Raw genomic sequence first — 57,671 nt, forward strand, 5'->3', positions numbered from 1 at the left:
TGGCGCGCCCGAGAGGAGTCGAACCCCTAACCTTTTGATCCGTAGTCAAACGCTCTATCCAATTGAGCTACGGGCGCTTCATCAGGCGACTTAACTATAATACTATGAATATCAGTTAAAGTCAAGAAGTTTTTTTGAAGTTTTTCTACCGAAAGGATGAAGCTTTTTTGTTTCGACTTTATCCATTATACACATTTTAAGGTTTTTGTACACCCTTTAAATGATGAATATTATAACGGCATTTCGAAGTTGTAACTTCGTTGTCTTAGCGACGAATAATAATATATCATGCCTTCAATTCATCCGTCAACACTTTTTTCGTTTTTTTATACTTCTAAAAAAATTATGCTTACAGCCATTCATAATAGATGACGTTTTACCTGCCCTTTTCATCTTATGTGATGTTTTATTGAATGTTCCCTGCTTCATCAAGTTATATACGGAACCGAAGCTGTAAATCGTTAACTTCGACATCACTCTTGCACGATCATTTAATGAAGCTTTTATTTTACGAACGGCTTTTAAGATATCCTAAAGGCGCCTCCAATAGCCTGCTTTTCCGCACCGTATACAAAAATACAGGCAGAAATCTTGTTATAGGAAGATTTCCGCCTGCAAACTTCAAATCCTTCATCTATATTCTCCACCGATGGGACTCGACCTGTATGTCCCTCAACAAAATTGTCATCCGCTGATTTTAGCGCTCGCGTCGCTTGGTGCTTTTTCCGATTTGTAGTTGCGGAAATTATGCTCAAGCTGTTCAAGTGTGAGACCTTTTGTTTCAGGAAGGAATTTTTTCACGAATGCAATGGAAAGAAGTCCAAGTCCGACAAAAATGTAGAATGTCGATGACAGTCCAATCGCATCAAGCAATATCGGGAATGAAAATCCGACAAAGAAATTGACGATCCACAAACAAAACACGGTGACGCCCATCCCTAGACCGCGAACGCGAAGCGGGAATATTTCAGAAAGCATGAGCCATGTTACAGGAGAAATAGCACCTTGCTGGAATGCAAGAAAGGTTACTGTCAGCGTAAGTACGACATACGGAAGAGCAGCTGAACCTTGAAGGGCGTTTGAGAAGATGCCGATCAGCAGCAAAGCTGAGGTCGTCCCTATTAAACCGGTCAACAGCATCGGTCTGCGCCCGACCTTCCCTAAAAGCCAAATCCCCACGAATGTCGCCAAAACTGAAATGACACCGTTTGCAATATTTCCGATAAGTGCAGCTTTTGTTTCAAATCCGGCATTTTTGAGTATTTCTGTACCGTAATACATGATAGAGTTTACGCCGGTAATCTGCTGAACGACAGCGATCCCGATTCCGAGAAATACGATTCGGCGCACCCATGGAACAGCCAGATCCTTATAATTCGCTTTTTTCATTTCAGATTCTTTCATGACCGCAGCTTCGATTTCAGCAACTTCCGAATGCGCCCTTTTTTCCTCGCGGATTCTTTTCAGAACGCCCAGCGCCGCTTCATTTTTCCCTTTAGAGACAAGCCAGCGCGGACTTTCGGGCATTCTCAGCATACCAAAGAACAAGAACACAGCCGGGACTGCGGCAATGGCCAGCATGTAACGCCAAACATGGGAACTATCCCCCATTGTGGTTCCGAGGATGGCATTGAAAGTAAATGCCAAGAGCTGTCCGGAGACAATCATTAATTCATTTTGGGTAACCATTCGTCCCCTTTTCTCTGAAGGAGACATTTCAGCCAAATAAGTCGGTACCGTAACAGATGCTCCCCCTACAGCAACTCCAAGCAGGAACCGAGAGATGACCATAATCGTCACATCAGGCGCAAGCGTACATCCGAGCGTCGAGAAAAAGAAAAGCACAGCTAGAAAAATGATGTTTTTGCGGCGCCCGATATAATCGGAGAGCCTTCCGCCGAATACCGCCCCCAATGCCGCTCCCAGGAGAAGCGAACTTGCGACCAACCCTTCTGTAAAGGCAGTCAGGTTCAGCTGATCTCCTTCAGACATATAAGGCAAAGCTCCGTTGATCACTCCGGTGTCATATCCGAATAGAAGTCCGCCGAACGTCGAGACTAAAATAACAGTACGCAAAAATGATTTCTGATTTCCCTGTTCATTCATATTGATTTCCCCCGCCTTTGTTTTTAAAAATTGATTTATTTCCAAAGGTTTTCGAAAACATCCTTAAAAGGAGCTCATTTCTTTTCCCAAAAGACTCATTCCCAACTTTCGAAAGTTTCGCCAACCACCCCCTTAACAGAAAATTGAAAATTTTATTTTGATGGAAGCCGGAGCTTCCGCACAACCAATTGCCTACCACGGAATATTTTGGAATCGCTTTCATTTATATGCCGTTTAAATACATTGTTAGATTATAGTTATGTTTTTGGTATATCTTTGTTATGTCTGATATTATCATAATTTTAAAAGCGCTTTCAGTCAACATAAATTTCAGAAAATTTATCTTTTTTTCATTTTAAAAAGCCTAATTAAGGGCGTTATGATAGGAATTTCATCCAACTCACATAATTCCATTTCTTTTTTTATTATTTATCAGCATTTTTTCACTATTGTCATTTCATAGTGATCTTTTTGTCACTTTTTTGTGATGTGTAGAATTTTAGTCCCAATAAAAAAATACCAAGGGGCTTTCCCTCAGTATTTTTTCCTGCCTGCAGCGGACATTTCAATTATCTGTGAACAGCAACATGAATCAGCTTTCCTTTAACCGCAAGGCGCCCTTCGGTTCTCACGGCTTTGTCACATGTCATCAGCGTAATTTCTTTTTCTTTCGTCTCTTGAATCACATCTGTGTCCGTTTCAGAAATGAATTGTTTGGATGTCACAGTGTATATATAGTCTTTTTTAAAGTCTGTGATTTTAACGGTGTCCCCTTTTTTAATGTGGATAAGAGGGCCGAATAAGAGGTTCTCCCGCTTCATATGATGTCCGGCCAACGGGTAGTTGCCCTCGCCCATTTTCTGATCGGGACGCATTGTTGTCGCTCCGTAGAGAAGATTTTGATTGGTTGTGCCTTTCAATATCGGCAGCTTGATATTGACGCTGCTTATGGTGATCCGGCCGATGACCGCTTTCGATTCACGATCGAGGCCGGCTTTTACTGCTTCCATAAAAGAAGGCGGCTGAATCGCTTCAAAATCAAATGACGCCTTTTGCGTATTGTTTTGTTCCGCCTGTTCAGCAGTCAATTCAAAACTTTTATTCTTGCTGAGATTGATGATGATGCTTTCTTTAATAAAAGGAGACAAGACGAATAGTATACCTGATATGACAAGTACGGCAACGATCATTTTTTTATACATGTCCCACAGTCCTTTCTAACCTTTATGTCAATTGAACGAATGCCGTTTTTCAAAAAAGCACCTGACCGGTTTCATGATCAGGTGCATAAATGATTCGTTTACGCCTTTCTTTGTTTCTTTCTTGTGTAGAAAGCGAAGACTCCTCCAGACAGAATCAGCAGGATGCCGATCATGATCGGAATGATGCTGTCTCTATCACCGGTTTTCGGAAGCGTATCTTTCAAATGACCTTTAGGATCTCCGTTCGAATTTCGGTCCGGTGTGCCTTTGTTATCTGTTTTAGGGTCTCCCGAATTCGGGTTCGATGTGCCTTTGTCAACAGCCGGCGTTTTCAGCTTTTCATTGGATGCTGTGATCTCGACCGGTTTTGACTGTCCTTTTTTAATTTCAAAAGGAATCGGCGTTTCATCCAACTTATAACCGTCAGGCGCCTTCGTTTCGACAAATTGATAGCGCCCAGGTGCCAAACCTTCCGCAATAAATTGACCGTTTTGATCTGTAGTCCAGACTGCCGGCAGCTTTTTCCCGTTGCCTGCGGCTTTAACAGGCTTTCCATCGGCATCGAGCAGCTTGAATTCTGCTCCTTTCAACACAGCTTTTTTATCGTTGCGGTCCACTTTCGTCAGTTTCGCATCGCCCGGTGTCAATTGATTCTCTGCAGTCATTTCAATTGGCTTTGTATCAGTATTTTTGACTGTGAACGATATTGGCGTCTTATCCAATTGATAATGCTTAGGCGCTTTTGTTTCGACAAATTGGTAGTTACCGGGCTTAAGACCGTACACTGTGATCCGGCCGTCTGCGTCTGTTGCCAAACCGGTTTTCAGCACCTTGCCGGTTTCATCTGTCAAATCGAACTGCGCTCCCTGAAGTCCGGCGCTCTTGTCATCCTGGCCGACTTTTGTGAGCACAACGCTGTTTTTCTTGTTGAGAGCCGTCAGTTTAACCTGTTTCGGCTCACCTTCGTGTTTCCCGGTAATGGAAAATGGGATCGGATCTGTTGACAGCAGGTAACCGTCAGGCGCATGTTTTTCAACAAATTGATAGCTTCCCGGCGCCAAATCGCCAGCCTCGATTTTGCCGCCTTCTTTAGAGATCAAATCGTCTTTGACCGTTTTGCCTTCGCTGTCAATGATTTTAAACACGGCTCCTTCTAATCCATTGCCGTCTTCATCTTCTTTCTGCAAATAAACCGAACCTTTGTAGTTGATGGCTTTACCCGCATCTACATGGGCAGGTTTTCCTTCAGCGGCATCCGGGATGACAAACTCTATTTTCCCGCTGTTCAATACAAATCCATCAGGCGCTTTCGTTTCTACGAAAGCATAGCGCCCAGGCGCCAGGCCTGAAGCCGTAACAGTTCCATTTCGATCTGAGACCAGTTCCTCCTGTACGGTATTCCCGTTTTGATCTGCGATCTTAAAAACGGCTCCTTCAAGCTTGTGGCCTTCCGCATCTTCTTTTGTTAAATGAACCGAGCCTTTATAATTAACAGCGGCGCCTGCATCAACCGGCTCCGGTTTCCCTTCAGCTGAGCCCGGGATGGTGAATTCTATTTGATCGTTGTTTAACATAAAGCCCTCGGGAGCCTTCGTTTCCACGAAAGCATAGCGCCCAGGCGCCAGGCCTGAAACTGCGATTTTTCCGTCTTCATCGGAAGTGAGCTTTTCATGAACGGTGTTGCCTTCATGATCAACGATCTTAAATTCAGCGCCCTTCAGCGTACGGCCTTCCGCATCCTCTTTTGTCAAATAAACCGAACCTTTATAGTTGACGGCTTTGCCTGCGTCCACGGATTCCGGTTTTTCTTTTGCCGATTCAGATATGGTAAACTCGATTGCCTTGCTGTTTATCACATAGCCCTCGGGCGCTTTGGTTTCAACAAAGGCATAGCGGCCAGGCGCAAGACCAGATACCGCGATTTTCCCGTCTTGATCTGAGGTGAGCTTTTCATGAACGGTGTTGCCTTCATGATCAATGAGCTTGAATTCAGCCCCCTCTAATTGACGGCCTTCTGCATCTTCTTTCGTTAAATGTGCTCTGCCTTTATAGTTGATCAATGTTCCTAAATCAACGTCAGGTACTTGATTCTTATCATTCGTTTTGACGGAGAAGCTGATTTCTTTTGTATTTAAGAGATATCCTTCTGGAGCTTTCGTTTCCAGCAAACGATAATTGCCGGGCGGTAAACCGTTGATTTCTACTTTTCCGTTTTCATTGCTCTTAATACTCGTACGTATTGTTGTAAAGGTGCCATCGCCGGATTTTTTCTCCAGCTTGAACACGGCTCCTTCCAAAGGATTCTTTTGTTCGTCTTGTTTGATAAGCGTCACCTTATTCTTTTCATTCACGACTTTGTAAAGCGCTCCGGCACTGGAAGAGCTGCTGTTAATCTCAACGGAGACCCCGTCTGCATAAGCGTCGCTGATCGTATATCCGTCAGGCGGCTTGATTTCTTTTAAAATGTAAGTCCCGTAGCGGATATTACCGAATGTCAGCTTGCCGTCGTCGTCAGTCGTTCCTGTCCGCAGAAGCCGCTCATTATCTTTTGTCCGCAATTGAAAATCTGCTCCAGAAAGCGGTGTGCCGCCTTCCCCCGTTTTAAGGATTGTCAAGCTGCCTCTTTCACCTGAGCCTGAACCGCCGCCGCTTGAAACGGCAACAAAGACCGAGCTGTTGTTTTCCTGGGTTTGTTCCTGAACATTCGTTCCCGAAATCGACACTTTGTTGTGAACATGACCGCTCGTGCCGGCAATATTGATTAATGATTGGTATTGAATCACATAGGCGCGGTCGATTTTTTTGTAATCACCTGTAAATTTCAGGACAAATGATTGTTCACCGGTTGCATTGTCGGTCTTGATGTCCAGTGTATAGTCTTCGCCTTTTTGAAGCTGAACATCATCCGGGACAAGATTTCCTCCGCTGTCTTTGACTGCACCTTTTTCATCGTATTTAGCTTGATAAACTTTAAAAGAATCTTCAGCTAAAATTTGGTTGGTATCCGGAGTATCGGTGACTTTTACATCCTCCAATACCGACTGGCTCGCATTGACATTAATACTCCAATCGACATAACCTCCGTTTTGTTTGCCTCCTTTGAAAACGAGGCTTCCTCCGTCGGCGACCGAAACGGATGCCGTCAACTCACGCTCTGAGTATCCGGCATTATAATACGTCGCCTTGTTGGTGTAAGGGTCACGCTTAATGACCTGCCCTTTAAGCGAAGTTTTAAATACAATAAGATACGGGACGGAATCGTCCGTTTTCAAATGGACAGTCAGCGTTTGTTTATTGTCAGCCGACGGCTCCTCCACATCATATTGTGAAGCGGGCAGGATGTCTCCTTCTGTGATGGAACCGTCTTTATTGACTGCATAGCTCTTGACGACCACTGAACCTTTAACAAATTGCTGGTCATCTGCTAAAGCATCTTTAATATAAGGATTCTTTGACGGCTCACCATTATAGTTGATCCCGATTTTCCACGTGATTTCTTTTGAAACCGCGTTATATGAGCCGTTTTTGAAACCGTTGTGGGATGTCTGGCGATTCGGTGTAAAACTGCTCGTTTCCTTATTTTTGCGTTCAGTGCTGCTGTGATCTGTCCAGGTTGATTCAGCCGTGTTTTTGACATTTTCGTTTGAAAAGTCGGCATTCATATTCGTCGTATAAGTGATCTTAAATTGGCTGTTTGTTGTTGCATAATCTCCGATGAGTTCCAGAAGAAAACCTTCATGATCCGGTTTTATTGTCAATGTATAGTCTTTGCCTTCTTGAAGCGTTTTGTTATTCGTCACATCCTGAAGACGGAATGATCCGTCGAGGAGCGCGAGCCCGCCGCTTTCGAAATTATCATCCAACTTCCAATTGTTCATCGTGTAGTTGTTTTTGTTGATTGCGATCGTCCAATCGACCGTTTTATTCTTGTAATCAATGTTTGAATAGCCTTTTATCAAATTCTGTTGAATGGCTGTACCGGAAGCTTTCTTTGATTCCCCTGTTCCGGTCACTGCTGTGTTCGTATACGTTGTCGATTTATCGATGATCACTCCGCTGTTGACCTCGGTTTGATATGTGATTTTGTAAGCTCCGGTAACATTTTGGTTAAATTTGATTTCAAACCCGCTTCCATTATCGGAGAGCGTATAGTCTTTGCCTTCCGTTAGAGGCGTTCCCGCCTGTTCACTTCCGTTCTGATTGAAGGTAATCGGAATCACCTTCAAGGAATCTGAAACAAGCTGCAAATCAGCGGAACCAAACGAGTCTGTTATGCTCGCCTTGGATTCGTCAATCTTCTTCTCACCATAGTTATATAAAATCGTCCAGCTGAAAGTCTGTGAATCGCTTTTATAACCTGTCGACGATTTTTCGATCATTTTCCCGTATTTGGCTGTGACAGAGGCCTCTGCAGAAGCAGGTTCCAGATTGTCTCCGCCGAATGTCGCCTTGTTCGTAAATGCAGCATTTCCGCCTTCGTCCGGCTTTGCGGAGTCATCGATGTCCGTCACATAGATCAGGCGATAAGCCGAATCTATCTCACCGTCAAATGTGACATTCCCATTTGCGTCTACAGTGTAGCCTGAAAGAACTTCATCTCCCTGGCTGACTGAACCATCTATGTTGACATCGAGTTGATAAACTTTGACAGAACGATAGATCAGCCCCTCCGGAAAGTTCTCGGTCAACTTGGCATTTTTGACTTGATCCAATTTTTTGTTGAGGTCGACTGTCCATGTGACTTGCCCCGGATTGATGCCTTTATCAAAAATTCCTGATTTATCGATGGTTTTGCTTACGTTTGGTTTAAAATAAACCGTTACCTCCGGAGTGTCTGATTTCACCGGGAAGGGAATCTTTTGAGTCGTCGATCCTTTTATTTTTTGCGCGTTGAACTGCGTATTGACAAACAACGTGCCTTTGACCTTCGAATCTGTTTTCACTTCACCATTAAACGTCATCACAACATGGCCTTTTGTATCAATTGAAAAATAGCCGTACGTGATACCGCCTGAGCTTAATGGCTGATTCGTAATATCGTTGTACATAATGAAAGCTTCAGGCAGATCAAATTCGTAGCGATCGCCGTCATTTATCGTCTTTCCTAGCTCATCCGGGATGTCCCAAGTGATTGAAATTTTTGCCGGAGAATTCGTGTCGGCCCGGTTGCTTTTGTCATAAGGCTTTCCGTGTTCATCTGTCAGCGTCACGCCGGTTAAAATATTTTGGGTGATTTGATTACCTCCGGACGCAAGGCTCCCGGCTGCCGCTAGTCTTGAAGATGCTGGCGGTTTTGAATCGCTGCTCTCAGTGTCAGCAGCTTTTGTCTTCGTTTCCTCTTCGTCCTGCTCCCCTGAAGATTTTGATTGATCGTCAGCTGCTGCCTGATCATCCTCAGATGACGGAGAATCGTTTTTCGCCGTTTCAGAACCGGAGCCTGTATTCACAGGTATGATCACTTGCTGCGTCTTGCCTGCTCCAAGTTGAAAGAGAGCGGTGACCGTTTTTGTACCGCTTTTCACAGCAGCGGCAAACTTTGCTTCCAGAGTGATGGACCCTTTTGCCTCTGCAGTGCTGTTCAAGGTTACGGTCAAAATGTTGCTGTCCGCTTTCACTTCATAGCTGCCGATGATCTGCTGATCTGCCGATTTCACATCTCCCTTGGCATCCTGAGCGAATTCGAAGCTTTTAGGCACCTCTACAGTGAAGCTTTTTTCGGTGCCGGCTTCTTCATCGTTTTTTAACGCCCACTCGTATGTGAGTGTCACTTTGTCACCCGGTTTTAATGCCGGGTCGTCTCCCTTTGACCCGTCAACCGTTTGATCTTCGCTGTTTTTGATTGTCACTGAATCAAAAAACACGCTGCTCCCTGTTGATGTGCCGGCAGCCACTGCCGTCAGCGTAAAGCCGACAACTTGACTGAAGATCAAATACAATGCCAGGCAAGTGATCAAAAATGGTTTCAGCCCTCTTTTTTTGCTGAGGCTGAACGAATATTTTTTCGATCTCAAATTGTGATTCCTCCCCTTTTATCATGTTTTTGTGTACGGATCGATTGAGCCTGGAAAATGAATCCCTGAAAATACTTTTCTATTTGAAGAATGACAGGCTTTTAAATTCGCTGCTGTATGTTTAGCGGCGGTAATCAAGATATCGCGGCTATGAATTTTGCTTTATGTCAGCTGAGATCATCCGAACCAAACTACATTGTATGAGATGGAACTATACAATTTCTGAACATCGGCATGTAAGCTGAAAATGGCATAAAAAAAAGACCGGCTGATCCGGTCCTCGTGTTTACATTTCATTCATTTTGTCCTTGATGAGTTTGTAGCGCTCATACTCCTTGATCGCTTCTTCTACATTCCCGGTTTTATTAAACAGCTGCATCTTGTATTGGATGATTTTATGATCGTACGGTTCGAATTTCTCGACCTGCAGACATATATCAAGCGCCCGGCGGTAGTCTTTTTCACGAATAAGGAAATCGACCAGTTCATAAGCTTTTCCAAGCCATATCCGGGCAAGCCGTGTCTTTTCGGGTTCGGCCCACAAATAACCGTGTTCCATAAAGTAATGGTTTTCGTATGCAAGCAGCAATTCCATGTGCCGGTTGATCGTCGCCATATGAATTGGAGGAGCCTCTTTCAGCGACTTTTCCCATTCGTCAGCATCCACTTTCACACCGGAAATCCGGAGGACATATCCGGTGTCAGTCTTCTCAATGGATTGGCTGAAAGGAAGCCTTTCGATTAATTTTCTGATTTGATAAATCGCCGTATACAGCTGGGTGCTCGCTTTAGAGACATCATGGTCAGGCCAGAACAGGTCGATCAACACGTCTTTGCTGATCACATGGCCGTGATGATGAAGCAAATACGCGTAAATTTCGCGTGCTTTGGACGTTCTCCACTTTACGGGTATATATGTTTTGACATCCTTCTCCGTTTTGTAAAATTGCAAACTCCCAAAACATTGAATGAAATAGTCTCCTCCGCCGTTTTCCGCGGAAGCCTTCAGCAAGCTGTTTTCTCTGATCCGTTCAACCGTCTTCACGAGCCGGACGTAATCGACGGGTTTAAGCAAATAATCCATCGCATTTAATTCAAATGCTTTTATGGCAAAATCGTTATAGGCCGTGATAAAAACAACCTGAATGTTTTCATTCATCGATTGAATCGCTTCAGCGAGCTCCATCCCGTTGATCCCCGGCATTTCAATGTCAAGAAACACCGTGTCTATATCCTGAATATCCGGATACTCCATAACATCAGCCGGATCTTGAAACATTTCAATGGATCGAAAACAATTTGTTCGTTCAAGCATATTTTTAAAATGAAGCAATGCCAATTCCTCATCATCCACAATTAACGCTTTCACGACACCCACCCCAATTTCATCGAGTCATCTGGAAATTATTATAATGATTATATCATGTCAATGGCCCTACTTAGTTGGATTCATTTTCTTATTCTTGTCGTTTATTAACATTGAAGAGTACAATATTCATATGGATTCGACAAGACTGCAGCAGGCTGAATGAGGAGTGCTGATATTGAAAAAGCTATTTGTTTTCCTTTCGATTATTCTCGGCTATGCCGGCTTCTTTTTTATTTTCTTATTCATTAACAATCAACTGTCCGATCAGAATTACCCTGAAGCAAAGCAAGGAATCATCAATCTGGAAACATGGGATTTTCAGAAAGATGGGAACATCGCGCTCACCGGGGAATGGACACTCTATCGAAACCAGCTTCTCTCGCCAAAGGCGATCCATTCAGGCATTGGAAAAGCCCCCATTTATTCCGCTGTGCCTAACAATGTCAAACTTACCGATTCAGGGGAAAACGTGGATTACGGTACATACAGACTGATGATCCGGTCAAAGCAGGACAATGAGATGTTCGGAATCAGCACCTCTTTTATTAACAGCGCAAACCGAATTTATTTCAACGGCAAATTGATCGGGCAGAGCGGAACTCCTTCAAGCAAAGCGAATTTCAGGGCTCAAAACAGGCCTTATACGAGTTTTTTCGACATTCACCGCGGGGACAACGAGCTGATTGTACAATTTTCGAACTTCAAAAAAACACCTTCATGGGGAATAGAAAAACCGATTACCTTCGGAACGCAGCAGCACATTTTACACCAAAGCAAAATTTCTTTCTTTAATGAAACCAGCATGATCACGGCATTCTTCATTACCGGTTTATACTTTCTCGGCTTTTTCCTGCATCGAAAAAAGGATAAGCACTTATTCTTTTTTTCCACGATGTGTCTTCTTTTTTCGGTCATTGTGCTTTTAATCGGACGAGAACGAATGATCTTTCTTTTCTTTCCGTCTGTTTCATTCTCGGCTTTAAGCGTAATGAGGGCAACCACAATGGTGCTTGTCAGTATAGCGGTTTTTCTCTATCTCTATTTCGCTTACAGAGAAATCGTTTCGAAAAAATGGATAATCGGCGCGACTGCATTTTCTGCACTGGTTTTGTTGATTGATTTTATATCATGGGGTTTTACAGACCGTCTCGCATATGTATTGCATTCCGTTCTTGCCGTCACGACTTTGATTTATATTACGTATGTGTTTGCGATTGCTGCCCTTCGGAAAATGAAAGGCAGTCTTTATCTTACGATTGCAGCGATCTCAATGAGCGCATTCGTCATTTTAACGACCGTTTCTGCTTACAGCGGCAAAAGAGGCTTTTCGTTCAATTCGCTCTATGCCGTGCCGTCAATCGCCGCTTTGCTGGCGGCTGTTCTGATGATGGCGCAGCAATTCGCAGGCGCATTCCGCGAGAATGAGGTCCTATCCTTGAAATTGCTCAGAATGAATCGATTAAAAGACGAATTTATCGCCAAAACATCGCATGAATTTAAAACGCCGCTGAACAGCATGATTAATATATGCCAGACCCTTTTGGCAAGGAAAAGCAAAAGGACGGTAGAGGAAGAAAAAGAAAATCTGCAGCTGGTCATCCGCATGGGATACAGGCTCTCCAGCCTGGTGAATGACATTCTCGATTTGGAAAAAATGAAGCAGGGCATGCTGCAGATTCAAGCCGTTCCTGTCGATACCCATTCAGCGATCAGTACGGAAATGGGCTTCTATCGGCTATTGTCAAAAAATAAACAGGTCCGGATTGTAAACCGGGTTCCATCCGGACTGCCGCTCGTCTTAGCTGACGAAAACCGCTTCCGGCAAATCATGACCAACCTGGTAGATAACGCAATCAAGTATACGCCGGAGGGACAAATTACGCTCTCTGCCGAGAGGATCAACCAAGAGAAGGTCAAAATCACTGTAGCAGATACAGGAGTCGGCATACCAAAGGCCGTCCGTCAATCGATATTCGAATCTTTTCAACAAGCAAAAAACCATAAAGATGACGGAGCCGGGCTCGGTTTAAGCATCGTCAGGCAGCTCGTTCAGCTTCAAAATGGGGAGATCTGGGTAGAATCGGAAGAAGGGAAAGGATCGGCATTTCATTTCACACTGCCTGTCGCAAAGGATGACTCGCTTCTTGACGATAAAGTGAACATGCCTCAACAGCAAGCCGTCAGGAGTTTGCCCGATGTTTCAATCAGCACGCCGTATTATTCAAAGAAAATGGATGCTCCAACTGTTCTGATCGTCGATGATAACATTGAAAGCTTAAAAATTTTGGCCGATATGCTTGAAGGCGTTCCTTATCAAGTCATCGCAGCAAAAAGCGGCAAAGAGGCTCTCGAAGTCGCCTCCCGATCAAAGCTTGACTTGGTGATTTTGGATCTGATGATGCCCGATATGACAGGGTTTGAAGTCTCTATGAAAATCCGTGAAAGATTCACAATGGTGGAACTTCCGGTTCTCATTATTACGGCAGCCATCATCGATCATGATAAATACAAGGCTTTTCACGCCGGGGCAAATGACATTTTGCAAAAACCGTACAACTACACTGAATTTGCAGCCCGCGTTAAAAACCTGATCATGATGAAAGATACGGCAGCCCAAGCGACCAATATGGAGATGGCATTCCTCCAGTCGCAGATCAAGCCGCACTTTCTTTTCAACGTATTAAATACAATTATCGCGCTCAGTCATTTGGATATTGAAAAAGCGCGCGAAGTAACGGCTGATTTTACAAACTACTTAAGAATGAGTTTTGATTTTCAAAATACATCAGGGATGAGTTCTTTCAAACATGAACTGTCGATTGTGAATTCGTATCTTTCTATTGAAAAAACGCGCTTCGGCGATCGGCTGGACGTCATTTACGATATTGACGAAGACATTGACTTTGCCCTTCCGCCATTAATGATTCAGCCTCTTGTCGAAAATGCCGTCCACCACGGGATCAGCAAAAAAAGAGGCGGAGGCTGGATCAAGCTGACGGCAAAAAAAGAAAGCGAAAACCGCTATTATATCAAGATAGAGGACAATGGAATCGGCATGCCGCCGGAAAAACAACACGATATCTTTTCCTCTCATTTCACTCATAGCGTCGGTATGAAAAATATCAACCGAAGACTGAAGCACTTCTGCGGGAGCGAACTGAATATCGAGAGTGCGCCGGATGACGGAACCGCTGTCTCAATGGTCATTTCTATCAACGAATCGGCGGACGTCTCAGTATAGGTTTTAACCTGAAGACAGAACGGCCTCCTCAGCTTGCCGGCAAAGTCGGCAAGCTTTTTTACGCAGTAAATCAGGTGTGTGCTTTCTCCCCTCTGTACAATTTGACCCTGTCCTTTGTAAGAACACAGCCTCTTTTTCTATACGATTCAATATGTTATAGTAGAAAACTGTTTTTACATATACCATAGGAGGTTTGTTCATCAATGGAAAATTTCAGCTATTACAATCCAACGAAATTGATCTTCGGAAAAGGCCAGCTTGAACAGTTAAGAAAAGAATTAAAGGTATACGGAAAAAATGTATTGCTTGTTTATGGAGGCGGCAGTATTAAAAAGAACGGCCTTTATGACGAAGTTACGCGCGTATTGAAAGAAGAAGGCGCTGACATGCACGAGCTTTCCGGAGTAGAACCAAATCCGCGTCTTGCTACGGTTAAAAAAGGGATCGAATTGTGTGCCCGGCATGAAATCGATTTTCTCCTCGCTGTCGGCGGAGGAAGCGTCATCGACTGCACAAAAGCGATTGCTGCAGGAGCAAAATACGACGGCGACCCTTGGGATATCTTCAGCAAAAAAACGACAGCAAAAGACGCCCTGCCGTTCGGTACGATTTTAACCTTAGCTGCAACCGGATCTGAAATGAACCCCGATTCCGTCATTACAAACTGGGAAACGAATGAAAAATATGTATGGGGAAGCGATGTCACGCATCCGAAGTTCTCCATTTTAGACCCTGAAAATACGTTCAGCGTCCCGAAAAACCAAACGGTTTACGGCATTGTTGATATGATGAGCCATGTGTTTGAACAATATTTTCATAATGTCAAAAACACGCCGCTTCAGGACAGAATGTGCTTTTCCGTTTTGCAGACGGTCATCGAAACGGCACCGAAGCTGTTGGAAGACCTGCAAAACTATGAGCACCGGGAAACCATTTTATACGCAGGCACAATCGCTTTGAATGGCACGCTGCAAATGGGCTATTTCGGCGATTGGGCTTCCCATACAATGGAGCACGCCGTTTCGGCCGTTTACGACATTCCGCATGCGGGCGGCCTTGCGATCTTGTTCCCGAACTGGATGAGATATACGCTTGATACGAATGTCAGCCGCTTCAAAGCCCTTATGCTGAACATGTTTGACATTGACACAGAAGGCAAAACCGATAAAGACATCGCGCTTGAAGGAATCGATAAGCTGTCCGCGTTCTGGACAAGCCTTGGCGCTCCTTCCCGCCTTGCCGACTACGGCATCGGCGAAGAAAAGCTCGATCTGATCGCAGACATCGCCGCTAAAGAAATCGAGCACGGCGGCTTCGCCAATTTCCAAAAACTAAACAAAGATGACGTACTCGCCATTCTCCGGGCTTCTCTATAACAACAAAAGGACGGAATCAAGTGATTCCGTCCTTATCTTTACCGCTCCCCCTGTCTTTCCCGTGTTAAGGCAAAAAAGGTGAAAGATCCGATCACAGCTGTGATAAACATGATCGCACCCATTGGAACGGCCGTTGTTTCATTCATTCCAACGAGAGGCGAAACGATCGAACCGAGCAGAAGCGGAAGCATGCCGAGCATCGCGCTTGCACTGCCCGCACGGTGTCCCTGGTTTTCCATCGCCAGCGTAAATGTGCTTGTCAACGTCATTCCGATGGTTATCATGTAGATAAAGATGGAAATGACAATCGCTGCAAGCGGTCCTTTCAAAATCGTCATCGTCAGGAGAACGGATGTCGCGATGACAGCGGTAATAACCGCGATCCGCAAGAGCTTCCTCTCATGAATGATTCCCCCGAAACGCCCGATGATAAAGCTTCCCGAAATAATGGCGAGGCCGTTAATGCCGAACAGCACGCTGAACACTTGAGGAGAAACCCCATAGATGTCCTGATATACAAAAGGGGTTCCGGACACGTATGCAAAGCTTCCTCCGTGAATGAAACCGACAGTCAGCGCATAGCCGATGAAAGACCGGTCCTTCAACAAGCTTCCCATCGTTTTGAGAGACGAACCGATTGAGCTTGGAATCCGTTTTTCAGGCGGCAATGTTTCAGTCAATTTCATTGAGATAACGAGCACTAGGAACAATCCGATCAATGACAGAGTATAAAAAATCGTATGCCAAGTAGCGAACGGCAAAAGCAAGATGGCTCCCCCCGTCATTGGTGCGACCATTGGCGCAACCGCGGTGATCACCATTAAAAGCGAGAAAAATTTAGAAAGCTCTCTGCCTGTAAACACGTCCCGTACAATGGCGCGCGACAGCACAATTCCCGCCGAAGCGGTAAAACCCTGTAAAAAACGACCAATGACCAGCATAATAATGTTCGGGGAAAGCGCGCAAAACAAAGAAGACAACGCAAATAAAAAGATGGATATTAATAAGGGCTTCCGTCTTCCTTGTGCATCACTGACCGGCCCAATAACGAGCTGACCAAACGTAAGCCCGATCAAACACGCTGTTAAGCTTAGCTGTACGAGCGAGGCTCCAGCTGATAAATCATCGGCAATTTCGGGAAAGCTTGGCAAATACATATCGATATTCAGCGGGCCCAGTATCGCAAGCATGCCGAGCAGAAAAGCCAATGCAAGGCGTTCCTTTCCTGTTGGATTATGGAGCATAGTATCAAACCTTTCTTTCAAGCTAGTAAAATATATTGTTTCATCATGAAATAAACTGGAGGATCGCAAAACATTTGTATATTGTAACATATTTTTTTGGCTGTGAAAGAGGATTGCTCATGACCGGTTAAGATCGGAGATCGAATCGGTCAGATGATTTATAATTGAAGTGAAACACAGGAAGGAGTTATCTTAACTTGAATGCAATAAACACTGTAGGTTGCTTTACAATTGTGGAAAATAGCAAAGGAAAAATACTTCTGGTTAAAAGAAAAGATTATCCTGTCTGGGACTTGCCAGGAGGCAGAATGGAAAAGCACGAGCAGCCGGAAACATGCGCCATGAGGGAAATGGAAGAAGAAACAGGCTACCGTATTTCTATTATGTGCAAAATAGGAGATTACGATCAACCGCAATATCATGACATACAGTACATCTATTCAGGAAAATTACTAGGTGGGGAACCCATTAAACAAGGGCCGGAAACAGCAAAAATCGGATGGTTTCGCAAAGATAGATTACCTTTGTTAATGGTTCCCCATAGAAGAAAACAAATAAAAAATTTTACAAAACATCATAACAAACTAGTAAAAGAAACTTTAAAAACACCTTATTTGATTAGATTTATCACGAAATTCAAGAAATAACAGCCTCTTTTTATGTTTAAGCATTATTTCATCGCTTTGACGATAAGCGATGCCAAAGCTTCGGTCCCTTTCGGCATCAGGTGTACGCCGTCAGCGGTGAAATATTCGGGATGTTTCAGGGCTTCAGTATGCCAATCGACCAATGTCACGTTTTGACGGCTGTCCGCTTGCTTCCGAAGCGATTCATTCACCTTGCTCTCCCACTGACGGGGGACGCGCGTGTTCACGAGATAGACATCAGCGTTTGAGAACGCATCAAGCAAAGCGTCCATCTGACTGTCCGTAAAATAGCCGTTTGTTCCCAGTTCAATCACGACGGCTTTGTCCGAATGATTAAAGGAAGCGTAGGTTGATGTCAATTGAAGCGCTTCCCTCACTTGCCTTCCAACCTGACCGTCGATTGTGATTCCCGGAATTTTCTTACGCAGGCTGGAAGCAATGTCAAGCATGACCGAATCCCCGACAGCCAATACCTCTTTCTCGATATGATCAGGCTCTTTTTCCGCAGACTGCTCATCTTTTGTATTTGACGATTCATCCCCGCCGGCTTTCTGCCGGCTTTTAGTTTCATCATCTTTCCCGCTTTCAGCTTGTGCTTTCTTATCATCCTTCCGTTCTTCACTTTTGTCAGCCGGCTGATCCGCTGAGGCGCTTGTTTCCTCATAAGATTTGGAATAGGCCTGTTGCGGCTGTTTCTTTTCGTCGGCCAATCCCGACAGGCCTCCTGCAAAAATGAGGAGTGCGGCAAACATCAGTCCGATTGATATTTTGCTGGGAACGGAAGCGGTTTTCCATTCCGTGATATTATCCAGAAAAACCCGGCTGACAAACGGTTTAAAACCGTCTTGTCGGATTGGCTTCTCGATAAAGCGATACGAAAGTTCCGCCAGAATAAACGTAACAGCGACCTTAATCGCAACATGCCAGAACACCGGATTTCCAATCTCTTGAACAGGTGTGCTCAGCACGATGACGGGATAGTGCCAAAGATAAATGCCGTACGACCTTTTCCCGATCCAGCGCAGCGGCTTCACGGAAAGGACAAAGCCCAAGAAGCTGCTCGGATGACTGACGCATGCAATCAAAATCGCTGCGATTATGCTGATCAGAAGCATTCCGCCGTGATAGAGAAACGGGCTGAATTCATCGACAAAATAAATGCTCATCATAAGCAGCGCGAAAGCGGCAAGCTCAGTTCCGTGCAACGCGTGCTTCAGGCTGCTTGGGAGCCTGTTCCCAGATAGTCTTTTCATCGGCCACACAAGGGCTAATGCGCATCCGATCAACAGCTCGAAGGCGCGCGTATCAGTCCCGTAATATACGCGGCTCGGATCGCCGCCAGGGACGTACAGGATGCTCATCCATACGGCTGAACAAAGCGCACACAGCACAACCGCGGCAGCCAGCCTCTCCCGCTTTTTAAATATGTAGATGCCCAACAGCAAAATGATCGGCCAGATGAAATAAAACTGTTCTTCAATCGCCAGTGACCACAAGTTTTTTAAAGGAGACGGCGATCCGAAACTATCAAAATATGAGAGGTCGTGAAAGATAAACCACCAATTGCTGACATATAAAAGAGAGGAGATCGCATCTCCCCGCACGGTATGCATCAGCTCTCTGTTAAACAAAGCGACCCATATGACGGTTGCGAAAATCATGAGCGTCGCCGCTGGAAGCAGCCGCCGTATCCGGCGCACCCAAAAATCTCTGAATGTGAGGGAAATGTCATTTCCATACGCCGGCAGGATAATCGATGTAATCAAATATCCTGATAAAACAAAAAAGATATCAACGCCAATAAAGCCTCCGTCGGCCCAGCTCATGTTGAGGTGGTAAGCGATAACCGCCAAAACGGCAAAAGCCCGAAGCCCGTCTAACCCCGGTATGTAACGGTGTTGTTGTGTCTGATCTCGCATGGTATTCCTCCAATGATATGTACGTACGGTTCCTCTTTATGTTTCGCGCCTTTTACGGCTCCGATATTATAGACGAAGTCAGGACCGTTTTTTGTTTCAAAAATTCGTCATTTTTATCTACCCTGAATGATGCCGTCTCTCTAGTATAAAAGTTTCAAGCTGAATATGGTGTTACAAAGTTGTAAAAAGTAAGAAATCCATGATTTCAGCGAATCATGGATTTTTTGACTAGCGGATGTAGCGGTCGCCGATCAGCAGGCTCGAAATCGCCTTAGTCGGAATTTCAAACTCTACCGCGCCCATATATCCGGGTGCGACTTCATAATCGTCAAACGAAATCACGAGTTTATGATTCTCTGTAATATAAAAATTTTGGTCGGCCTTGATTCGTTTGAATGGCTCGACTTCCTCGTCATTGATCCAATATATTTTATCAGGATCATCTTTCATTTGCTGTTTCATTTGTTCTTTAATGTTTTCGCTGATGGCCGTAATATACCGGTCATCTTTAAACAAACTCTTCAAGGTAAGCAGAATTTCATTCTTTTTGTCAATGGTGATATAGCGCCGTTCGGTATAGCTGGACGCTTCCGTTCTTTCGACGCTTCGCCGAATCGAAATCAAATCCTTCGTATCCGTGACTGTCTCATAATCGCTGTAGATGCTGAGATGCCCTTTTTTATTCCGGGACGTCTCCTTCATGAATTCCCGGTAAAGCTGACGGCTTTCCTTTACATATTTCTCGTTAATGCCATTTTCAAGCTCCCGGTTATTCAAGCCGGACAGAGCCGGTGTTTTCACGTCAATACTCGATTCTCCATCTTTCTGTTTGATCTCGGTGAATGTGATGGCCTTAACGACCTTGCCGATGACGGGTAAACGCGACATGGCCTGGGCTGCTCCGGGATTGATATTCACGACGGCAGCCAATAGTACAGCCGCCGCGACAAGCGTTGATGCAGGCCATACCACCAGCCTTCTCTTCTTCTTCGGTTTATGCTGAAGCGCAGTTTCGACAACCTGATCCAGTTCCTTCGGAATGGGGACGTTTTGATATGCTTTTCTCAGCTGTTCCAATTTCTTTTCCATTAAGAAAGATCCTCCTTCGTCAATTGGATGCGCATAAGCTTCAATCCTCTGTAAAGGCGCGTTTTGACCGTATTCAAATTTTCGCCTGTGATTTCCGCAATCTCTTCCAGTTTGAGATCCTCAAAAAATCGCAGAACAATAATGGTGTGGTAGGGATGCGGCAACTCGTCAAGCGCCTCATGAAGGTCTGTATCCCGGTAGATATCTTCCTTGCCCTTGCTTAAAAATTCGATCGTTTGATCATCCATAACCTTTAGTTTTTTCCGTTTGCGCAAAAAATCGATTGCCGTCCGCACCAAAATTTTGTAAAACCAGCTTTTGATCGTATCCGGATTGCGAACAGAATCGACGGAATCGAGCGCTTTTTTGATTGATTCCTGGACAATATCTAAGGCGTCTTCTTGATTTTTCACATAGCTGTACGCCAGCCGGTAAAAGTCTTCTTTCCGGTCTGTTATGCAAGCGACAAGAGACGCTCTGGCTGCTTGTTTCTTCATTGCAATAAAGAACTCCTTTTTTGAATATACGTATATACGGCTGTTACATTAGGATAGACGCGGGAGCGTGAAAAATAGTTTGCGGACTGGTCATTCTTTTTAAAAATATTTTATCATCAAGTGCCGCCAATCTCGATTTCATTTATAATGAATAGCAAATTCGAAGGAGGTGATCACATGGCAAGCATCAGAATGCCGGATCATGCAGCGTCTCATGCAAAGCCTGTTATCGGAAAAGGCGATACTTTGCATGGGGTGGACAAATAAAATCGCCTGAAGTAAGCTTTTCTGGTAATTGGCTTTGCCCCTTATTTTACAATCAAAGGAATAAGGAGCTGGCAAACATGGCATACGTAAAGGCTGCCGCTGTTCTACCTGAAAAGCTGCTATCGGAAATTCAAAAGTATGTTCAAGGGGAAACGATCTACATTCCCAAGACTGAATCCGCCCACAAAAAATGGGGTGCACGTTCAGGAGCAAGAAAGCTGATCGATGATCGCAACACCGCAATAAAAAGGGCCTTTAAAAATGGCGAAACGATTGAGCACTTAGCAGCGGAACATCATCTTTCCATCGAAACGATTAAAAAAATCGTTTACACAAAATAAACTGGAGCACGGATCCTTGTGATCGGTGCTTTTTAATATGGCGAGTTTGTTTATTAGCTGATTTCTGCATTTTCTATGCTTTCTCCGTCATGTAATGTAAAAGTGATCATGCAACGAGAGGAGAATATTGTCATGAAACACGGTGTATTGGAAGTACCCGGAGCAAAGCTCTACTACGAAGTGCGCGGCTCTGGGCCTATCTTGCTTATGATTCACGGGGGCAACGGCGATGCAGAATCATACCCGATTACAGACCGCCTATCCGACCGTTACACGGTTATCACATACGACCGCCGCGGGCATTCCCGCAGCAGGCTGGAAGATCCGAATGAAAATTACCAGGTTTCCGCACACAGCGATGATGCGAGCCGGCTGCTGGCCGCTCTGACGGATGAACCGGCCCATGTATTCGGCTGCAGCTCCGGCGCGGTCATCGGCCTTGATCTTGCCATCCGCCATCCTGCACAAATCCGCATGTTGGTCGCACACGAGCCTCCGATTCCGCAATTGTTGGCCGGCAGTGACCGCACCAAAGGGTTCGAGAGCTTGGAGAACCTTGAAAAACAATACAAACGAAGCGGATTACAGGCTTTAGAAGCATTCGCGAAAGCGATGGGCATTACGTCCACATCCCAGCCGGACCGTCCAAAATCCCGGACGGAGCAGCTTAGAGCCAACATTGACTATTTTATCCTGTCCGAGGTGCCGGGTTTAAGAGAATATTCACCCGACATCGGCAGGCTTAAAGCTTCATCGGTTACAGTCGTACCTGCCGGCGGCATTGATTCGCAAGGCTGTCTCCCGTACAGGTATGCAGAAGCATTGGCTGGTCATTTGAAAACGAAAGTGGTCGATTTTCCAGGCAATCATGTGGGATGCGTTTTATATCCGGAGGAATTTGCCGAAAGGCTGGACATGGTTTTTAGAAGATGTAACAACAAAAATACCAAGGGATGAAACCCTCGGTATTTTTAATCGATCCGCCGTTCGCAGAAAGCTTATGGCCTGTAATCGGCATTCGATTTTTCAATTCAATTGCATCCGTTCACTGATGCTTTAAACAGCACCCTAAATAAACATTCCCAAAAGGCTTAGCATTTTAAGAGCTGCAAAATTTGTTCATACGCATTCATATAAAGGACAGGGTCGGGATCTGCTCCTTTTTTCTTCGGCACGTTAAAATCCGATAATACAAAATGATGCTTCGGCTGAACATCATGCTTAGCTAAACAGCTCTTGACACAGCATAAAGGACAGCCGTCAATCGCAATGATATCCCGCCCGGATTTTGCTGTTTTGACAAGCGGTTTCACATCGCCGCCGACTCCGGCAATGCACGACATTTCGGCCGTTTTCTCCCGATCCATTTTAATGGCAATCATATTGGCCGTTTGCGCGGCCGAGGAACATCCGGAGCACGAATACACTAGAGGCAGATCAGTTCTTTTCATCGGTTGACACATCCCCTGTTTTTCTTTATTTTCGCCGGCAAAAAACTATCATTTACTTTACAGGAGGTGCGTGATGAAAACTGTGAGCCAGATCACTTTTTCTATTACTCTATGAGCTGAATCAAACAGCCCAAGCAAAAGCAAAACTGCTTCACACTCCTTTCCCGTATTCAATGAGAATACTCGCCTCCTTGATCTATATGGAATCCTCAGGAAAAAGAGCAGGGGCTTAAAAGCCCCTGTGATTTGTATAAAAAATTTGCGCCGGCTTTTTAAAGGCGAACCGAATGATCCATTCGGCCAACGCGATGCAAAGCACAATCGCTCCGAAAACGCCTATCGTGTAGCTGATGTCATATATCAGGCCGAGTCCTTTATGACACACGAAAGTGATCAAGTGAATGAACATATTGGTAAAACAGAATAGATAGCTGCGAATCATCCAATTCCGGTGCTTGATAAACTGATTACGCCGGGCTTTGATGACGGAAATAACCGTGGCGGCAGGCCAATACATATTCACCATGTTAAAGGCTATGCTGACGGCCTTCCCTCCGGTAGAATGCGGTGCCATATAGCCTGACGACAGCGTCACAATCAGCACGCAAACGACGTAGAGCCAGCCGTTAAAACGGTGAATCTTGCGGCTTTTGGTCAACAAGGCGCTGGAGAAGTTGACAGCGCCCGAAGCCATCGCCAAACAAGCGGCAACAACGTGAACATACATCACCTTCAGCCAGACCGGGAGATGAAAGGAGTCCCTCAGGTGAGATTTATGGCTGAGAAAAGATGTTGATTGCGGATCAAGAATTAAATTTTCAAACAAGGTATACAGAACATACACCGCGATTACGATCAGCATTGCCGAAAAAACCGATTGACTGCGTTGAGATTTCCTTTTGTTCAGCTTTCGTTCCTCCTAATACATCATGCTCTCTGAAATACCTATATTGTATCACGAAAGCGGACGTGCGCAGCAGCTTGGCATATCAAGCCCTCAATGACAAAACCTTCCCCATTAAAAACAGGCCAAGTACGATTTGTTGCTTGGCTCGAGCCTCCCGTTTTTCTGGAAAGCCGGAATAATTCTGTCATCTTTTGCGGCATACTTTTGAATGATGTCTCTGCTGAAATCGCGAGTCGATGACAATGGCTTCAACAATTTCAAGGAGTTGCCTCAGCACGCTGTCCAAACAGACGGATATGTATTTTGCAGCGGGTATGACAATACTTACGGACGGATTCATTCCCGCTTCTTATTCCGAACCAAATATGATTAATGAACAACGACCATTCTATAAAGATCTGGTTACAAAAAGAAGGATCAGTCTACTTCCACGCAAACCACCTCTTTACAAACGCATCAGGCGAATCTTATCTGTTACTTCAAATTTTAATGTTATTATAGATTTTAAAACATGCGGGGATCGGGCCTAAAAAATAAAAATAGAGGCATACATAAAGTGACAGAAGATGTAACTGACAACGATATACGCGAACAAAAATTATCGAGAGGCCTGAAAAACAGGCATATTCAGCTCATCGCCATCGGCGGAGCGATCGGAACGGGGCTGTTTCTTGGTTCGGGGAAATCAATCCATTTTGCAGGACCGTCGATTTTATTTGCTTATCTGATTACGGGAATCATTTGTTTTTTCATTATGCGTTCTCTTGGAGAACTGCTTTTATCCAATTTGGAATACCATTCGTTTGTCGACTTTGTCAGGGACTACTTAGGCGACATGGCGGCATTAATAACGGGTTGGACATACTGGTTTTGCTGGATTTCGCTCGCGATGGCCGATTTAACCGCGGTCGGGCTTTATACCCAATACTGGCTGCCTGATGTACCGCAATGGCTGCCCGGATTGATCGCCCTGATCATTTTGCTGATCATGAACCTGGCGACCGTCAAGCTTTTTGGAGAATTGGAGTTCTGGTTCGCATTAATCAAAGTTATTGCGATTTTGGCGCTGATCGTGATCGGCCTTTTCATGATCTTCAAAGGATTTCCCACCCATTCGGGCGCTGCCGCCTTTCACAACCTTTGGAGCCACGGCGGCATGTTTCCAAATGGACTGCACGGTTTTCTCCTTTCATTCCAGATGGTTGTCTTTGCGTTTGTTGGCATCGAACTTGTGGGACTGACAGCGGGGGGAAACGAAAGATCCGGAAAAGGTCATTCCTAAAGCGATCAACAATATCCCCGTCCGTGTTTTGCTGTTTTATATCGGTGCGCTCCTTGTGATCATGAGCATCTATCCGTGGAATGTCATCAACCCAAATGAGAGTCCGTTCGTCCAAGTCTTTGCAGCGGTCGGCATCATTGCGGCTGCAAGCATCATCAATTTTGTGGTGCTGACATCGGCGGCTGCGGCAAGCAACAGCGCAGTCTTCAGCACGAGCCGGATGATATACTCGCTTGCGAAAGAACATAATGCGCACGGCGCTATGACCAAACTGACCTCAAGCAAAGTGCCGAGCAATGCGTTGTTTTTCTCAGCGGTCGTGATTCTGATTGGCATCATGCTGAACTATATCATGCCTGAACAAGTGTTTAGGCTGATTACAAGCATCTCGACGATATGCTTCATCTTTATTTGGGGAATCACCGTCATTTGCCATTTGAAATACCGCAAAACAAGACCGGATTTAGCGAAAATAAACAAATTCAAGATGCCGCTTTACCCGTTTTCAAATTATGTGGTTCTCGGTTTTCTTACGTTTATCCTCATCGTCCTTGCACTGGCGCAGGACACCCGCGTTGCCTTATTTGTCACGCCGGTTTGGTTTATCATGCTGATCGCGATTTACAAGCTGAGGAAACCTAAGTCACAGCAAGTGTAGAAAAATGCGAATCGCCTGCAGAATGTTCTGCAGGCTTTTTGTATGGCTCATCATGTAAAATAAAAAAGATAACAGCTTGATCGCCTACAATTTCAATGGTCAGCCGCTTAGGCAGAAAGGGGAAAACAGATGAAAATCAATCAAATTGTAGATTTGTCGGTATCGTTAAGAGGTGATATACCGTCTGATCCGCCGGGGTTTGTCCCTGAAATCGAATATGCGGATCATAAGCAAGGAGCTAAACAGATGGTCCAGAGCTTTCCCGGCCTTTCCTCGCAAGATCTTCCCGGGGGAGAAGGCTGGTCGCTGGAAAAAGTGAAGATGTCCACGCATGCCGGAACGCATATCGACGCTCCATATCATTACCGTTCTGTTACAGACGACGGCAAGCGGATGATGACGATTGATGAAGTGCCGCTTGACTGGTTTCATGGCCCTGGCGTTAAACTGGATTTCAGACATTTGAAAGACGGGCATATCATTACCCCTGAAGAAATCGAACAGGAGCTTCACCGCATCAATCATAAACTCGCGCCCGGCGACATTGTTCTTGTGAATACGTCGGCTGGCGCCAAATACGGACAAAACGATTACCTGCACAGCGGCTGCGGGATGGGGCGTGAAGCCACTCTATTTTTAACGGAGCGCGGCGTACGCCTTGTCGGAACTGACGCCTGGAGCTGGGACGCTCCATTCAGCATGACCGCCAAGCGCTTTGAACAGGAAAAAGACCCATCCATTATTTGGGAAGGTCATTATTCAGGCAGCACCATTCCTTACTGCCAAATTGAAAAGCTCGCCAACCTTGATCAATTGCCTTCCACTGGATTTTACGTCATGGCTTTTCCGGTAAAAGTTGAAAAAGCGTCTGCCGGCTGGGCGCGCCCGGTTGCGATTCTTAGCGGTGAAAACGCATAAGAACGTCAGCAGCTTTTCGTTTGTGGGGATGCCGGCTAGACAGATAACAAAAATAAAAGCAGACATCAGCCTGCTTTTATTTTTGTTTTATATTCAGTCACAACACTTGCGTAAACAAACAATGAAATGAATACAAGAAACACGCGGCTCCAGCCATCACATTGAAGGTTCCCGATTTTTCATTGTTTGATTTCAACATCATGAAGAACAAACCGGAAAAGAAAAATCCGATAAACCAGCCGATTGGGATCTGGACAAAAGCTAAAATAAAACCAATAATCCCTATCGTTTGAAAAACTTGAGGTGCAAATTCGCGCAAAAGTATTCCCGCCCTTTTTCAGAAGAAATCCGCTCCCTTTTTTTGTATCATATCACATCTTATCAACAAAATAAGGAAAACAAGTGAATCTTTTGCTATTTATGTTGAAGCCAGGCTCAATATTGATTTTTGTTATGATCTTAAAAAAGGAGGTTTGATTACCATGAATACCTTATGCCGCAGCAAACAAGCTCCATTTGAATACACCTTATCTCTTATAGGTGGTAAATGGAAAATGAGAATCCTCTATGAGCTGGCGTGTGAAAAAACGATGAGATACGGGGAGCTCAAACGGGCTATGCCGTTAATCACCCATAAAATGTTAAGTTCCCAGCTGAAGGAGTTGCAAACTGACGGTCTGATTCACCGGGTGGAGATTTCTCAAAATCCCCTCAGAGTGGAGTATTCGTTATCAGACAGAGGACTGTCTTTATACCCTCTCATAGATGAAATGTGCAGATGGGGACAAAGAGAAGATTTGCCTTATGAGTAAAAAATACTTACTAAAAAGTGCGTACTTGTTTCCCGACGGGAGGGATTTTATACTGAATAAAAATTATTTGTAAGGAGAACAGGATGACAAAACAAATTTATATCATTCATGGCTACAGAGCCTCCTCAACCAACCACTGGTTTCCTTGGCTGAAAAAACGTCTGCTTGCAGACGGAATACACGCAGAAATTTTAGACATGCCTAATCCTCACCAGCCAAGGCTTAAAGATTGGCTTGATACGCTCTCTTTAAATAAGCACACATTAAATAAACATACTTATCTGGTTGCACACAGCCTGGGGTGCGCCGCCGTTTTGAGGTTTTTGGAACAAACGCAATTGCGTCAACCACTTGGCGGAATCTTGCTCGTTTCCGGCTTTGCCAAGTCACTGCCCGATTTAAAGATGTTAGATGAATTTACCGAGGAATCGTTTGATTTTCAAAACATCATTGAGTCAGCTAAGCATCGTGCTGTCATTGCCTCTAGAGACGATCAAATTGTGCCATTTGCATGGAGCAAAGATCTGGCGCAACAAATTGACGCTAAGCTTTACGAAGTTCAACACGGGGGGCACTTTTTAGAAACTGACGGATTTACTTCTTTGCCGATTGTTTATGATGTTTTAAACTCCTATTTCTCAAAAGAAACTTGCTAAAAACAATAAAGGATATTCGGATTTTAGGGCGGCAAAGGGCTTAGAAGCCGCCCTTCTCCAATTTCTTAATAAGTGTGGAAAAAATCGATGCCAAAGTTCCCTGTTTTGAAGTGGTCTGTTACGTCATGCCAATTGAAAATGTGTATAATATAGCTTTGTTGAAGGCACTTGAATGAAAGCGCGTTATGTTTCTTGTGAAGGCTTAGCACTTAAAGCTTCAAAATGAGTCATCTCTAATTTAGATCAGGGATATTACCTACCCAAGTTCCCAAAAGAAATGAATCCCGTTCATTGATATATCTTTCACGCATAAGGGTACACCTTTTTGTATTGGTTTTAAGAGAGCATAACTTTTTTATCAACCTTACATTCCTTTAATGATGTCGCTAAGCGAGTTATTTAATTCAATAAACTGTTTCTCTATAGGTGTAAATTTATGATTTAGTCGTGTAATGAAATATAAATCGACGTATCTATAAGGTGATGGAACTTCTAAATAATGATGGATATTGTAGCGATCTGCTATGCGCTTTGATACTAAGGAAATTCCCATACCCATCAATGCAAATTGCACTAAGGATTCTGGATCGCCCACTTCAATGATTTCCCCCTGTTGGATGTTCGAATCTTCAAAAATATGACATAATAATGTTAGATACAAGCACTTATCTGATAATACAAGTACGTTTTTTCCGTTTATATAATCATCAAATCTCGTATATTGATCTATACCTTGGCCTATGATAACCAATTCTTCATATCCCACTTTTTGATAACTTATCTTTTTATTGTTTAGCGATCCAATCGTATAAGCAACATCGATTTTTCCAAGGAGAACTTGATTTTCAATATATTCTGTTGAACCTGTTTTTAATGTTACCGATAAATCAGGATATGTATGATAAAGCTTATTTAAAGCACTTGAGAATTGAGTTCCACCAACAGATATCATCGTGCCAATACGGAGTTTTTCATCGTGTTTTTTCATGATGTTTTCGGTTTCTTCCCAAACGAACAAGATTTTCTTGTATTGATGATATAATTTTTCTCCCTCTTTCGTTAGTTTGACTCCTTTTGAATTTCTGATAAACAGTTGTTGATGATAATGAGTTTCGATTTTTTTTATTTTCGCAGTCATATTGGATTGAAGGTGATTCAATTTAATTGCAGCAGCAGATATGCTTTTTAATTCCGCCACTGAAACAAAAGCTTTCATGTTTTCAATATCCATTCATATTTCAACCCCCATCAAAAAAAGTGATATAACCATCATAACTTAACATTTAAAATGATCTCTAATTTTAATTATACTCGGTTTAAAGAGTTTTGGAGGGATAGCTAATGAAGAACAACGTGATAAAAGCAGGGATTATAGGCGGATCTTTGAATAATCAATGGGCTAGTCAAACACATATTCCGGTATTGAAGGAAAATCCTTTTTATGAAATAACGGCGATTGGAACATCAAAAATGGAAACCGCACAAAAAAGCGCTATGATGCTTAAGGCTGCCTCTGCTTTTACAGATTATAAGGAATTAGCACAATCAAAAGATGTTGATTTGGTAGTCGTCAGTATAAAGGTTCCTTTCCATTATGAAGCTTCGCTTGCAGCCATAGAAGAAAATAAACATATATATTGTGAATGGCCTTTAGGCATAGATACTGTGCAGGCTGAAAAACTGGCAAAATTGGCAGATGACGCAAACATTCATCATGCGATTGGATTACAAGGAAGGCAATCTCCAGAAGTCAATTATTTAAAGCGGGCAATCAAACAGGGGGAGATCGGCAAGGTCATCTCCTGCACGATGCAGGTAGCAACACAAGGAAAGGGAGGAATAACAGATGAAAAAAGCAGTTACCTTTTAAAAAGAGAAAATGGGGCGAACCTTCTTACAATCAACGGTGGTCACTCGCTTGATGTTCTTTGTTATATCCTGGGTGATTTTAAAGAATTATCAGCTGCAATGAACAGTCATTATACAGAAGCCGTTATACAAGAAACAGGGACAAAGATACCAAAAAACACAGCTGACCAAATTTTAATCCAGGGGACGCTCGTTAATGGCGCTTCAGCCTCTGTCCATATTCAGGGCGGAGTTTATCCAGCTTTTCAATTAGTGATTAGAGGGGAAAAAGGTGTTTTGCGTCTAACACAGCATAATTCCTCAGGACACGTACAATTTGGCAATCTCAAAGTCAAAAAGATTACACATCCTCATAATTTGTTAAATGCTGAAGATGTTTATTCTGAAGAAGTAAAAATATCCCCAGTAAAGGATCATGGTGCAAGAGGCTATGTTGAAACTGCTTATACTATTTTAGCGGAAGATATATTTGAACATAAAAATCAAATCCCAAACTTTCATGACGCTGTCAAACTGCACCGGTTGTTAGACGCCATTCGGAAGTCGGCAAAGACCGGTAAAAAAGTACTCTTAAAAAATGAGTAGGAACCGTATATCTTTTATTTACATGGTCCTTGCACATGCTGATCAAGCTTGAGCAAATTGTTATCCTAAAAACATGTACAAAAGCGAGCTCGACAAAAGTTAGCCCCAAAGGTTTATATACATAGACCTCCTTAAAAGTTTAGCGGCCCAGGGAGGTTACATCGTATTATAAGATCAATTAAGTTTACTTAAACAGTATTCTTAATTGATCTTTTTTATCATTAGTCTTAGGTAGAGAAAGCTATCAGTCAAATGAGGATGAGTAGGGGGATTCCTTGGAATAAGACACAGTAATCCTAGATTTCTCTAAAAAAGTCCTTGCTGATTAGTCTATTTGAAAAAAGAATTAAATATGAAATTTAGATCAATTAATTTCTTTGTGAGATGGGTTTTTTATGTAGAAATAAAGGAGAGAAAAAGAACTTTATTATACATTTAAAGTTTAAATGGTTTATTTTTCTTGAATATCAGTTTATATACCTGTATAATTTCTTGGTGATTTTATATAAAGGAGGATAGTATTGGATTATTAAACTTATTTTACTAAGGAGAGAGCTTGTTTGAAGAAAGTACTAAGTGTTTTATTTATAATTACATTTTTATTCACTGCCATTTCAACAACTTTCACAATGCCAGAAAGGGCATTTGCTGCATCGGGAGTTACGTTAAATGAAGCTCAAATGAAAAAAATTCAAAAAGAAGTAGAGATATGGAAATTATTAAAAAAAGAATACGAATCACTTGATAAGCAAAAGAAAGCCCTTTTAAACAAAAAGTTAAAAAAGGCGGCCGCTGTAGTAGATGTTAAGCTTAAAGCATTACATAAAAGAATTAAGAAAATAGAAGAAAAGATAATAAAAGAGATAGAAACTAAAATTATACCGGCCATAAATAAAGCATTATGGGTTTATAAACAAACAATGGAAGCGCTCGATGGCATTAATGAAATAATGGAGCAAATGATAGAAGGCGAGAACCAAATGATCAAAGGCTTAGATCAAATGAATGATGCTGTAGATGGAATGAATAAATCGATGGATAATGTTATACATTCCATGAATGAAGTTAGCGAGGCGATGGATGAATGTAATAAAGCCTTGGATGTCTCTATAAAAATAACGAAAGACATGACGAAAGAGACCAATAAAGCCAATGCTAACATGAACCAAATGGTTAAGGGTATTAACCAGGCCAACAAAGGTATGAACCAGTTAAATAAGTCAACTGACAAACTAAACAAAGCAATTAAAAAAAACAATAAAGCTTTAGATGATTACGATAAAAAATCAAGTAAAGTCAAAAATAAAAAAATAACAAAGAATCAGGCTAAGAAAACAAAACAACAAAAGGAACAGTTAAAAAGAGCCCAAAACAAAGTTGATAATGCTAACAAAAATTTAAAGAAGAATGAGAAGACTTTAAATGAGGGAGCTCTTGCTTTATCAGTTTTAATCGATTTTATTCCACTAGCATCTAATGTAAAAGGTGGAGCTGAGGCTATTACCGGCAAAGACTTAATTACCGGACAGGAACTCTCTGGATTTGAAAGAACTCTTGCTGGAGTAAGTGTTGTTACATCAGGTACTGCTAAGCTTGTAGGGAGAGCACTAAATATTTCAGAAAAAACTGCTAAGACTGCAAAAGTTGTTGAGGATGGTGCTAAAGGTGGAAAAGCAGATTTTGATGTAGCTTCCTTTGAAAAAAAGATAGCTAAAATGAATTTGAATGAAAAAATTCCATTGGTTAGAGCCACTGCTGCTGATTTTGCTAAGCAAAGAAATTGGAAAAAGGATTCAAAATTAACTAAAATTAATCAAAGAGATGTGTATTTGGATTCGAAAACAGGCAAATACTATGCAGTGGACACCCAACATGGTAGATTTGAAGTTGTTAATAAAAGAGGGAAACATCAAGGAGAAGTGGACTTTAACTTAAACGAAACTAAACCAGCTGACAAATCGGGACGTCATGATTTAAAAATGAACTAAGGAAGTGAAAATTAAAATGAACGATCTAGTTAACGAAACTATAGATAAATACTACAGAAACAATAACGAATCAGATTATCTTACTAAATGCCGCGAGCAGTTTGTAATACCAGAAGCAATAAAAAAATTTTCCGAGAATAATAATATGATAATCACAGACGTAAATTTTGGTGAAATATGGCCGTCGTCAAAATTAATATTTGAGTATGAAGACTACACAAAAGGGGAATTTGAAGTTACTTATAGTACCATTTTAATGCTATCTAAGCTTGCACCTTTATTTTATCTTCAGCACGAATTTCAAGTTGAAAACAGAGATGTGAATAGAACTGTCCCAACTCTTGAGGGTTTTGATACTCAACCTTATAACACTAAACAACAAGAATTTGAAGATTGTGTAAAAGAATATTTTTCAAAGAAAGAGTTCATTGAATTATCCTATTCGGAGATGAACGAGGTTGTATGCGGGCTGGATTTTAAAAAAGATGTCACGTTTTTTGGATCACAAGTAACAGTAGAGAATGCATTGTTTTTTGATCTACTAGAAATTTGTCCAGACTAAAATACAGTAATCTTATGTTATTCAAATAAAAAAGAAAAAGTTAAAGGTGAATAAAATAAAGTAATGAAAGAGGAGGTATCCAGTATCCTCCTCTTTCATATAGATTGGTTCCATCAAAGTGAGGATTATTTTTGCGATTTCTCATATTCCATTGCATGATCGCTGCCAGAGATGCCTTAGTTGTTGGATCGACAACAACTCCTACAGTAACCAAAAGTGTTAGCACATTTTAAGTCTTACTTCCAGTTGATTCTAGTTATTATAAATTTGACCCAACGCAACGACTTTACTGGATGTATAACCGCAGAAGTCATTTCCTTCAACTAACACGTTTTGTCCAATTTGTGGTCGATTCATCTGTACATAATCTGCATTTTTAGAGCTTCGAAAAAACCGCTCTTTTATTTCGGCGATAGTGGTGTTTTTTAAATGTAGCGAGGTTTTAAACGAACATATAAACCGTTTTCTTGTAAAAAAGGTTAAACTCCAAATGTTGTGGATGTTAGCTTGATGGTCATGTTCGGAAACCGACATGATATAAAAAAACATACCAACAAGCTTTGGTATGTTTTTTCTTAGGAAATCCCTAATCAATGAATATTAGGTTTTCTAAAATTACTGCCTTTGACTTCAGCTACGTCATATACAGTGACAAAAGCATTTTTATCAACTTCATTAATGATTTCCTTTAATTTGGTGTCTTCTAAACGGTTGATGACACATGTAATTTCTTTAAACTTTTCGTGGGAAAAACCACCGTAAGCTTCTTTATATGTAGCACTTCGGCCCAATTGATCGCGAATTGTCTCCACCATCAACTCAGGTTCTGTTGTAATAATTTGAAAGGTTTTAGAACCGCTTAATCCTTCCTCGACAACATGAATGACTTTGGACGCAATGTAGTAGGCGATGACTGATAGCAATGCCCCTTGCAAGCCAAATACAGCGGAAACAAAAATAAACACAAAAAGGTTAAAGAATAGAATGAGATCGCTCGTTCCAAATGGCAATTTGCGCGATAACAGCACAGCAAGCATATCAATTCCGTCCAATGCTCCGCCATTACGCAGCGCCAGCCCCATTCCAAAACCAAGGATGATCCCTCCGACAACAGTGACTAACAAAGTGTCCCCTTCGATTATAGCCGGAGTGTGGTGCATAAAACTTGTACCTGCTGCAAGTGATGCGATTCCGATAATCGATAATAACGCAAAGCTTTTCCCGATTTGCTTATACCCCAGCCAGACAAACGGGATGTTTAAAGCTGCGATAAGTATACCAAGCGGCAAGTCAAATAGTTGTGAACCAACAATGCTGAGTCCTGTCACTCCGCCATCAGATACATTGTTAGGAATCAGCACTGTTTCCAATCCATAGGCCGCTATGATTCCTCCGATCATGACCATTATAACTTTGAAAATCATTTTCGCTTTAAATTTCTTATGTTTTTCGATTTTATTCATGCCATTCCTCATTTCAAATTTTACGTTATATTTAAATATACCATAACAGTTTTTCTAGGTTCAAAAGTTCAATCACGTTTTTTGAGCGGCTGCTGCAAATACCGATCATTACATTGGATTAAGGTAACCCTTTTAGACTTGGAACATTCATGTGCCGGCAGAGCTATATTGCAAGCACCCCTTTATTGGTTTTTCACCCCCCATTCACATAACCCTTCTAAAACCGGCAATAGTGATTCCGCTTTACCAGTGAGACTGTACTCGACCTTTGGGGGAACTTGAGGGTACTCTTTCCGCTTCACCAGACCATCCGCTTCCAATTCCTTAAGTTGTGAACTCAATGTTTTATAAGTAATAGCCCCTATTTGTCTTTTCAGCTCATTAAAGCGAACCGGTTGATTTTCCGCGAGGAGGTAAATAATAACCATTTTCCATTTGCCGCCGATCACGGACAATGTGTAGCCAAAAGGTGTATCTTGAATATTTTTAACTTTGCCTTTATATTCAGCCATACTCATATTAACACTTCCCTTTCGGATAGTACCTATCAATAAAGTGCGTACTGTTTTTTTGTTTGCGTTCATTTTATACTAACCGTAATTTGAAGTAAAGGAGACGATAACATGGCTAAAAAAACGATACGTCTGTTGATGCCGCAATGGCAAGGGGGAAACAATCCCAACTACTCTTTTGGAGCGGAACTGCTTGCTTGGCTGGCTCCTGAAAATGATCAGCCCCTTATTCATGTTCCGGTTCAAACTTATGATGGAACTCCGCTTGAAAACGAAAACGGAATAAACGGGAGAAAACAACTGCTGGAACAATTGGAGGCTGCTCAGCATATCATTCATGCCCATAAGCCGGATCGCATTGTCATGTTTGGCGGTGACTGCTTAGTCGAACAAGCACCATTTGCTTATTTAAACGAACGATACGGCGGGGACTTAGGTTTAATTTGGATTGACGCTCACAGCGATTTAGTTAGATATGCAGGATATGATAACGGTCATACTTTACCGCTCGGGAACCTTTTGGGAGAAGGAGATGAAGAGTTCGCAAAACATGTGAACATTCCCCTTAAACCTGAAAATGTCTTTATCGCGGGATTAGCAGCTCCTACAGAAGAAGAAACAAACGCGATATCAAAAGCACTTCAAAGACAAGGTATAGTTCCCACAGAACCAGACACTGAAGTGATTCAAAGACTTGGGATTAGAACTGCCGGAACTAAAGAGTTAATGACCAGTACCAATTCTATAAAAGAATGGATAAAAGAAAGCAACATCAAGTATCTGGCCATACACCTTGATTTAGACGTGCTTGATCCGAAGGCGTTTCGTTCTTTATTATTCGCCAATCCTGAAGCACCTGTAACTTTTTCTCCTGAGGGAACAATGCAAATGCCGCACCTGCTTCATCTTCTGAAAGAACTCTCTTCCGAAACAGATGTAGTTGGATTAGGTATAACCGAACATTTGCCGTGGGACTCTATTCATTTGAAGAAATTGCTTAGTGAAATCCCTATTTTAAATCAATAATTTCATAAACGGGACAACAACAAATTAATGGAGTCGGTAACCCTCCATAAATAAATACCAAGGGGTCATAACCCTTGGTATTCCTATGATGCGGCCGAGAGACTTGAACTTTCGCGGGCTGCGACCCCATTAAGTCTTCGACAAAGATGATTCGGCCTAACCATTCGGCCTGCCTTTTTATTTCCCGCTCGATCTTTAAGATGCTGCATAAATGACGGCTCTGATTCCGACCTTTAACTCCTGCATGGGGTTGAAGGTGGATTTATATTTAATTTTCCAGCCTCTTTTTCATCACTGCCGCCAATTGCTCCGCATTGGGATCTCCTTCATTTTGCAATTGATCAATGATGTTCATGTAGTCTGTATCATTTCGGTTTTGACTTAATTTATATGCAGCCTGAATGTCTTCCACCTTAATCTTAAACCCGACAATCGCTTTCAGTTGTCTTTCTAAAAGTTGAGGAGAAAGGTTATCCCATAAAATTGGATTTTCTCGGTGTTTTTCGTATTTTCCCATCATAATTGTTAATTCTTCTATTAATTCATCTCTCTCTAGAATGCTTGCTTGACCGTATATATGGATGGCTTGATAATTCCATGTCGGCACTTCCTCATGCCCATACCAGGAAGAAGAAATGTATGCGTGCGGCCCCTGAAACATAACAAGCACATCTTGACAGGTTTCAAAAGTTCTCCACTGCGGATTTCCAAAAGAGACATGGCCGGTGATATAGTAATCATCACCTTTTTTATTGAACCCCAAAGGCAAATGAGTAGCGATTGGCTTCCCTTGTTCTGTCGTAACAATCGTGCCAAAAGAGTTTTTTTGGACAAAATCCAAAATTTCATCAACATTTTCGACTTTAAAATATTTTGGAATATACATCGTCATCCTCCTTTCAAAAAAGTTATAGGAGTGTTTTGGTCATGATCAAGTCCGTTTGTTCTTCATCTCCCATATAAAAAGAGTGAGCACCGGTTTGAACAAACCCCATTTTCTTATAAAAAACAATTGCGTTTTCGTTTTTTTCCCATACGCCCAGCCAGATTTTCTTTTTATTCAGTTCCTTCGCAATTTCCATAGCTTTATTGAACAGATATTTGCCAAGCCCATGTTTTTGAAACTCGTTCTTGATATAAATTCTCTCAATTTCAAGTGATTCATCACCCATTTTTTCAGTTTGGGCCTCATCAGTATTGACCTTTAAATATCCAGCGATTTCATTGTTACAATAGACAAAAAAGAATTGCGAAGCTTTGTTGGATAGTTCTTTTTCTAATTGTGTTAAGTGAAACGCCTTTTCCAAATAGGCCTTCATATTTTCCGGCGAGTTCTGATGCTTAAATGTCTCATTAAAAGTTTCACAACCAATTTCTTGAAGATTTTGTAAGTCTTCAAGGGTGCACCTTTTTATATTTACTGTCATTTCAATCTGCCGCTCCTTTATGCCGTCAATAATTTCTCTTGTTCCCCTTTTTCACGAACTCCCAGTCTTTTTCTACATTTTTTCTTACTCTTTGAAGAAGATTGAAGATGGTCTCCGCTTCCCCCTCGGAAAACCCCTTTAATGCCACACGATTCGAATGATCATTTTCTCTTTTTATAAAAGGAAATACCTCATTCCCCTTTTCCGTCGGAAAGAGTTTTTTTATTTTTTTGTTATATTCATCATCTCTCCGTTCAATAAAGCCCTTCATTTCAAGTTTTTTTATAGCGCGGGCTGCGGTGGTCCGGTCCACTTTAATCATTTCAGCTAACTTCTCCTGAATGATTCCCGGGTTTTCGCATATTCGGACAAGGTACAAATATTGCCCTTTTGTCATGTCATGTTCTTTAAATTCGATATTGCTTATAGAATCCAAAGCCCGGGCAATCATCCCAATTTCACGAAGAATATCCTTCATCATAAACTCCTTTCGAATATGTTTTTGTTGCAAATACAACATAAATGACGTACATTAAATATACCGGAATTTTGTTGTATTTGCAATAAAAATAAAGAGGGCGAGTTAAGTGAAATATGTTTTTTATGTATTAGGAATTTTAATCTTAACCCTTGGGATTGCTTTTACGATTCAATCAGATCTTGGCGCTTCGCCTTTTGACGCACTTTTGGTGGGACTGTCCATACATGCGGGGCTTACTGTGGGAAGTTGGGAAGTCATCATTGCTTTGCTATTCATAGGCTGCAATTCTTTTTTAAAAAGCCAAAGACCGAAAGTTTTAGGGATGCTAACGGCGTTTATAACGGGGATCGGCATTGATATGTGGCTTTTTTTCCTGCACTTTTTTATCACACCAGAACAATGGTGGAGCAAAGTGATTTGTTTTGGAATCGGCTTGGTTGTTACAGGTTTAGGAACCGCGACATACTTATACACAAATTTTGCTCCAATGCCAATTGACCGATTCACATTCATCATAAAAGAATTAACGAGAACCAACATATTTGTTTCGAGAACCATCATTTACCTCGTCTTCTTGACAGCGGCAGTCATCTTAAAAGGACCGATTGGCATCGGAACTTTATTAACCGTTTGTTTAGGAGGGCTTGTTCTTCATTTTTTTATGCCGTTTGCTGGAAAAGTATTAGGCCGCTTTACAGACGCTCGTATATTACGATAAGAAATGTTTTTAATGCCACTCCCTACTTTTTCACAGAACTTTTATTGAAAATCATCAATATGATTCCGGAAGCTATTAGACTTACAATCAAGGAAGAGAGAGATAATCTAAATATATTTTTCACTCCATGAATGAACAATGACCATAAAACATATATGGAGATTGCACTTAAAGTAAACATTCTGAACCATCTAGGTATTGCGAGCCAAACTTTCAATAGATAAGTTGAGAGTTTCCCCATTTTGCGCCTCCTTGTTATCTATTCGACCTTTTACCAAAGCCTAACATAGTTAAAAACAAAAAAGAAAAAAATACCAAGGACTCATAACCCTTGGTATTCCGGTGATACTGCCGAGAAAACTTGAACCTTCATGGGGGGTTCCCCCATAAGGACTTCAATAAAAGTGAAAGTATTTTGTCCGTTACAAAAGTTATTTCAAGCATTTGAAATTTGTATTTTGGGCATAAAATGTTACTGTTCAAGCAACATGAATGTGTTCTTATCGAAACGAATGAGGGATTTATACTAAGTTTTTGTCTTGAACTCCCGAATTGATTGCATCCGGCTTATCATTTACCTTCACGAGACCATGCCACCACAGGAATGAGTAATAAGGATAAAATTCCTCCAGTAAGTGATAATGTTAGATAACTTGAGCCTGCCACAATCATTCCGGACAATGCTCCGCCGGCAGCTCCTGACAACGCAATCAGAACATCCACCGTACCTTGTGTTTTCGCCCGTGTGGCCGTTTCAGTTGAATCAACTATCAGTGCAGTCCCGCTTATCAAACCAAAATTCCACCCTAATCCCAGCAAAGAAAGAGCAATTACGATAAGAACCATAGAATCTCCCGGTGCAAATGCTGCTATTAAGCCTGCCAGAAGCAGCGTAGTTCCAGATGCAATCGCCATTGCAGTACGTCCCAACTTATCAACAAGAACCCCTGTAACAAGTGAAGGGAGATACATGGCACCTATATGAAAGCCAATAACAAGACCAACTGCACCCAAGTCAAGCCCATGATGTCTCATATGAACCGGTGTCATTGTCATAATAGCGACCATTACAATTTGGGTAAGAACCATAACGGCTGCACCAACAATTATGCCTCTTTTGTTTTCTGTGTGTTCAGTTGTTGTCAAATGTCCTTTATCACTTGGTTCTTGCTTGATCGATTCGATTGTTCTTGCGATAACTAATGGATCTGGACGAAGCATGATGAAAAGAACAACACCTGCTAAGATATATGCCGCCGCGGCTAAAATGAAAGGGCCCGCTAGTGACGGAACACCGATAGAATGGGCGAAACCCCCCATCACATTCACTAAATTCGGACCCGCAACCGCGCCAAATGTCGTCATAACCATCGTCACACTGACAGCAGTCGCCCGCTGCTTACGATTTGCCAAGTCCGTACCTGCATAACGAGCTTGTAAATTTGTCGCTGTTCCAGCACCGTAAATAAGCAATGAAGCAAATAACAAGAAAATACTATTTATGATTGCTGCAATGATAACTCCTATTGCTCCAAGACCGCCAATCATAAAACCGGCTGAAAGACCTGCACGACGACCATAGCGTTGAGAAAGTCTGCCTACAAATAAGGCTGTCCCCGCTGATCCTAAAGTAAATAAAGCTGTCGGGACCCCTGCGTAAGCATCCGTTCCGAGCATTTGCTGAGCAATAAGGGCACCGACAGTAATTCCTGCCGCCAGCCCTGCACCGCCAAAAATTTGTGAAACACTTACAACAAATAATGTACGCTTGTATAACGTTTTTTGTTTTTCTGGGGAACCAATGTAGCTTTGTAATGAAGCTGATTGAACGTCTAACGATTTTACACTTTCTTTGTGCAGCATGATCTAACCTGCCTTCCTTGATCAACCTCCAACTAGATTTGAATCATCATAACACGCGCAAAAAAACCATACAATATTGAAATTGTATGGCGGACAATAATTAGGCAAGATCGTTTAGCAAGCGCCTAAGGATTATTAATCCTTTTTCAAGCTCTTCGAGCGTTTCTGGTGCACATACAGAAACCCTTACCGCCCTTTCCGGACAACTATTCCCAACTACGAAGCGTTCAGCCGCATACACTTGCACTCCATGTTCAGCAGCTAATTTTTCAAATTCAGCACCTGTAATCCCACCCGGTAACAACAACCACCGAAAGATGCCTGTTTCACCACCTAAACACGTATAGTCAGCAAAATATCGATTTGCGATTTGGTTTCTGCAAATCGTTTGTTCACGATGCCCCTCAATTAAGACTTCAAATTGATTTGATACAATCGTGCGCGCAGCAAGTTCTGCTAATAGCGGGGAAACCGTTATATTTAAATTATAAAGCGCCCTCGAAACCGGCTCCTTAAATTGATACGGCACTGCAACATACGCCAGTCGCAGCCCCGGTGCCAATGATTTAGATAAACTTGCGATATGGATCACCTGTTCCGGCGCGAATGATGCAAGGGCTGGAAGTGGATTTTTGCCAAGAAGATGGTACGATGCATCTTCAATAACAAACAAATTATACTTTTTTGCAATTTCTGCGATGACCTTTCGATTCTCTACAGACATAAAGGAAGCTGTCGGGTTATGGTAATCCGGGATCAAATAAATGCCTGTAATGTTTTCATTTTTATAAGCATATTCAAGTGACTCCGGCTTCATTTCACCGTTCTCGGATTTTATCGGTACGATTTGCACACTTAGCATTGATGCAACAGTTTTTAATCCGGGATATGTATGATGATCAACACCAATGCGGTCTCCAGGCTTACAAAGACCCGCCAATGCGGCAGCGATCGCATTTTGTCCCCCATTTGCAAATAAAATGTGCTCAACGGTTGTTTCAAAACCGCCTCTTCGAATTAGCTTTACAGCTGCATCCTTTTGCCAAAGGCTTTCGCCCGACCGGCCATAACCAAACCATTTTTCATAATCTGTCTCTTGCAGCATGCTGCTCAAATGGAGCATGAGCGGCTCGTAAGAAGCATGATCCGGCAGTGTGGCGCCCATTTCAATGAGCTTTGGCTTTGTATCCTCAAGTAAATACGCATTCGATAACGCATCATACGATACAAATGTGCCGCTCCCAACAGTTGCACTTAACAGGCCCTTTAACTCACACATTTTAAACGCCTTTGAAATGGTACTCAAATTTAAATCCAAATAATCAGCCAGTTCCCGCTGAGGAGGAAGCTTTGTTCCAGGCAATAAAACTCCGTTTACTATATCCTGCTCCAATTGCCTTGCAAGTGCTTTATAAATGGGCTTTTCAGTTTTATCAATCGATGGCTTCCAGCTCATCGGAAAGTTTTCAAAAGAGTTGATCGGCATGAGACGCCATCCTTTTTTCGTTCTATTATATGGTTGTGCTGTTTATAAAACAATTATTAAGAAATGACGGACAAGTTAGACTGCGACTTTAAGTAATAGGTACTAAATCGACAACATCAGGTGGAAGTCCGGCTTTTATAAAAATTGCAGCAATTCATTTTTCTTGAATGTTGGACTTTTTCAATGTAGTTTGCTACTTTATAAAAACCGTTTTTCGCCTTTTTGGCATAATTTTTTAGCAATCACGGCTCTTTCAAGTATGTACCGGATTGCTTGTTAAGCTAATTTTTTGGCTAACGCCGAAGCCCAGTGCTGAGTATGGAAACTCTTTGATGTTTAGGATTATCATGAGCGCCATGATATGAATTTCTTTTTGAGACAGTTGTCCTACAGATGGATAGCTAACAGTCTAGGTGATATTTCTTTGTTGTGTCTGCGCTGTAGTAGAGGCTGCACTTACACTAGGAGCTAAAAACAAAGACAATATTGACATAATCTCAAAAGAGTGCAAGTTTATTTATAGAAGTATTAACCTAAGGAGCCAATAACAAATCATGAATAATGTTTCATTAATATATAAGGAATTTGGTGATCCCCTTCAAAAATTACAGCTATATACCGGAGAAAAGCTTCCTCTTCAGCCAAATGAAATTCTTGTCAAAATGATTGCCAGTCCAATTAATCCATCAGATTTGCTTCCAATTAGAGGGGCCTATTCTCATAGAATTAAGCTGCCGGCTGTTGCAGGATATGATGGTGTAGGAATTGTCATAGATCAGGGCAAAGATGTATCACCATCATTGATTGGAAAAAGGGTCCTCCCTGTAAGAGGAGAGGGAACTTGGCAACAATATGTAACCACCAAAGCTGATTATGCAATAGAGCTGCCTCCATCAATAAGTGATAACGACGCCAGTCAACTGTATATTAATCCATTAACAGCCTGGCTAATTTGTACGGAATCATTGCGTGTTCAGCCGAATGAAATTGTGTTAATGAATGGCGGAGGTACATCTATTGCAGGTTTGTTTGCGCAAATTTCTACTATACTGGGATTCCGTTTAATTGTCATTACAAGAAACAGCCGCAAGATAGAAAAACTTCAAAAACTTGGGGCATGGAGAGCCATCGACGCTTCCAACGGTTCTATATATGAACAGATTTCTGATGCTTGCGACATCGGGGTTGACCATGCAATTGACTCTATTGGAGGAGAAAGCGGCGAACTGCTGGCGAGGACGTTAAAACCTGAAGGAACGTTTGTCAGTTATGGTCTGTTGTCAGGTATACCAAACGATTGGCGAAAGTTACACAATGTATACCATGTGTCACCACAATTATTCGCCTTAAGACTTTGGAACGAGAGACATTCCGTTTCTGAATACCGCAATCGCTTCTCGCAGGTGATTAAGCTCGTTGAGAGCGGAAGAATGGTCATCAATGCTCCAGAAAAAGTATATGATTTTAAAGATTTCTATGATGCGTTGAAGCATTATGAACAGCCGGGTTTGAATGGAAAAATACTGTTGAACTTTGCATGAAGGAGATGTAACCAAAAGAAAGAAAAAGTAGTAGTTGTAATTGAAAAGAAAAATAAAAAATTTATATAAATTCCGCATTTTGTCAATCGATTATGTTATACTGTAAACAACCTTTGAAGCGTTAAATCTTTTTCTATTACCTTTTACCACCTCCCTACTCGAACGTTGAGTAGGGTTTTTTATTAAGCATTATACAGAGAACATAAAAAAACAGGCCCTATATAAAGAGCCTGTTTGTATAAACGATTGAAGATTAAGCAGTTTTTTGAACGTTAGCAGCTTGAGCTCCGCGAGGACCTTGCTCAACGTCAAATGTTACTTTTTGACCTTCGTCTAATGATTTGAATCCGTCACTTTGGATTGCAGAAAAGTGTACGAATACATCGTCTCCATTTTCACGTTCGATAAATCCAAAACCTTTTTCTGCATTAAACCATTTAACTGTACCTTGTTCCATTTTTGTTGCCTCCTAGTGCGTTACCGCACATTGTATTACTATCCTTGCCCAAAGTATCATCAAGACGAAAAGTCAATATTCATACTATCCTTTACACCGAACAAAAATAATTCTCCTTTATCATAACAGGAAACGGAAATAATTGCAAATCATATTATCGTTTTATTCATGGCATTTTTTCTTAAACGTGTGGATAGCAGTGCAGAAGCGGTAGGCGTCAATTATTCTGCATCAAATATATAACATGTCTAAGAGGTCTAATAGGTTTGAAAACACCGTGAAAATGAATCGCGAGTGTCTTCAAACCTTTTTCTTTGCTAAAATTGATTTTCTTTAAAAAGCTCTGCTGTTTCTTGTTCGTGATGTCTGTTCCTCAAACAATCAATGTCCACAGTCTAAAAAGAACAATTCCCATAGGGAAGCAGGGAGAGAGTTTTGCCCGATAAAGAGCCGGGTATAATTTTCATACGCCTTTTGTATCCCGGCCAACTCTGCAAATCAGTTTCGAGTTTCCAATAAAGAGGGCTAAGAACGATACTTATATGATGTATGACACTGGGACTTCAAAGGCAATAAAACGTACACTTAGAAACTCATCAGGGAAGGGGAAACTTTAAAAAATGAATGACCAAAACCTAAAGACTTTGAGAAAACTGGTTACACCTTATGAAAACTCCGATTTACAAAAAAGTATTTCTCAAATCATTAACACATTGGTACCATTTTTCCTGTTATGGTGTTTGGCATATAAGAGCTTGTCGATTTCTTATTTCCTTACATTAGCGATTTCTATCGTTGCGGCAGGTTTTTTAGTGAGAACCTTCATCATCTTTCATGATTGCTGCCACTATTCCTTTTTTAAAAACAAAATGGCGAATCGAATCCTTGGAACAATTACAGGAATTCTGACTTTGCATCCTTTTGATCACTGGGGACGCGACCATTCTGTCCACCATGCGACAAGCAGCAACTTGGACAAACGCGGTACAGGCGATATTTGGGTACTGACCGTTGAAGAATATAAGGAAGCCTCAACTAAGACAAAAATAATGTACCGTTTGTACAGAAATCCGTTTGTTATGTTTATGATTGGGCCGATTTACGTCTTCGGGATTACCAATCGTTTTAATCGTAAAGGGGCAAAACGCAAAGAACGGATGAATACGTATGTAACGAACCTGGGAATCGTCGCTTTGACAGCACTTTTATGCTGGGCTATTGGCTGGCAAAACTTCCTGCTGGTTCAGGCGCCAATTTTTATGATATCGGGATCTCTCGGAATTTGGATGTTTTATATTCAGCATACGTTTGAGGATTCTTATTTTGAAGAAGATGAGCATTGGGAATATGTAAAAGCAGCAGTTGAAGGAAGCTCTTTTTATAAGCTTCCAAAAGTGTTGCAATGGCTAACAGGCAATATCGGTTTCCATCATGTTCATCATTTAAGCCCGAGAGTCCCAAACTATAAGCTTGAAGAAGTGCATAACAACATTAAACCATTGCAAAACGTTCCGACCATTACACTGGCAACAAGTCTTAAGTCATTAAAGTTCCGCCTGTGGGATGAAGAAAGCAAAAAATTTGTTGGTTTTAGCCACTTAAAAAAAGCTTCTAAAAACCAAATATCAGCACACCTAAGAACGGATTAAACAACTCCCCATAATCGATGATAACCGGCAGTGTATCTTGCAGAATAAAAGTGCAGACTCGCACAACGGTTTTGTGCAGAGGTCAGCTTTAGTGTCAAATATACTTGCAGACTTGGACAATGCTGTACATTTTTTGCCGATTTTCCGAAAAAAAATAATACCAAAGGTAATTAAAAGTTTGGTATTAATTGGTGTTCAACCGAGAGACCTGAACCTCCCACGGGGTTGGCCCTCAATAAAGTGAAAGCTTATCATGGTTTATGAAAGCTTATTTTCATTGCATCTATTTAATCGATTACACAAAATTTGATTGTTTTTTATTAATTATGGAGTAAGATTTTCAGTAAAGCTTACCAAAGTTGATTTTCTAGTGAATATTATCACCGGACTGCACCATTCTTACCGTTTTTTGCCCCACTTAATATCATAAAATGCACCATCATAAACCATAAATTGCACGAGGTTGATATGTGAACCTGACGGAACAAGAATTTCGTCAGGTTCTTTCTGCAATTTGGCTCTTGTTATATCAAAGTAATCTAATCAAAAATAAAATCATTTTATACTTTTGTATAAGTTTACTTTACTTTTGTAAAAAGTGAGTTTATAATTTGATTCAAGAGGTGATGGTCGTGAAGAAAGATTTTGGTGATTCGATATCAAATAAGGTTTATGAATATCGTGTACTTGCCAGATTGTCTCAGCAAGAATTAGCGGAGAAAGTCGGGGTTTCCAAACAAACCATTTTCGTAATGGAAAAAGGAAATTATGTTCCGACTCTGCTGTTGGCTTTTCGAATTGCTGAATTTTTTAATGTTGATGTAAACGAAATTTTTACTTATGTGAAAGGAAATGATCAAAATGATAAGTAAGTTTTTCTCAGGTATCCATAACGCAATTTTTTCCCCTTTAAGGTCCTGGGCTGAACAATCTCCGGGAAATTGGAATATTCTCATCATTGTTGGTTTTTTACTAGTTTATGGTAGCGGGATTTTGGTCTATGTATTTTATAAAAAGCTTGGAAAAGACGACGAACGGACAAATAAAATCTATTTGAAAAGTAGTTCCTATATGCTGTGGGTCATTATTCTATGTGACATGATTTTTCCTAAAGATGATATGTGGACCATCTTTTTCTTGTACAAATATGCGCTGGCATTTTTAGCTGCTGGGATTTACCTATCGGTCCAATATAAAAAGGATTTTTCATAAGGAAAAACAGGGGAGTGAAACTCAGCCATGAGCGGAGGATTAGACAATACCTCCTTACAGACTGATGATAATCCCCCCTTAAGCCAGAGAGTGCTGAATTCCTATGTTAAAAAGCCGCCAACCTGCTGAATGATGATTGGCGGCTTTTTTATAAGCTGTGGTGCAACTTATGATATTCAGTGGTGCATTACACGATATTGGATGGCGAAAAAGATGGTTAGCGTGGTGAAATCGGTCGATAATATTTACTTGGTCAAAAACAACTTCCTCACGGGCGTACTTTTCAATTACAGCCCTAAATTGTTCGACTCGTGGGGAGTAGACATACTAAAACACCAAGGGCGTCAAACCCTTGGTATCTCTGGTATGCAGCCGAGAGAACTTGAACCTCGGCGGGTTGCCCCCACTAGCCACTCAATATAAAGTGGAAGCTGATCACGATTTATGAAAGCTTGTTTTCATTGGATCTCTTAACACCTATTACATAAAATTTCATTGTTTTTTAAGGAGTAAGCTTTTCAAACGAATTCCGTAGAGCTTACCAAAGTGGTCATTTTTGCTTTTTTAACATGGTCTATCCATGAGATTGATGACAAAAAAAGAGTATTCAATCCAACGATTTTTTATAATAGTTCTTCCAAGATTCGATTTCACTAATAATCACTATTGTCTTTTTTTTCGTTAATTCGAACTTCGACCGCTATCTTGGAGTTATTTTGCTCTTCGGCTGCGAAGATTTTAGAGAAAAATTAGCCGAAATAAAAGGAATACCTCACTTTACGAATGAAGTAACTGAGGAAATACTTTCAGGGTACAAATCAGATGGAATACATGCAAAAATCATTAATAGCGCATTAAAATAAAGCAGGCATATGCCTGCTTTAAAATTTATACTGGTTCAAATTCTATAACCTTGCTTTCCCTTTAATCCAGTGTTTTCCTATCAAAGCCTAAACAATCGTTTTCCCCACTCCGAGGAATACATTGGAATCCCAACTAAAAGACCGTCGCCTCTTAGTCACTCACATTAACAATGATTATAAAATGTCTCAAGGAACGATCAACAGCCGCTACCCCTGATTAAAGATGATCTGTTACCACACTGTTACGTTAGAACTTCCACTACTTTGATATCCCTCTGTCGCTAAGACTTGATAAGACCAAATACTACCCAGATTCATTCCATGACTCTTCCATGCTCTAACATGATTGCTGAAAGTGATTTTAGCGTTGCTTCCAGTTGGTCTCTTCGTCTGGCGAACACTCCAGTACTGCGTGAAAGTAGTTTTTTCGCCATCAATGGAAGGTGCATTATAACGTGTAGTTGTATATATGTCATATGTGCCCCCATCACTTTTTACAGTACCTTTATACGTTCCAGTAGGTCTATAAGTACCCCATGAATCCACTACATAATATTCTATGAGAGGTGCTCTCGTCCAACCATATAAAGCCAAATATCCATTGCCATTCGGCGCCCAAACTCCGGCATTATAGTTTATTGTCCTAGATGGCGAACCTGTAGTCCAACCTTTACCAACAACGAAATTTCCGGTATTAGACCAATTAACGCTGTAATTCCCGCCAGGCCCATTAACAGCGTTTACTGTTCCGCCGCCATCAGTCCAATTTTGCCAGTAGTCTGGACTAGCTGCAGAGGCGGTTGCCGAAAACAAGCTAATACTCATTAAAGCTGCCGTTAATCCAACTAAGAAATTCCTTTTAAACTTAAACATATGTTACCTCCTATAATAATTATTCTGACTTTGACATGAGGTAGCACTCGTATAGATTTAAAACATTATTAATTACTAATGCCAAAGTTTTTGATCGTTCCCTTCAATATAATATCACGAATTCATAAGTGAATATTAATAATATATGTAAAATAATTACAAAGACCTAAAAAATTACATTATAAGTTTTCTTGTAACACCATAGCCTTATCCTCTTTTCGCAGAATCACAATTCTTGTTTCTAAGTCAGATGGAGTAACATCTGGAATTAATGCCCATACAAATCATTTCGTATGAAGGAGATATACATTAGGGATTGTGAAGTTACGGACACCTTTTTCGCAACAAACAAAAGGAAATAGCTGATAAATTAGATGACTTACTTTAAATTAGTGGACACTTTTGGACACAAAAACACATTTTCATTGTAGAAACAAAAATACCAAGGGCGCTTAGACCCTTGGTATTCCTATAATGCGGCTGAGAGGACTTGAACCTCCACGGGGTTGCCCCCACTAGGCCCTCAATAAAGTGAAACTGTATCATCAGTTACAAAAGCCTGCCATTTCAAGTATTTGAAATCATTCTTTACACTCATTTGCATCATTTTAGGCACAAAATGGGCACTGTTTTTAGACTGGAAAGACATTGAATGATTGTTTTGTTATGCATATTTCACTGATGGCACATTCGTATTGCTAGACAATAAAAAAGGACACATATAAAAATATGCATCCTTTAAAAGGGAAGATTTCCTTACTTCCCAGTTTCAGAAAATATCTTCAACCTATCCCCTATTTCATCACGAACTCTTTGGAAAAACGCCCATTTCTTTTCCTCTGTGCCTTGTGCTTTTGCAGGGGCATCAAATCCCCAATGCTCACGCTTTACATGAGCAGGCGTCATCGGACATTTATCAGTTGCATCACCACAAAGTGTAACAACTAGATCAGCACTTTTTAAAATATCAGGGTCAATAATGTCTGATGTTTGGTGAGAGATGTCGATACCAACTTCTTTCATAGCTTTTGCAGCATTCGCATTTAATCCATGTGCTTCAATTCCGGCACTGTATACATTCCACTCATCTCCAAGGTATTTTTTGCCCCATCCTTCAGCCATTTGACTGCGACAAGAGTTTCCAGTACATAAAAAGTAAATTGTTTTCTTTGACATTTTCATCTTCTCCTTAAAAGTTTAATGAATAATCAAAAGCCAAATATAAAGACCAACAAGTGTAATAAATAGTGTTGGGATTGTTAAGATAATTCCTGTTTTAAAGTATGTTCCCCAAGAAATTTTTACGCCTTTTTGATAAAACATGTAACCATAAAAGTATAGCTAGTGAACCAATTGGTGTTATTTTAGGTCCTAAATCAGAGCCAATCACATTTGCATATATTAATGCTTCTTTCATTATCCCATGTGCATCTGTGCCGGCAATCGCTAATGCATCGATCATAACGGTAGGCATATTATTCATAATGGAAGACAATATAGCTGCGATAAAGCCCATACCTATAGTGCCGACAAATAGCCCTTGGTTAGACGCTGCTTGGATAAGATTAGAGAGAACATCTGTTAAACCTGCATTTCGTAATCCATATACGACAACATACATACCTGCTAAGAAAAAAAACGATTGCCCATGGTGCGCCTTTAAGAACTTGCTTTGTATGAACTGCTGAACTCTTTTGCGCCATCGCGAGAAATAAGATAGCAATAACACCAGCTATAATAGAAACAGGTATCGAGAATAGTTCACTTACAAAGTTGCCAATTAACAGAATTCCTAAAACAACCCAAGAAATACGAAACATCTTTTGATCTTTTATGGCTTCGACAGGCATTTTGACTTCAGAAAGATCATAATGTCTTGGAATGCTTTTTCTAAAGAAAAGGTAAAGAACAATGATACTCGCAGCAAGCGAGAACAGATTTGGAACAATCATTCTGGATGCATATTCAATGAATCCAATGTGAAAGAAATCTGCAGATACAATATTGACAAGGTTACTGACAACCAGCGGTAATGATGTAGTATCTGCTATGAACCCACTTGCCATAATAAATGGAAAAACTAATTTCTCTTGAAAATTTAAAGCTCGAACCATAGCCAAAACAATTGGAGTTAAGATAAGAGCAGCGCCATCATTCGCAAAAAAAGCTGCAACAATAGCTCCTAATATCGTCACATAAACAAACATCAGCACACCATTACCTTTAGTTGCTTTAGCCATATGTAAGGCTGCCCATTCAAAAAATCCTATATTATCGAGAATTAGGGAAATAATGATAATCGCAATAAATGCTAATGTTGCATTCCAAACAGTTCCCGTTACATCTATAACATCTTGAAAGTTAACAACTCCTGCGATTAGAGCTAATACAGCACCTCCGCAAGCTGACCATCCAATGGATAAATTTCTTGGCTGCCAGATGACAAAAACAAGAGTCAGCACAAATATAAATCCAGCTAAAATTGTCGATAACAACTTAGAATCTCCTAACGACAGGAAACCTGAGTTTCTTTTTCTTTAATTGACTGTAACAACTTATCGTGACAATCAATCTTATTAAGAATAGATAGCATCAAATCATACTCTGGACAAGATTGATTTATAGAATAAAAACGCCATTGCCCTTTTTTCGTTTCATGAATAAGACCCGCTTTTTTTAATTTACTAAGATGCTGGCTAATAGCTGGTTGACTCATTTGAAACATATCAACGAACTGACAAACACAGTATTCTTTACTTTGAAGAAGTTTCATTATTAGGAGCCTCGTTTGATCGCTTAAAATTTTTAAGCAATGTACTACTTTAACAGCTTCAAGATTATATTGAACAGTCATTTTTCTCTTCCCCCCTTTGCGTACATTTTATATATAAGTAAATGCTTATATAATTGAATTTTAATTTAAATATCAAAAAAATTGATTTATATCTTGTGTATCTTCTCTATCTCATTTATGATAATTACATCAAAATTATTTGATTAACGAACCGGGGGACTTATCATGTTACAAATACCAATAGAAAACAAGCAGTTGCTGGATACATTTGAACATTACGAAAAAAAGTTCAAAGCACTATCTGACACAAAAAGACTTCATTTATTACACATTCTTTGCAAACGTGGTTCTACATGTGTATGTGATTTAATTGATGAAATCCAGATGCCGCAATCTAAGTTATCTTATCATTTAAAAATTTTATTAGATGCAGGCTTAATTACAAAAGAGGCAAAAGGTACATGGAGTTATTATTCATTGAATGAAAAAGAAATAAATCATTTGCTTTCTGAAGAATTATGCTGCTTATTCCGCCCTTCTCGTTAGAAGGGAATTCTTTTTGAACTTACATCAAAAAAATTTGATTTATAGGAGGACTTATGATGAATAAGATATTACCAGTAGCTATCATTGGCGGAGGACCAGTAGGAATTGCCGCAGCAGCCCATCTTGTCAAAAGAAATGAAGCATTTATTTTGTTTGAATCAGGAAAAGAAATCGGAACCAATTTTTTAGATTACGGTCATGTACGATTGTTTTCTCCCTGGGAATATAATATAGACGAAGCAGCAAAGGAATTGTTATTGAAACATCACATCTCGCTTCCACCAAAAGACGAATTGCCCTTAGGAGAAGAAATTGTTTTTAAATACTTAAAACCATTATCCCAACTGCCCGAAATGAAACCTTATATTCATATGAACAGCCGTGTGCTTCATGTTGGAAAAAAAGGGTTCGATAAAGTGAAAACAAAAGGCAGAGATCAAGCCCCCTTTATCCTTCGAGTTAAAGTTGACAACAAAGAAGAGAAAATATATGAAGCAAAAGCAGTTATTGATGCTACAGGGACTTGGCAAAATCCAAACCCACTAAATGCAGAAGGGCTCATTACAGATAATGAAAAAAGAGTGTCTGACCAAATTTATTATGGAATTCCTGATGTTTTAAATCGGGATAAAGATCGTTATAAAAATAAGACCGTTGCAGTTGTAGGGAGTGGTCATTCAGCAATAAACACATTGTTAGATTTAACCCAATTAAAAGAGCAAACTGAAAATACGGAGATCATCTGGATATTAAGAAAACAGGACATTACAGAAGTTTTCGGAGGAGAAGGAAATGATCAGCTACCAGCTAGAGGTCAATTAGGCACAAGGTTGCGGAACGTCTTAAACAACGGTGAAATTAAAGCCTACCCTTCAATGTTCATTGAATCTATCTCACTCGCTTCTGGCGGAAAATTAAATATACTTGGTCACCGACAACAAGAACAAAAAATGATTAACAATATAGATGAGATTATCGCTAATACAGGGGCAAGACCAGATTTTCAGTTTTTAAAAGAAATCCGTCATACATTTGATTCCGCTTTAGAGTGTGTACCTGACTTAGCTGATTTAATCGATCCTAATATCCACAGCTGTGGAACTGTTCGACCGCATGGTGAAAAAGAATTAAGACAACCTGAGAAGAACTTCTATATTATTGGCTCAAAAAGTTATGGAAGAGCACCTACATTCTTATTAGCTACTGGCTATGAGCAGGCTCGTTCTGTTGTGGCTTATATTACTGGCGATAAGGAATCTGCGGAACGTGTGGAGTTAAAACTACCTGAAACAGGGGTTTGTAAATTAACACCAAAACCTTCTGCTGCTAAAACATCCTGTTGTTGTGATTAATATAAATACAGGTCTCTCTTTAGAGGCCTGTTTACTTTGTAAGTATTTTTTCCATTGCCATGACATCTACATAATGACCGTCAATTTTCCCCTGTTCTTTAAATATGCCAACTTCTCGATACCCCATTGAAGTATATAAGCCTTGCCCCAATTGATTAAAAGGAAATGTAAATAATACGATTTTATGAATGCCCGATTGAATGGCTTCTTTTTCGATACCCGATAAGAGAACTTTTCCTATACCTTTTCCTCGATGATTCCGATCCATATATATAGATAAATCAGCAACACCTTGATATGCGCAACGGTGAGAATATGGATTGAGAGAAACCCATCCCACTACACAATTGTTTATTTCAGCAACAAGAACTTTATATTTCTCACCGCGATTAGAAAACCAATTTGTCATATAATCCACATCTTTTTCTTCCACTTCTAATGTAGCAATCCGGTCAGCAATTCCTTGGTTATAAATATCTAATATTCTATTTACATCCGATCCTTTTGCAGTTCTCATAAGCAGCATCCCTTATCCCCTTTCTTTTTATATATTAATCAATTTTTTTTGATTAATCAAGTGTATAAATAATATCTATCCTCTAAAAGAACATAACAAAACAACAATAGGTGTTTCATGAACACCTTTATTCTAATAATTCAAAAAGATAATTCACTTTAGGTAAGTGGACAGTTTGTGGGCAGTAGACACTTTAAAAGTAAGCACAAAAAATACCAAGGGCGCTTAAACCCTTGGTATTCCTATGATGCGGCCGAGAGGACTTGAACCTCCACGGGGTTGCCCCCACTAGGCCCTCAACCTAGCGCGTCTGCCATTCCGCCACGACCGCATGATATGTTGTTTTTAAAGTGCGGGTGAAGGGACTCGAACCCCCACGCCGTAAAGACACTAGATCCTAAGTCTAGCGCGTCTGCCAATTCCGCCACACCCGCATAAAATGGTGAGCCATGAAGGACTCGAACCTTCGACCCTCTGATTAAAAGTCAGATGCTCTACCAACTGAGCTAATGGCTCAAATATAATGGCTGGGCTAGCTGGATTCGAACCAACGCATGACGGAGTCAAAGTCCGTTGCCTTACCGCTTGGCTATAGCCCAACATATGAGAAATGACCCGTACGGGATTCGAACCCGTGTTACCGCCGTGAAAGGGCGGTGTCTTAACCACTTGACCAACGGGCCATATGAAGTCAGCATCATATTTTCCTAATGGCGGAGAAGGAGGGATTTGAACCCTCGCGCCGCTTACGCGACCTACACCCTTAGCAGGGGCGCCTCTTCAGCCACTTGAGTACTTCTCCATTGGCTCCACAGGCAGGATTCGAACCTGCGACCGATCGGTTAACAGCCGATAGCTCTACCACTGAGCTACTGTGGAATGATCAGACTCATTTTATTATAAATATGTCGACAAAATGTGTCAAGAAGAACAATTTGTCTTTGTGGCTCGTCTTGCGACGGCTTTTATAATTTATCATAGACAAGCCTGATCAGTCAACCCTTTTTTATGATTTCTTTTATTTTCCCTCCGCACTTGCCGCAAACGTAACGGCTTGTATCCATTTTCCGCTTTCGAAGAAACGTTTGTCCGCATGCTTCGCACTTGTATGTGCGCACTTTTCTTTGCGGCTTTTTCTCTCCTGCGAGCGGCGTGCAGAATCGCGGCGCACCGACTTCCTTTAATAGCGTTCTAAAATCTTTGTCGCGGTGCTTGTAGCCTTTTCCTTCAAGATGGAGGTGGTAATGGCACAATTCATGCTTGATGATGCCTTCAAGCTCATTTTGCCCGTGCTCTGTCAGGTATTTTTTATTCAGTTCAATATTGTGGGAATTCAGCAAATACCTGCCTCCGGTCGTTTTCAGGCGGCTGTTGAAGTAAGCGCGGTGCCGGAACGGTTTTTTAAAATATGTGAGCGAAAGCTGTTCTGTCAGCTGCTGCAGTTGTTGTTCGTCCATTGCTTCGGTCCACCTCATTTTTAAAAACATTGAACAGGACAAATTCCGGGCGGCATAAACTAATACACAACACCCATACTCTTATGATAAGAGCCTGAGGAGGGATGAGCAATGCCGAATTGGCTCAAAAGCCAGATGCAGAGAGCTTTTTATGAAAAAGATCATTACCAGATTAAATTGCTGAATCAGTGCTGGTATTTTTACAGAAAAAAACACTGCTGATAGACAGTGTTCATCGGAGCCCGAACGGAATTTCTTCTGTTTCCTCATCATCTTCACCGGTCCTTTTATCATCTCACACAATGGCGCCCGTTACTCCCCAAATGGAGCTGACCGCCCGATTTCGGGGAGCATGGGCGAATGATTCTTCTGCGGATGGACGAGCCGTTTATTCTTTTCTTTTAAAGGGAAACCAGTTGGCTGAGCCGAAGATCCGAACCATCACAGGGACGAACAGCGGCAGCATGACGAATGCATACAGCAAGAGACCCGTCAGTATTAGGGTGGCGATTTGCAGAAGCGATAAAACGCCGGACGGCAGCATCGCCGCGAAGGTTCCCGCCAAAATGACAGCAGCTGAAATAATAACGGACCCCATATTTTTCATCGATTCCATCATCGCCGTTTTAATATCCGTTCCCCGATATTCGTTAAAGCGTTCCATCAGGAAGATCGAATAGTCCACACCAAGCGCCATTAAAATCACGAATCCAAAGAAAGGCACCGCCCAGTTGAGGCCGGGATAGCCGAAAAACGCCGTGAAAATAAACTCGGTTATACCGATGGACGCAAAGTACGTCAAGATCAACGATCCGACCAAATACACCGGCATGACAATAGAACGGAACAGCAGGACGAGGATCAGGAAAATTCCGATCATCATATAGATCACCGTGTTGCTGAAATCCTGGTCTGACAGCTGCTTCAGATCGGCATTGATGCTGGAAACGCCGCCGACGCCAAATGATGCATCGTTCAAATGCGTATCGGGAAGAGCCCGTTTTACGGACGCTTCAATATCTTTAACATTAGCAATTGCTCCGTTTCCGTACGGATTGCCTTCCAATATCACATCGATCGTCGTGATATGGCGGTCGTCTGACATATAGGAATTAAACACCTGCTGAAACTGCTTGTTTTTCAGGACTTCTTTAGGGACAAACCAGCCGGACATTTCTTGATCCGATGCGTTTTTCAGCTGATCCAGGTAGTCGCCTGCCCCCATCAGACCGCTTGAAATTTTTTCGAGGCCGTCCACGCTTGAATTCAAACCTTTTGTTAATTGATCGAGCTGGCCGGCGAATTCTCCGACTTTTTCCTTCATCTGCTTTTGGCCTTCAGCGACATCGCCCGCTCCTGATTCGAGCTTAGGCAGCGAATCGGCGAGCTGTCCCTGCCCCTTCGATGTCTCTTCAAGTCCTTTTTCGATTTGGCCGAGGCCGTTGATCAGAGCATCGATTTTGCTTGTGTATACTTTTTGCTCTTCCTGCGCTTTTGCGATAAATGCATCTGCTGCTTCAAGCTGCTTTTTCGCGTTTGCCGCCTGCTTCGTGTAAACGGCCGCTTTCTGTGATCCCTGCTTGATTGCCGATGCAAGCTCTGTGTAAGAGCCTTTGATCGCTAAATAAGAAGGATTCTCCTTCACTTCGGGAATTTCGCTTTCAAGATTTTTGAAATTTTGATTTGTCTGCTCGATCATCTTTTGCACGTCAGCCGTTATGCCTTGGGCACTTTCTGCTTGTGACAATGCTGCTTTCAAGACTTTCGATATTTCTTTGTAGTTTTCGATTTGTCCATTTAATTGATCGACCTGCGCCGTCAGCTGTTTTTTCGCAGCTTGAATTTCTTTTTTCGCCCGGGCGACGCCTTCTTTGCTTTGGTCTGTACCGTCCTTCAGCTTTCTCATATTGGCTTCAACGTCGCTGATGCCGGCTTTAATCGATTCGGTTCCTTTGATCAGCTGATTGATTCCTTTTCCGGACGCTTCGATTTGCGGCTTCTGATCCGCGATCGACTTGCTCGCCTCGGCAAGCCCGTCTTTGATCTTTTTCAGACCTTTATTGCCGCTCTCAAGCCCTTTATTCAGTTCGTTTGCCTGTGTTTTGACATACAGGTCGCTCAGTCCTTTTCCGACCGGACGGGTCGCACTGCGAACTTTGCTGACGCCATTTGTCTGTTCAATGGCGCGGCTGATTTTTTCAATTGCGATCAGCCCGTCATTGGTATCGAGCGCATCCGATGTTTTGAGGACGACCGTGACCGGTAAAGATTCCCCAGGCCCGAACTTGTCGGAGATGGTGTTGAATGCACTGACGGATTCGTATTGATCTCCGATTTCATCAAGGTTGTTGTAGGAAAGCGTTCCTTTATACATTAAGATCGGCGGAACGGCCACGGCCGCTACGATCAACAGACTGATCAGCGGCTTACTGAATGC

General features: G+C 41.6%; 45 protein-coding genes, 8 tRNA genes and 5 pseudogenes (1 of these 58 running past the window's edge). 22 read left to right on the forward strand and 36 right to left on the reverse strand.

All coding sequences use genetic code 11. The annotated features are described in order from the left end of the window. The 5 genes from LQ247_RS05355 to LQ247_RS05375 all read right to left on the reverse strand — a co-directional run bounded on the left by LQ247_RS05355 (window position 1) and on the right by LQ247_RS05375 (window position 10,688). Window positions 1-77 (reverse strand) — tRNA-Arg (locus LQ247_RS05355). A gap of 607 nt (window positions 78-684) precedes the next feature. Then, window positions 685-2,106, reverse strand: a complete 1,422-nt coding sequence (locus LQ247_RS05360) for a sugar porter family MFS transporter (protein WP_023857810.1) — start codon at window positions 2,104-2,106, stop codon at window positions 685-687. Between the two features lie 569 nt (window positions 2,107-2,675). Beyond that, entirely contained in the window at window positions 2,676-3,308 is a 633-nt protein-coding gene (locus LQ247_RS05365) for a class A sortase (protein WP_020450319.1), read from the reverse strand. A 98-nt stretch (window positions 3,309-3,406) separates the two neighbouring features. After that, complete coding sequence (locus LQ247_RS05370; protein ID WP_231005678.1) at window positions 3,407-9,319, reverse strand: SpaA isopeptide-forming pilin-related protein; 5,913 nt, start codon at window positions 9,317-9,319, stop codon at window positions 3,407-3,409. A 286-nt stretch (window positions 9,320-9,605) separates the two neighbouring features. Continuing rightward, entirely contained in the window at window positions 9,606-10,688 is a 1,083-nt protein-coding gene (locus LQ247_RS05375) for a response regulator (protein ID WP_231005680.1), read from the reverse strand. Window positions 10,689-11,490: 802 nt separating this feature from the next. Between LQ247_RS05375 and LQ247_RS05380 the strand changes: the two are divergent. From LQ247_RS05380 to LQ247_RS05390, 3 genes and pseudogenes are all read left to right on the forward strand, one after another. After that, a pseudogene (locus tag LQ247_RS05380) lies at window positions 11,491-12,756 on the forward strand (ATP-binding protein); the annotation flags it as partial. A 162-nt stretch (window positions 12,757-12,918) separates the two neighbouring features. After that, window positions 12,919-13,929 (forward strand): response regulator, encoded by a 1,011-nt coding sequence (locus LQ247_RS05385; protein WP_224067391.1) that lies wholly within the window; start codon window positions 12,919-12,921, stop codon window positions 13,927-13,929. Between the two features lie 203 nt (window positions 13,930-14,132). Continuing rightward, window positions 14,133-15,305 (forward strand): iron-containing alcohol dehydrogenase, encoded by a 1,173-nt coding sequence (locus tag LQ247_RS05390; RefSeq protein ID WP_231005682.1) that lies wholly within the window; start codon window positions 14,133-14,135, stop codon window positions 15,303-15,305. A gap of 38 nt (window positions 15,306-15,343) precedes the next feature. Here LQ247_RS05390 and LQ247_RS05395 read toward each other — a convergent pair whose 3' ends face one another. After that, on the reverse strand, window positions 15,344-16,549 hold the full coding sequence (locus tag LQ247_RS05395) for a Bcr/CflA family efflux MFS transporter (protein WP_020450314.1): 1,206 nt from the start codon (window positions 16,547-16,549) through the stop codon (window positions 15,344-15,346). 197 nt (window positions 16,550-16,746) lie between these two features. Here LQ247_RS05395 and LQ247_RS05400 point away from each other — a divergent pair, with 197 nt between their 5' ends. Next, a complete protein-coding gene (locus LQ247_RS05400; RefSeq protein WP_231005684.1) occupies window positions 16,747-17,196 on the forward strand; it encodes an NUDIX hydrolase in 450 nt (149 codons plus the stop codon). Between the two features lie 23 nt (window positions 17,197-17,219). Here LQ247_RS05400 and LQ247_RS05405 read toward each other — a convergent pair whose 3' ends face one another. The 3 genes from LQ247_RS05405 to LQ247_RS05415 all read right to left on the reverse strand — a co-directional run bounded on the left by LQ247_RS05405 (window position 17,220) and on the right by LQ247_RS05415 (window position 20,701). Then, window positions 17,220-19,115: an acyltransferase family protein gene (locus tag LQ247_RS05405; RefSeq protein WP_075213094.1), complete on the reverse strand. Its 1,896-nt coding sequence runs from the start codon at window positions 19,113-19,115 to the stop codon at window positions 17,220-17,222. Window positions 19,116-19,343: 228 nt separating this feature from the next. Beyond that, window positions 19,344-20,204: a DUF3298 and DUF4163 domain-containing protein gene (locus tag LQ247_RS05410; protein ID WP_020450311.1), complete on the reverse strand. Its 861-nt coding sequence runs from the start codon at window positions 20,202-20,204 to the stop codon at window positions 19,344-19,346. Further along, window positions 20,204-20,701 (reverse strand): RNA polymerase sigma factor, encoded by a 498-nt coding sequence (locus LQ247_RS05415; RefSeq protein ID WP_020450310.1) that lies wholly within the window; start codon window positions 20,699-20,701, stop codon window positions 20,204-20,206. The genes LQ247_RS05410 and LQ247_RS05415 overlap by 1 nt, the downstream gene beginning before the upstream one ends. Window positions 20,702-21,045: 344 nt before the next feature. On the opposite strand from LQ247_RS05415, the gene LQ247_RS05420 reads away from it, so the two are divergent. Both LQ247_RS05420 and LQ247_RS05425 read left to right on the forward strand, forming a co-directional pair. Then, on the forward strand, window positions 21,046-21,309 hold the full coding sequence (locus tag LQ247_RS05420; protein ID WP_020450308.1) for a CD3324 family protein: 264 nt from the start codon (window positions 21,046-21,048) through the stop codon (window positions 21,307-21,309). A 132-nt stretch (window positions 21,310-21,441) separates the two neighbouring features. Then, the gene (locus LQ247_RS05425; protein ID WP_224146443.1) at window positions 21,442-22,266 is read left to right on the forward strand and encodes an alpha/beta fold hydrolase; all 825 of its coding nucleotides are present in this window, start codon (window positions 21,442-21,444) and stop codon (window positions 22,264-22,266) included. A 134-nt stretch (window positions 22,267-22,400) separates the two neighbouring features. Here the strand turns inward: LQ247_RS05425 and LQ247_RS05430 are convergent, their stop codons facing one another. Together LQ247_RS05430 and LQ247_RS05435 are read right to left on the reverse strand one after the other, a co-directional pair. After that, entirely contained in the window at window positions 22,401-22,760 is a 360-nt protein-coding gene (locus tag LQ247_RS05430) for a putative zinc-binding protein (protein ID WP_020450306.1), read from the reverse strand. A gap of 229 nt (window positions 22,761-22,989) precedes the next feature. Continuing rightward, entirely contained in the window at window positions 22,990-23,622 is a 633-nt protein-coding gene (locus tag LQ247_RS05435; protein WP_020450305.1) for a DUF2306 domain-containing protein, read from the reverse strand. A gap of 601 nt (window positions 23,623-24,223) precedes the next feature. On the opposite strand from LQ247_RS05435, the pseudogene LQ247_RS05440 reads away from it, so the two are divergent. From LQ247_RS05440 to LQ247_RS05455, 4 genes and pseudogenes are all read left to right on the forward strand, one after another. Further along, a pseudogene (locus tag LQ247_RS05440) lies at window positions 24,224-25,607 on the forward strand (amino acid permease). A 129-nt stretch (window positions 25,608-25,736) separates the two neighbouring features. Next, the gene (locus tag LQ247_RS05445) at window positions 25,737-26,525 is read left to right on the forward strand and encodes a cyclase family protein (RefSeq protein WP_195258887.1); all 789 of its coding nucleotides are present in this window, start codon (window positions 25,737-25,739) and stop codon (window positions 26,523-26,525) included. Between the two features lie 482 nt (window positions 26,526-27,007). Then, window positions 27,008-27,337: a winged helix-turn-helix transcriptional regulator gene (locus LQ247_RS05450; RefSeq protein ID WP_020450298.1), complete on the forward strand. Its 330-nt coding sequence runs from the start codon at window positions 27,008-27,010 to the stop codon at window positions 27,335-27,337. An 83-nt stretch (window positions 27,338-27,420) separates the two neighbouring features. Further along, on the forward strand, window positions 27,421-27,993 hold the full coding sequence (locus LQ247_RS05455; RefSeq protein ID WP_020450297.1) for an RBBP9/YdeN family alpha/beta hydrolase: 573 nt from the start codon (window positions 27,421-27,423) through the stop codon (window positions 27,991-27,993). Between the two features lie 40 nt (window positions 27,994-28,033). Here the strand turns inward: LQ247_RS05455 and LQ247_RS22270 are convergent. After that, a pseudogene (locus LQ247_RS22270) lies at window positions 28,034-28,174 on the reverse strand (ISL3 family transposase); the annotation flags it as partial. Window positions 28,175-28,357: 183 nt separating this feature from the next. Next, complete coding sequence (locus tag LQ247_RS05460; protein ID WP_105980739.1) at window positions 28,358-29,224, reverse strand: LysR family transcriptional regulator; 867 nt, start codon at window positions 29,222-29,224, stop codon at window positions 28,358-28,360. Window positions 29,225-29,334: 110 nt separating this feature from the next. Between LQ247_RS05460 and LQ247_RS05465 the strand changes: the two genes are divergently transcribed. The 3 genes from LQ247_RS05465 to LQ247_RS05475 all read left to right on the forward strand — a co-directional run bounded on the left by LQ247_RS05465 (window position 29,335) and on the right by LQ247_RS05475 (window position 32,997). Beyond that, a complete protein-coding gene (locus tag LQ247_RS05465; protein WP_231005685.1) occupies window positions 29,335-30,447 on the forward strand; it encodes a Gfo/Idh/MocA family protein in 1,113 nt (370 codons plus the stop codon). Window positions 30,448-31,007: 560 nt separating this feature from the next. Next, entirely contained in the window at window positions 31,008-32,435 is a 1,428-nt protein-coding gene (locus LQ247_RS05470) for a pre-toxin TG domain-containing protein (RefSeq protein ID WP_026580601.1), read from the forward strand. A gap of 16 nt (window positions 32,436-32,451) precedes the next feature. Then, the gene (locus LQ247_RS05475; RefSeq protein ID WP_020450293.1) at window positions 32,452-32,997 is read left to right on the forward strand and encodes a hypothetical protein; all 546 of its coding nucleotides are present in this window, start codon (window positions 32,452-32,454) and stop codon (window positions 32,995-32,997) included. Window positions 32,998-33,587: 590 nt separating this feature from the next. Here the strand turns inward: LQ247_RS05475 and LQ247_RS05480 are convergent. After that, window positions 33,588-34,460: a YitT family protein gene (locus LQ247_RS05480; protein WP_025810048.1), complete on the reverse strand. Its 873-nt coding sequence runs from the start codon at window positions 34,458-34,460 to the stop codon at window positions 33,588-33,590. 182 nt (window positions 34,461-34,642) lie between these two features. Then, window positions 34,643-34,978: a winged helix-turn-helix transcriptional regulator gene (locus LQ247_RS05485; protein WP_020450289.1), complete on the reverse strand. Its 336-nt coding sequence runs from the start codon at window positions 34,976-34,978 to the stop codon at window positions 34,643-34,645. A gap of 105 nt (window positions 34,979-35,083) precedes the next feature. On the opposite strand from LQ247_RS05485, the gene LQ247_RS05490 reads away from it, so the two are divergent. Further along, window positions 35,084-35,998: an arginase family protein gene (locus LQ247_RS05490; protein WP_105980736.1), complete on the forward strand. Its 915-nt coding sequence runs from the start codon at window positions 35,084-35,086 to the stop codon at window positions 35,996-35,998. 268 nt (window positions 35,999-36,266) lie between these two features. Here the strand turns inward: LQ247_RS05490 and LQ247_RS05495 are convergent, their stop codons facing one another. Genes LQ247_RS05495 through LQ247_RS05505 form a run of 3 tightly spaced genes read right to left on the reverse strand, consistent with a single transcriptional unit; the run spans window position 36,267 to window position 37,903 of the window. Then, window positions 36,267-36,884, reverse strand: coding sequence for an FMN-binding negative transcriptional regulator (locus LQ247_RS05495; RefSeq protein WP_231005686.1), 618 nt, complete (start codon window positions 36,882-36,884; stop codon window positions 36,267-36,269). A 22-nt stretch (window positions 36,885-36,906) separates the two neighbouring features. Further along, window positions 36,907-37,425, reverse strand: coding sequence for a GNAT family N-acetyltransferase (locus LQ247_RS05500; RefSeq protein WP_101561567.1), 519 nt, complete (start codon window positions 37,423-37,425; stop codon window positions 36,907-36,909). A 25-nt stretch (window positions 37,426-37,450) separates the two neighbouring features. After that, on the reverse strand, window positions 37,451-37,903 hold the full coding sequence (locus LQ247_RS05505) for a MarR family winged helix-turn-helix transcriptional regulator (protein ID WP_101561568.1): 453 nt from the start codon (window positions 37,901-37,903) through the stop codon (window positions 37,451-37,453). A gap of 109 nt (window positions 37,904-38,012) precedes the next feature. On the opposite strand from LQ247_RS05505, the gene LQ247_RS05510 reads away from it, so the two are divergent. Beyond that, the gene (locus LQ247_RS05510; protein ID WP_101561569.1) at window positions 38,013-38,624 is read left to right on the forward strand and encodes a YczE/YyaS/YitT family protein; all 612 of its coding nucleotides are present in this window, start codon (window positions 38,013-38,015) and stop codon (window positions 38,622-38,624) included. Between the two features lie 570 nt (window positions 38,625-39,194). Here LQ247_RS05510 and LQ247_RS05515 read toward each other — a convergent pair. Together LQ247_RS05515 and LQ247_RS05520 are read right to left on the reverse strand one after the other, a co-directional pair. After that, window positions 39,195-40,490 carry an MFS transporter gene (locus tag LQ247_RS05515; RefSeq protein WP_231005850.1) on the reverse strand — a complete coding sequence of 432 codons (1,296 nt, stop codon included), beginning with the start codon at window positions 40,488-40,490 and terminating at the stop codon, window positions 39,195-39,197. 97 nt (window positions 40,491-40,587) lie between these two features. Beyond that, complete coding sequence (locus LQ247_RS05520; RefSeq protein ID WP_231005687.1) at window positions 40,588-41,973, reverse strand: aminotransferase-like domain-containing protein; 1,386 nt, start codon at window positions 41,971-41,973, stop codon at window positions 40,588-40,590. A 554-nt stretch (window positions 41,974-42,527) separates the two neighbouring features. Here LQ247_RS05520 and LQ247_RS05525 point away from each other — a divergent pair. Further along, window positions 42,528-43,514, forward strand: a complete 987-nt coding sequence (locus LQ247_RS05525) for a zinc-dependent alcohol dehydrogenase family protein (RefSeq protein WP_231005688.1) — start codon at window positions 42,528-42,530, stop codon at window positions 43,512-43,514. A gap of 253 nt (window positions 43,515-43,767) precedes the next feature. On the opposite strand, the gene cspC is transcribed toward LQ247_RS05525, so the two are convergent. Continuing rightward, window positions 43,768-43,971, reverse strand: coding sequence for a cold shock protein CspC (gene cspC / locus LQ247_RS05530; RefSeq protein ID WP_003179166.1), 204 nt, complete (start codon window positions 43,969-43,971; stop codon window positions 43,768-43,770). Window positions 43,972-44,591: 620 nt separating this feature from the next. Between cspC and LQ247_RS05535 the strand changes: the two genes are divergently transcribed. From LQ247_RS05535 to LQ247_RS05545, 3 genes are all read left to right on the forward strand, one after another. Next, window positions 44,592-45,620, forward strand: a complete 1,029-nt coding sequence (locus LQ247_RS05535) for a fatty acid desaturase (RefSeq protein ID WP_231005689.1) — start codon at window positions 44,592-44,594, stop codon at window positions 45,618-45,620. A gap of 626 nt (window positions 45,621-46,246) precedes the next feature. Next, window positions 46,247-46,492 (forward strand): helix-turn-helix transcriptional regulator, encoded by a 246-nt coding sequence (locus tag LQ247_RS05540; protein WP_041817157.1) that lies wholly within the window; start codon window positions 46,247-46,249, stop codon window positions 46,490-46,492. Then, entirely contained in the window at window positions 46,482-46,832 is a 351-nt protein-coding gene (locus LQ247_RS05545) for a hypothetical protein (protein ID WP_020450274.1), read from the forward strand. Before LQ247_RS05540 ends, LQ247_RS05545 begins: the two co-directional genes overlap by 11 nt. Window positions 46,833-47,069: 237 nt before the next feature. Here LQ247_RS05545 and LQ247_RS05550 read toward each other — a convergent pair. The 5 genes and pseudogenes from LQ247_RS05550 to LQ247_RS05570 form a co-directional block, all read right to left on the reverse strand. Next, window positions 47,070-47,150: pseudogene (locus LQ247_RS05550) on the reverse strand (hypothetical protein); the annotation flags it as partial. A gap of 776 nt (window positions 47,151-47,926) precedes the next feature. Then, window positions 47,927-48,568: a glycoside hydrolase family 11 protein gene (locus tag LQ247_RS05555; RefSeq protein WP_035337139.1), complete on the reverse strand. Its 642-nt coding sequence runs from the start codon at window positions 48,566-48,568 to the stop codon at window positions 47,927-47,929. Between the two features lie 756 nt (window positions 48,569-49,324). After that, window positions 49,325-49,744: an arsenate reductase (thioredoxin) gene (arsC, locus tag LQ247_RS05560; protein ID WP_035337141.1), complete on the reverse strand. Its 420-nt coding sequence runs from the start codon at window positions 49,742-49,744 to the stop codon at window positions 49,325-49,327. Window positions 49,745-49,765: 21 nt separating this feature from the next. Continuing rightward, window positions 49,766-51,063: pseudogene (locus LQ247_RS05565) on the reverse strand (arsenic transporter). 11 nt (window positions 51,064-51,074) lie between these two features. After that, a complete protein-coding gene (locus LQ247_RS05570; RefSeq protein WP_035337143.1) occupies window positions 51,075-51,422 on the reverse strand; it encodes an ArsR/SmtB family transcription factor in 348 nt (115 codons plus the stop codon). A 165-nt stretch (window positions 51,423-51,587) separates the two neighbouring features. Between LQ247_RS05570 and LQ247_RS05575 the strand changes: the two genes are divergently transcribed. Together LQ247_RS05575 and LQ247_RS05580 are read left to right on the forward strand one after the other, a co-directional pair. Further along, the gene (locus LQ247_RS05575) at window positions 51,588-51,908 is read left to right on the forward strand and encodes an ArsR/SmtB family transcription factor (RefSeq protein ID WP_231005690.1); all 321 of its coding nucleotides are present in this window, start codon (window positions 51,588-51,590) and stop codon (window positions 51,906-51,908) included. 53 nt (window positions 51,909-51,961) lie between these two features. Next, window positions 51,962-53,260 (forward strand): NAD(P)-binding domain-containing protein, encoded by a 1,299-nt coding sequence (locus LQ247_RS05580; RefSeq protein ID WP_231005693.1) that lies wholly within the window; start codon window positions 51,962-51,964, stop codon window positions 53,258-53,260. 31 nt (window positions 53,261-53,291) lie between these two features. Here the strand turns inward: LQ247_RS05580 and LQ247_RS05585 are convergent, their stop codons facing one another. The 9 genes from LQ247_RS05585 to LQ247_RS05625 form a co-directional block, all read right to left on the reverse strand. Continuing rightward, window positions 53,292-53,786 carry an arsinothricin resistance N-acetyltransferase ArsN1 family A gene (locus tag LQ247_RS05585; protein ID WP_035337146.1) on the reverse strand — a complete coding sequence of 165 codons (495 nt, stop codon included), beginning with the start codon at window positions 53,784-53,786 and terminating at the stop codon, window positions 53,292-53,294. 239 nt (window positions 53,787-54,025) lie between these two features. Further along, a tRNA-Leu gene (locus LQ247_RS05590) sits at window positions 54,026-54,108 on the reverse strand. 20 nt (window positions 54,109-54,128) lie between these two features. Continuing rightward, window positions 54,129-54,211, reverse strand: a tRNA-Leu gene (locus tag LQ247_RS05595). A gap of 6 nt (window positions 54,212-54,217) precedes the next feature. Then, a tRNA-Lys gene (locus LQ247_RS05600) sits at window positions 54,218-54,293 on the reverse strand. 8 nt (window positions 54,294-54,301) lie between these two features. After that, window positions 54,302-54,376 (reverse strand) — tRNA-Gln (locus tag LQ247_RS05605). A gap of 12 nt (window positions 54,377-54,388) precedes the next feature. After that, window positions 54,389-54,460 (reverse strand) — tRNA-Glu (locus LQ247_RS05610). 28 nt (window positions 54,461-54,488) lie between these two features. Further along, a tRNA-Ser gene (locus tag LQ247_RS05615) sits at window positions 54,489-54,579 on the reverse strand. A 2-nt stretch (window positions 54,580-54,581) separates the two neighbouring features. Further along, window positions 54,582-54,656 (reverse strand) — tRNA-Asn (locus LQ247_RS05620). A gap of 116 nt (window positions 54,657-54,772) precedes the next feature. Beyond that, window positions 54,773-55,234, reverse strand: a complete 462-nt coding sequence (locus LQ247_RS05625) for a SprT family protein (protein ID WP_023857851.1) — start codon at window positions 55,232-55,234, stop codon at window positions 54,773-54,775. A 111-nt stretch (window positions 55,235-55,345) separates the two neighbouring features. Here LQ247_RS05625 and cmpA point away from each other — a divergent pair, with 111 nt between their 5' ends. After that, on the forward strand, window positions 55,346-55,456 hold the full coding sequence (gene cmpA / locus LQ247_RS05630) for a cortex morphogenetic protein CmpA (RefSeq protein WP_023857852.1): 111 nt from the start codon (window positions 55,346-55,348) through the stop codon (window positions 55,454-55,456). A gap of 166 nt (window positions 55,457-55,622) precedes the next feature. On the opposite strand, the gene LQ247_RS05635 is transcribed toward cmpA, so the two are convergent. After that, window positions 55,623-57,671, reverse strand: the 3' portion of a protein-coding gene (locus LQ247_RS05635) for an MMPL family transporter (protein WP_231005696.1). The gene runs 1,071 nt beyond the window's last position; only the last 2,049 of its 3,120 coding nucleotides appear in the window; its start codon lies off the right edge, out of view; the stop codon is at window positions 55,623-55,625.

Origin of the sequence: Bacillus sp. BS3(2021) (assembly GCF_021043345.1) — a bacterium.
Classification (GTDB): domain Bacteria; phylum Bacillota; class Bacilli; order Bacillales; family Bacillaceae; genus Bacillus; species Bacillus paralicheniformis.

What these genes read in the sequence shown, in the direction of transcription:
- LQ247_RS05360 (WP_023857810.1), bottom strand. Translation starts at nt 2,106, where the DNA reads ATGAATGAACAGGGAAATCAGAAATCATTTTTGCGTACTGTTATTTTA.
- LQ247_RS05365 (WP_020450319.1), bottom strand. Translation starts at nt 3,308, where the DNA reads ATGTATAAAAAAATGATCGTTGCCGTACTTGTCATATCAGGTATACTA.
- LQ247_RS05385 (WP_224067391.1), top strand. Translation starts at nt 12,919, where the DNA reads ATGGATGCTCCAACTGTTCTGATCGTCGATGATAACATTGAAAGCTTA.
- LQ247_RS05390 (WP_231005682.1), top strand. Translation starts at nt 14,133, where the DNA reads ATGGAAAATTTCAGCTATTACAATCCAACGAAATTGATCTTCGGAAAA.
- LQ247_RS05395 (WP_020450314.1), bottom strand. Translation starts at nt 16,549, where the DNA reads ATGCTCCATAATCCAACAGGAAAGGAACGCCTTGCATTGGCTTTTCTG.
- LQ247_RS05405 (WP_075213094.1), bottom strand. Translation starts at nt 19,115, where the DNA reads ATGCGAGATCAGACACAACAACACCGTTACATACCGGGGTTAGACGGG.
- LQ247_RS05410 (WP_020450311.1), bottom strand. Translation starts at nt 20,204, where the DNA reads ATGGAAAAGAAATTGGAACAGCTGAGAAAAGCATATCAAAACGTCCCC.
- LQ247_RS05415 (WP_020450310.1), bottom strand. Translation starts at nt 20,701, where the DNA reads ATGAAGAAACAAGCAGCCAGAGCGTCTCTTGTCGCTTGCATAACAGAC.
- LQ247_RS05420 (WP_020450308.1), top strand. Translation starts at nt 21,046, where the DNA reads ATGGCATACGTAAAGGCTGCCGCTGTTCTACCTGAAAAGCTGCTATCG.
- LQ247_RS05425 (WP_224146443.1), top strand. Translation starts at nt 21,442, where the DNA reads ATGAAACACGGTGTATTGGAAGTACCCGGAGCAAAGCTCTACTACGAA.
- LQ247_RS05430 (WP_020450306.1), bottom strand. Translation starts at nt 22,760, where the DNA reads ATGAAAAGAACTGATCTGCCTCTAGTGTATTCGTGCTCCGGATGTTCC.
- LQ247_RS05435 (WP_020450305.1), bottom strand. Translation starts at nt 23,622, where the DNA reads ATGCTGATCGTAATCGCGGTGTATGTTCTGTATACCTTGTTTGAAAAT.
- LQ247_RS05445 (WP_195258887.1), top strand. Translation starts at nt 25,737, where the DNA reads ATGAAAATCAATCAAATTGTAGATTTGTCGGTATCGTTAAGAGGTGAT.
- LQ247_RS05450 (WP_020450298.1), top strand. Translation starts at nt 27,008, where the DNA reads ATGAATACCTTATGCCGCAGCAAACAAGCTCCATTTGAATACACCTTA.
- LQ247_RS05455 (WP_020450297.1), top strand. Translation starts at nt 27,421, where the DNA reads ATGACAAAACAAATTTATATCATTCATGGCTACAGAGCCTCCTCAACC.
- LQ247_RS05460 (WP_105980739.1), bottom strand. Translation starts at nt 29,224, where the DNA reads ATGGATATTGAAAACATGAAAGCTTTTGTTTCAGTGGCGGAATTAAAA.
- LQ247_RS05465 (WP_231005685.1), top strand. Translation starts at nt 29,335, where the DNA reads ATGAAGAACAACGTGATAAAAGCAGGGATTATAGGCGGATCTTTGAAT.
- LQ247_RS05475 (WP_020450293.1), top strand. Translation starts at nt 32,452, where the DNA reads ATGAACGATCTAGTTAACGAAACTATAGATAAATACTACAGAAACAAT.
- LQ247_RS05480 (WP_025810048.1), bottom strand. Translation starts at nt 34,460, where the DNA reads ATGAATAAAATCGAAAAACATAAGAAATTTAAAGCGAAAATGATTTTC.
- LQ247_RS05485 (WP_020450289.1), bottom strand. Translation starts at nt 34,978, where the DNA reads ATGAGTATGGCTGAATATAAAGGCAAAGTTAAAAATATTCAAGATACA.
- LQ247_RS05490 (WP_105980736.1), top strand. Translation starts at nt 35,084, where the DNA reads ATGGCTAAAAAAACGATACGTCTGTTGATGCCGCAATGGCAAGGGGGA.
- LQ247_RS05495 (WP_231005686.1), bottom strand. Translation starts at nt 36,884, where the DNA reads ATGTATATTCCAAAATATTTTAAAGTCGAAAATGTTGATGAAATTTTG.
- LQ247_RS05500 (WP_101561567.1), bottom strand. Translation starts at nt 37,425, where the DNA reads ATGACAGTAAATATAAAAAGGTGCACCCTTGAAGACTTACAAAATCTT.
- LQ247_RS05505 (WP_101561568.1), bottom strand. Translation starts at nt 37,903, where the DNA reads ATGAAGGATATTCTTCGTGAAATTGGGATGATTGCCCGGGCTTTGGAT.
- LQ247_RS05520 (WP_231005687.1), bottom strand. Translation starts at nt 41,973, where the DNA reads ATGCCGATCAACTCTTTTGAAAACTTTCCGATGAGCTGGAAGCCATCG.
- LQ247_RS05525 (WP_231005688.1), top strand. Translation starts at nt 42,528, where the DNA reads ATGAATAATGTTTCATTAATATATAAGGAATTTGGTGATCCCCTTCAA.
- cspC (WP_003179166.1), bottom strand. Translation starts at nt 43,971, where the DNA reads ATGGAACAAGGTACAGTTAAATGGTTTAATGCAGAAAAAGGTTTTGGA.
- LQ247_RS05535 (WP_231005689.1), top strand. Translation starts at nt 44,592, where the DNA reads ATGAATGACCAAAACCTAAAGACTTTGAGAAAACTGGTTACACCTTAT.
- LQ247_RS05540 (WP_041817157.1), top strand. Translation starts at nt 46,247, where the DNA reads ATGGTCGTGAAGAAAGATTTTGGTGATTCGATATCAAATAAGGTTTAT.
- LQ247_RS05545 (WP_020450274.1), top strand. Translation starts at nt 46,482, where the DNA reads ATGATAAGTAAGTTTTTCTCAGGTATCCATAACGCAATTTTTTCCCCT.
- LQ247_RS05555 (WP_035337139.1), bottom strand. Translation starts at nt 48,568, where the DNA reads ATGTTTAAGTTTAAAAGGAATTTCTTAGTTGGATTAACGGCAGCTTTA.
- arsC (WP_035337141.1), bottom strand. Translation starts at nt 49,744, where the DNA reads ATGTCAAAGAAAACAATTTACTTTTTATGTACTGGAAACTCTTGTCGC.
- LQ247_RS05570 (WP_035337143.1), bottom strand. Translation starts at nt 51,422, where the DNA reads ATGACTGTTCAATATAATCTTGAAGCTGTTAAAGTAGTACATTGCTTA.
- LQ247_RS05575 (WP_231005690.1), top strand. Translation starts at nt 51,588, where the DNA reads ATGTTACAAATACCAATAGAAAACAAGCAGTTGCTGGATACATTTGAA.
- LQ247_RS05580 (WP_231005693.1), top strand. Translation starts at nt 51,962, where the DNA reads ATGATGAATAAGATATTACCAGTAGCTATCATTGGCGGAGGACCAGTA.
- LQ247_RS05585 (WP_035337146.1), bottom strand. Translation starts at nt 53,786, where the DNA reads ATGCTGCTTATGAGAACTGCAAAAGGATCGGATGTAAATAGAATATTA.
- LQ247_RS05625 (WP_023857851.1), bottom strand. Translation starts at nt 55,234, where the DNA reads ATGGACGAACAACAACTGCAGCAGCTGACAGAACAGCTTTCGCTCACA.
- cmpA (WP_023857852.1), top strand. Translation starts at nt 55,346, where the DNA reads ATGCCGAATTGGCTCAAAAGCCAGATGCAGAGAGCTTTTTATGAAAAA.